Annotated in this window: 50 protein-coding genes (1 of these 50 running past the window's edge); 42 read left to right on the plus strand and 8 right to left on the minus strand. The window is 60.1% G+C overall.

Translation table 11 applies throughout. The features are described from left to right. The 3 genes from ACC569_RS02070 to ACC569_RS02080 form a co-directional block, all read right to left on the minus strand. Window positions 1–1,174: GspE/PulE family protein (locus ACC569_RS02070; protein WP_372521834.1), on the minus strand; the 1,174-nt coding region annotated here is incomplete at its 3' end. 19 nt (window positions 1,175–1,193) lie between these two features. Next, a complete protein-coding gene (gene gspD / locus ACC569_RS02075; protein WP_372521835.1) occupies window positions 1,194–3,503 on the minus strand; it encodes a type II secretion system secretin GspD in 2,310 nt (769 codons plus the stop codon). 43 nt (window positions 3,504–3,546) lie between these two features. Beyond that, window positions 3,547–4,413, minus strand: a complete 867-nt coding sequence (locus ACC569_RS02080) for a type II secretion system protein N (protein WP_372521836.1) — start codon at window positions 4,411–4,413, stop codon at window positions 3,547–3,549. A gap of 168 nt (window positions 4,414–4,581) precedes the next feature. Between ACC569_RS02080 and dnaE the strand changes: the two genes are divergently transcribed. The 22 genes from dnaE to ACC569_RS02190 all read left to right on the plus strand — a co-directional run bounded on the left by dnaE (window position 4,582) and on the right by ACC569_RS02190 (window position 34,514). Further along, window positions 4,582–8,031 carry a DNA polymerase III subunit alpha gene (gene dnaE, locus ACC569_RS02085; protein ID WP_372521837.1) on the plus strand — a complete coding sequence of 1,150 codons (3,450 nt, stop codon included), beginning with the start codon at window positions 4,582–4,584 and terminating at the stop codon, window positions 8,029–8,031. Window positions 8,032–8,051: 20 nt separating this feature from the next. Further along, window positions 8,052–9,011 carry an acetyl-CoA carboxylase carboxyltransferase subunit alpha gene (locus ACC569_RS02090; protein WP_372521838.1) on the plus strand — a complete coding sequence of 320 codons (960 nt, stop codon included), beginning with the start codon at window positions 8,052–8,054 and terminating at the stop codon, window positions 9,009–9,011. Window positions 9,012–9,148: 137 nt separating this feature from the next. Beyond that, window positions 9,149–10,504: a tRNA lysidine(34) synthetase TilS gene (gene tilS, locus ACC569_RS02095; protein ID WP_372521839.1), complete on the plus strand. Its 1,356-nt coding sequence runs from the start codon at window positions 9,149–9,151 to the stop codon at window positions 10,502–10,504. A gap of 273 nt (window positions 10,505–10,777) precedes the next feature. After that, window positions 10,778–11,263, plus strand: a complete 486-nt coding sequence (locus ACC569_RS02100; RefSeq protein ID WP_372521840.1) for a hypothetical protein — start codon at window positions 10,778–10,780, stop codon at window positions 11,261–11,263. Between the two features lie 799 nt (window positions 11,264–12,062). Beyond that, the gene (locus tag ACC569_RS02105; protein ID WP_372521841.1) at window positions 12,063–14,738 is read left to right on the plus strand and encodes a PAS domain S-box protein; all 2,676 of its coding nucleotides are present in this window, start codon (window positions 12,063–12,065) and stop codon (window positions 14,736–14,738) included. Further along, complete coding sequence (locus ACC569_RS02110; protein ID WP_372521842.1) at window positions 14,735–15,367, plus strand: response regulator transcription factor; 633 nt, start codon at window positions 14,735–14,737, stop codon at window positions 15,365–15,367. The genes ACC569_RS02105 and ACC569_RS02110 overlap by 4 nt, the downstream gene beginning before the upstream one ends. Before the next feature lie 193 nt (window positions 15,368–15,560). Continuing rightward, window positions 15,561–15,944, plus strand: coding sequence for a response regulator transcription factor (locus ACC569_RS02115; RefSeq protein WP_372521843.1), 384 nt, complete (start codon window positions 15,561–15,563; stop codon window positions 15,942–15,944). A 328-nt stretch (window positions 15,945–16,272) separates the two neighbouring features. After that, window positions 16,273–17,073 carry a hypothetical protein gene (locus ACC569_RS02120; protein ID WP_372521844.1) on the plus strand — a complete coding sequence of 267 codons (801 nt, stop codon included), beginning with the start codon at window positions 16,273–16,275 and terminating at the stop codon, window positions 17,071–17,073. A 134-nt stretch (window positions 17,074–17,207) separates the two neighbouring features. Then, a complete protein-coding gene (locus ACC569_RS02125) occupies window positions 17,208–18,263 on the plus strand; it encodes a phospholipase A (protein WP_372521845.1) in 1,056 nt (351 codons plus the stop codon). 219 nt (window positions 18,264–18,482) lie between these two features. Then, the gene (locus ACC569_RS02130; protein ID WP_372521846.1) at window positions 18,483–18,815 is read left to right on the plus strand and encodes a hypothetical protein; all 333 of its coding nucleotides are present in this window, start codon (window positions 18,483–18,485) and stop codon (window positions 18,813–18,815) included. 157 nt (window positions 18,816–18,972) lie between these two features. Next, window positions 18,973–19,764, plus strand: a complete 792-nt coding sequence (locus tag ACC569_RS02135; protein WP_372521847.1) for a DUF2092 domain-containing protein — start codon at window positions 18,973–18,975, stop codon at window positions 19,762–19,764. Window positions 19,765–19,767: 3 nt separating this feature from the next. Next, window positions 19,768–20,298 carry a hypothetical protein gene (locus ACC569_RS02140; RefSeq protein ID WP_372521848.1) on the plus strand — a complete coding sequence of 177 codons (531 nt, stop codon included), beginning with the start codon at window positions 19,768–19,770 and terminating at the stop codon, window positions 20,296–20,298. 6 nt (window positions 20,299–20,304) lie between these two features. After that, the gene (locus ACC569_RS02145) at window positions 20,305–21,081 is read left to right on the plus strand and encodes a potassium channel family protein (protein WP_372521849.1); all 777 of its coding nucleotides are present in this window, start codon (window positions 20,305–20,307) and stop codon (window positions 21,079–21,081) included. A gap of 453 nt (window positions 21,082–21,534) precedes the next feature. Beyond that, window positions 21,535–23,919: an arylsulfatase gene (locus tag ACC569_RS02150; protein WP_372521882.1), complete on the plus strand. Its 2,385-nt coding sequence runs from the start codon at window positions 21,535–21,537 to the stop codon at window positions 23,917–23,919. A gap of 107 nt (window positions 23,920–24,026) precedes the next feature. After that, window positions 24,027–24,257 carry a hypothetical protein gene (locus ACC569_RS02155; protein WP_372521850.1) on the plus strand — a complete coding sequence of 77 codons (231 nt, stop codon included), beginning with the start codon at window positions 24,027–24,029 and terminating at the stop codon, window positions 24,255–24,257. Window positions 24,258–24,279: 22 nt separating this feature from the next. Next, window positions 24,280–25,155, plus strand: a complete 876-nt coding sequence (locus ACC569_RS02160; RefSeq protein ID WP_372521851.1) for a peptidyl-prolyl cis-trans isomerase — start codon at window positions 24,280–24,282, stop codon at window positions 25,153–25,155. A gap of 2 nt (window positions 25,156–25,157) precedes the next feature. Continuing rightward, on the plus strand, window positions 25,158–26,177 hold the full coding sequence (locus ACC569_RS02165; RefSeq protein ID WP_372521852.1) for a HupE/UreJ family protein: 1,020 nt from the start codon (window positions 25,158–25,160) through the stop codon (window positions 26,175–26,177). Between the two features lie 37 nt (window positions 26,178–26,214). Beyond that, entirely contained in the window at window positions 26,215–28,161 is a 1,947-nt protein-coding gene (locus ACC569_RS02170; protein WP_372521853.1) for a DUF3604 domain-containing protein, read from the plus strand. Window positions 28,162–28,367: 206 nt separating this feature from the next. Beyond that, window positions 28,368–30,713 (plus strand): multiheme c-type cytochrome, encoded by a 2,346-nt coding sequence (locus ACC569_RS02175; protein ID WP_372521854.1) that lies wholly within the window; start codon window positions 28,368–28,370, stop codon window positions 30,711–30,713. 324 nt (window positions 30,714–31,037) lie between these two features. Continuing rightward, window positions 31,038–32,648 carry an arylsulfatase gene (locus ACC569_RS02180; protein WP_372521855.1) on the plus strand — a complete coding sequence of 537 codons (1,611 nt, stop codon included), beginning with the start codon at window positions 31,038–31,040 and terminating at the stop codon, window positions 32,646–32,648. Window positions 32,649–32,761: 113 nt separating this feature from the next. After that, window positions 32,762–33,154: a hypothetical protein gene (locus tag ACC569_RS02185; RefSeq protein ID WP_372521856.1), complete on the plus strand. Its 393-nt coding sequence runs from the start codon at window positions 32,762–32,764 to the stop codon at window positions 33,152–33,154. Window positions 33,155–33,218: 64 nt separating this feature from the next. Next, window positions 33,219–34,514, plus strand: coding sequence for an anaerobic sulfatase maturase (locus tag ACC569_RS02190; protein ID WP_372521857.1), 1,296 nt, complete (start codon window positions 33,219–33,221; stop codon window positions 34,512–34,514). Between the two features lie 170 nt (window positions 34,515–34,684). Here the strand turns inward: ACC569_RS02190 and ACC569_RS02195 are convergent, their stop codons facing one another. Together ACC569_RS02195 and ACC569_RS02200 are read right to left on the minus strand one after the other, a co-directional pair. Next, complete coding sequence (locus ACC569_RS02195) at window positions 34,685–34,969, minus strand: HigA family addiction module antitoxin (RefSeq protein WP_372521858.1); 285 nt, start codon at window positions 34,967–34,969, stop codon at window positions 34,685–34,687. A 5-nt stretch (window positions 34,970–34,974) separates the two neighbouring features. Continuing rightward, window positions 34,975–35,166 carry a type II toxin-antitoxin system RelE/ParE family toxin gene (locus tag ACC569_RS02200; protein ID WP_372521859.1) on the minus strand — a complete coding sequence of 64 codons (192 nt, stop codon included), beginning with the start codon at window positions 35,164–35,166 and terminating at the stop codon, window positions 34,975–34,977. A gap of 335 nt (window positions 35,167–35,501) precedes the next feature. Between ACC569_RS02200 and ACC569_RS02205 the strand changes: the two genes are divergently transcribed. The 20 genes from ACC569_RS02205 to ftsB all read left to right on the plus strand — a co-directional run bounded on the left by ACC569_RS02205 (window position 35,502) and on the right by ftsB (window position 56,243). Next, window positions 35,502–35,945, plus strand: coding sequence for a glycine zipper 2TM domain-containing protein (locus ACC569_RS02205; RefSeq protein WP_372521860.1), 444 nt, complete (start codon window positions 35,502–35,504; stop codon window positions 35,943–35,945). Window positions 35,946–36,034: 89 nt separating this feature from the next. Beyond that, window positions 36,035–36,394 carry an STAS/SEC14 domain-containing protein gene (locus tag ACC569_RS02210; RefSeq protein WP_372521861.1) on the plus strand — a complete coding sequence of 120 codons (360 nt, stop codon included), beginning with the start codon at window positions 36,035–36,037 and terminating at the stop codon, window positions 36,392–36,394. A 93-nt stretch (window positions 36,395–36,487) separates the two neighbouring features. Then, complete coding sequence (locus tag ACC569_RS02215) at window positions 36,488–36,628, plus strand: hypothetical protein (protein ID WP_372521862.1); 141 nt, start codon at window positions 36,488–36,490, stop codon at window positions 36,626–36,628. A gap of 22 nt (window positions 36,629–36,650) precedes the next feature. After that, window positions 36,651–36,992 (plus strand): SHOCT domain-containing protein, encoded by a 342-nt coding sequence (locus tag ACC569_RS02220; RefSeq protein ID WP_372521863.1) that lies wholly within the window; start codon window positions 36,651–36,653, stop codon window positions 36,990–36,992. A 167-nt stretch (window positions 36,993–37,159) separates the two neighbouring features. Further along, window positions 37,160–39,712: an arylsulfatase gene (locus ACC569_RS02225; protein WP_372521864.1), complete on the plus strand. Its 2,553-nt coding sequence runs from the start codon at window positions 37,160–37,162 to the stop codon at window positions 39,710–39,712. A 61-nt stretch (window positions 39,713–39,773) separates the two neighbouring features. Then, window positions 39,774–40,121 carry a hypothetical protein gene (locus tag ACC569_RS02230; RefSeq protein ID WP_372521865.1) on the plus strand — a complete coding sequence of 116 codons (348 nt, stop codon included), beginning with the start codon at window positions 39,774–39,776 and terminating at the stop codon, window positions 40,119–40,121. Window positions 40,122–40,314: 193 nt separating this feature from the next. After that, a complete protein-coding gene (locus ACC569_RS02235) occupies window positions 40,315–40,788 on the plus strand; it encodes a hypothetical protein (protein WP_372521866.1) in 474 nt (157 codons plus the stop codon). Window positions 40,789–41,018: 230 nt separating this feature from the next. Continuing rightward, entirely contained in the window at window positions 41,019–41,726 is a 708-nt protein-coding gene (locus ACC569_RS02240; RefSeq protein WP_372521867.1) for a DUF3313 domain-containing protein, read from the plus strand. Between the two features lie 362 nt (window positions 41,727–42,088). Then, a complete protein-coding gene (locus ACC569_RS02245; RefSeq protein WP_372521868.1) occupies window positions 42,089–42,685 on the plus strand; it encodes a DUF502 domain-containing protein in 597 nt (198 codons plus the stop codon). Window positions 42,686–42,921: 236 nt separating this feature from the next. Beyond that, complete coding sequence (locus tag ACC569_RS02250; RefSeq protein WP_372521869.1) at window positions 42,922–44,583, plus strand: mechanosensitive ion channel family protein; 1,662 nt, start codon at window positions 42,922–42,924, stop codon at window positions 44,581–44,583. A 102-nt stretch (window positions 44,584–44,685) separates the two neighbouring features. Next, window positions 44,686–45,270 carry a chalcone isomerase family protein gene (locus ACC569_RS02255; protein ID WP_372521870.1) on the plus strand — a complete coding sequence of 195 codons (585 nt, stop codon included), beginning with the start codon at window positions 44,686–44,688 and terminating at the stop codon, window positions 45,268–45,270. Window positions 45,271–45,558: 288 nt separating this feature from the next. Further along, window positions 45,559–46,272 carry a DUF3313 domain-containing protein gene (locus ACC569_RS02260; RefSeq protein ID WP_372521871.1) on the plus strand — a complete coding sequence of 238 codons (714 nt, stop codon included), beginning with the start codon at window positions 45,559–45,561 and terminating at the stop codon, window positions 46,270–46,272. Window positions 46,273–46,398: 126 nt separating this feature from the next. After that, complete coding sequence (locus tag ACC569_RS02265; RefSeq protein ID WP_372521872.1) at window positions 46,399–47,448, plus strand: DUF4105 domain-containing protein; 1,050 nt, start codon at window positions 46,399–46,401, stop codon at window positions 47,446–47,448. 165 nt (window positions 47,449–47,613) lie between these two features. Further along, window positions 47,614–49,809 carry a patatin-like phospholipase family protein gene (locus ACC569_RS02270; RefSeq protein WP_372521873.1) on the plus strand — a complete coding sequence of 732 codons (2,196 nt, stop codon included), beginning with the start codon at window positions 47,614–47,616 and terminating at the stop codon, window positions 49,807–49,809. A gap of 180 nt (window positions 49,810–49,989) precedes the next feature. Further along, entirely contained in the window at window positions 49,990–50,820 is an 831-nt protein-coding gene (locus ACC569_RS02275) for a neuromedin U (RefSeq protein ID WP_372521874.1), read from the plus strand. Window positions 50,821–51,107: 287 nt separating this feature from the next. Further along, window positions 51,108–51,770, plus strand: coding sequence for an OmpA family protein (locus tag ACC569_RS02280; RefSeq protein WP_372521875.1), 663 nt, complete (start codon window positions 51,108–51,110; stop codon window positions 51,768–51,770). 237 nt (window positions 51,771–52,007) lie between these two features. Continuing rightward, the gene (locus ACC569_RS02285; protein WP_372521876.1) at window positions 52,008–53,663 is read left to right on the plus strand and encodes a CTP synthase; all 1,656 of its coding nucleotides are present in this window, start codon (window positions 52,008–52,010) and stop codon (window positions 53,661–53,663) included. Beyond that, on the plus strand, window positions 53,660–54,505 hold the full coding sequence (kdsA, locus tag ACC569_RS02290) for a 3-deoxy-8-phosphooctulonate synthase (protein WP_372521877.1): 846 nt from the start codon (window positions 53,660–53,662) through the stop codon (window positions 54,503–54,505). The genes ACC569_RS02285 and kdsA overlap by 4 nt, the downstream gene beginning before the upstream one ends. An 83-nt stretch (window positions 54,506–54,588) precedes the next feature. Further along, on the plus strand, window positions 54,589–55,884 hold the full coding sequence (gene eno, locus ACC569_RS02295; RefSeq protein ID WP_372521878.1) for a phosphopyruvate hydratase: 1,296 nt from the start codon (window positions 54,589–54,591) through the stop codon (window positions 55,882–55,884). 35 nt (window positions 55,885–55,919) lie between these two features. After that, window positions 55,920–56,243, plus strand: coding sequence for a cell division protein FtsB (gene ftsB / locus ACC569_RS02300; RefSeq protein ID WP_372521879.1), 324 nt, complete (start codon window positions 55,920–55,922; stop codon window positions 56,241–56,243). 125 nt (window positions 56,244–56,368) lie between these two features. Here the strand turns inward: ftsB and ACC569_RS02305 are convergent, their stop codons facing one another. The 3 genes in view from ACC569_RS02305 to ACC569_RS02315 are tightly spaced (at most 19 nt apart) and all read right to left on the minus strand, a layout consistent with a single transcriptional unit that may run on beyond the window. After that, window positions 56,369–56,815 (minus strand): universal stress protein, encoded by a 447-nt coding sequence (locus ACC569_RS02305; protein WP_372521880.1) that lies wholly within the window; start codon window positions 56,813–56,815, stop codon window positions 56,369–56,371. A gap of 18 nt (window positions 56,816–56,833) precedes the next feature. Next, complete coding sequence (locus ACC569_RS02310) at window positions 56,834–57,094, minus strand: hypothetical protein (RefSeq protein WP_372521881.1); 261 nt, start codon at window positions 57,092–57,094, stop codon at window positions 56,834–56,836. Between the two features lie 19 nt (window positions 57,095–57,113). Continuing rightward, window positions 57,114–57,671, minus strand: the final stretch of a protein-coding gene (locus tag ACC569_RS02315) for a YeiH family protein (RefSeq protein WP_372521883.1). The gene runs 576 nt beyond the window's last position; only the last 558 of its 1,134 coding nucleotides appear in the window; its start codon lies off the right edge, out of view; it ends in the stop codon at window positions 57,114–57,116.

Below are 57,671 nucleotides of genomic sequence, written 5' to 3' on the forward strand. Positions count from 1 at the left end.
CCAGGCGCTGGGCCAGCACCCCGAGCAGGCTGGAGGCCACCAGAAACGGCTCCACGCCCATGTCCACGAGGCGCGTCACGGCGCCGACGGCGTCATTGGTGTGCAGCGTGGCGAGCACCAGGTGCCCGGTCAGGCTGGCCTGCACGGCGATCTGTGCGGTTTCAAGATCGCGGATTTCACCGATCATGATGATGTCCGGGTCCTGGCGCAGGATGGAGCGCAAGGCGCGCGCGAAAGTAAGCTCGATTTTCGTGTTGACCTGCATCTGGCCGACTCCGTCGAGATCGTATTCGATGGGGTCCTCGACCGTCATGATGTTGTGTCGCGTGCTGTCGAGCTTTCCGAGGCCGGCGTACAGCGTCGTGGTTTTACCCGAGCCCGTCGGACCGGTGACGAGAATGATGCCATGCGGCTGGTTGATGAGGTTCACCAGGGTTTTCAGCGTGTCATCCGCCATGCCGAGACCCGTCAGATCGAGTCGCCCCGCCTGCTTGTCCAGAAGACGCAGAACCACGCGTTCGCCGTGGCCGGTGGGCACCGTGGAGACGCGCACGTCCACCGGACGTCCCGCGAGACGCAGCGTGATGCGTCCGTCCTGGGGCATGCGCTTTTCGGCGATGTCGAGGCTGGCCATGATCTTGACGCGCGAAACGATCACGCCATGCAGCGCGCGTTGCGGTTCGATGACGTCGCGCAGCACGCCGTCGATGCGGTAACGCACCACCGTGCGGGTCTCGAACGTCTCGATGTGTATATCCGATGCACCTTCACGCACCGCCTGGGTGAGCAGGGCATTGATCAACCTGACGATCGGAGCGTCGTCTTCGCTCTCCATCAAGTCCGTGGCCTGGGGCAGGTTCTGCGTCAGTTCCGCGAGGTCCAGGTCGTCACCGATGTCATCCACGATATCCATGGCCTGCGACATGCCGCGCTCGTAGGCGCGGTTGAGGGCGGAATCGAACATCACCTGGCTCAGCTCGCGCACGTGGATGGGTTGTCCGAGTGCCCGGTAAAGTTCCGCCAGGGTGGCGCTCGAGACGCCCGGCTTGGCCCAGATTTCCAGCTGTCCGTCGCGCACGCAGGCGCTGATGACGCCGTGGCGGCGCGCGAAATGATATGGCAAACGCTGGGTCCAGGCGGGGTCCAGGGTTTGAAGATCGGGCGCGTTGTCCATGGCGGCCGTGATAACCAGATTAAGGTGATGCGCCGTCGGTACCCGGCTTGGCGTCCAGCAGATTCGGCGGGCCGAATATCTTGTCCGGCGGTATTTCATCCGTGGCGGGTTTCTGTTTCTCGTCCGGCGCCGGCACCGTTGGCAGGAACCTCTCCAGAATCGGCGACTTTTCCTTCGTGACGGATTTTTCCGTGGCGCGGATATGTTCGTAACGGTTGGCGGTGAAGCCGTAGCTGTCATCGGGCGCGCGCACGATAAGCGGCCGCAAGAACACCATGAGATTGGTTTTCTTTTTATCCTGCGTTTGATATTTGAATAACCAGCCCAGCAGCGGAATTCGCCCCAGAAAGGGAACTTGCTGTGTGGTTTGCTGATTGTTGTCTTCGATCAATCCGCCGAGCACGATGGTGCTGCCGTCGTCCACGATGACCGTGGTTTCCAGCGAGCGCTTGTTGGTGATCAGGTCCTGTGTTACCAGGCTGGCCGCGTTCGCCACACTGGATGCCTCTTCATATATCTGCATCTTGATGCCGCCCCCTTCGGAGATCTGCGGTTTGATCTTCAGGGTCAGACCGACGTCCTTGCGTTCAACGGTCTGGAACGGGTTGACCGTGCCAGTCGCGGTGGTCGCCGAGGCGTAACTGCCGGTCACGAACGGCACGTTCTGGCCGACGACGATCTTGGCTTCGGCGTTGTCCAGCGTAAGCATATTGGGCATGGAAAGAACGTTGGCGATATTATTCGATTCCAGCGCGGTCGCCAGCGCGCCCAGGCTGGTCACGGTAGAACCGTCGGACAGCGTTATCTTTTTGCCGACATAAGCGATCGAGAGCCCCCCGGTGGCAGCGAGGGCCTGGGGATTGAGCGCCGCGGTGACGATTCCCGGGTTGGCGGCGGGAAAGTTGATTAGGGCGCCGGCCGTGCCGCTGCCGACCTGCTTGCCGCCGGCCCACTGGAAGCCAAATTGCGAGGCCTTGTCGGTGGTGATTTCCACAATCAACGCTTCGACGTAAACCTGTGCCCGGCGTATATCGAGTTTTTCGATGACAGCGCGCAGATTGTTGAATACGGCATCGGAGGCGCTGATGACGAGCGAATTTGTCGCCTCGTCCGCCTGGATTTGGGATGCCTCCGCCGCCTTGCTGGCGCCTACCGGCGGCCGGCCGGGTGTCGCCGCGGCTGAGGCGGTCAGGGCACGCGCCTCGCCCGACAACAGGCCGCGAAGAATCTCGGCCAGTTTAGTGGCTTCCGCATTACGCAGGTAAACCACGCGCGTGTTGCCGCTGACCTTGGCCGGCACGTCCAGTTTTTCAATGAGCGCGCGCAGGTCGTTGATGGTGCCCGGATTCTCGGCGCGGACCAGCAGGCTGTTGGTACGCAGGTCCGGCATGATGGTGACGCGATCGGCTTCGCCTACACCTGCCGCCACCGGTGCGACCGGTCCGGCAGATTGTGTCACGTTGGGATACAGCCGCACGATGATTTCCGCGATATCTAGGGCCGAGGCGTTTTTCAGCGGGACGATGGTGAGTTCCGAGCCGCCGCGCTGATCGAGAATTTCAACGATGTGCAGCAGGTTGCGGATGTTATCCGCGTAGTCGGTGATGATCAGTGTGTTGGCCGGTGGGTAAACGGAAAGCTGGCTGGTGGGCGCCATCAGTGGCCGCAGCAACGGCACGATTTGCGCCGCGGAACCGTGCTGTACCGTGACTACATGCGTAATGGTCTGTTCACCCGGGCGCGGTGCTACCCCCGTGGTAACCACGGCGGCCTGCTTGGCGTCCCCCAGCGGAACCAGCTTGATGAAGCCGCTCGCGCTGTCGATCGCGGTGTATCCTTGCGCCTTTAGCGAGGCGAGGAATATCTGATAGATGGCGTTTTTGGAGACGGGCTGGGTGGAGATGATTGTAAGTTTGCCTTTGACGCGCGGGTCGAGCAGAAAATTCTTTCCCGTGATCTGCGATACGGTTTTCACCACCGCCTGTATGTCCGCCTCCTGAAAGTTGAACATCATCTGGCCCGGCCTTAGCGTCGTGCCGGCCGCGGTCGCGGGGCGAGCGGGAGCAGGTGCGGCGGGAAATGAAGGCGGCACAGAAGGTATGGTCCTCGCCCCCTGGGGTGGCATGGGTGGCGATGCAACCACGCCACCGGGCGGGACAGGGGGTGTCACGGCGGCGGATTGCGGCGCGTTCGGCTCATCGTCCTCCGACGGCGCTTGCGCGACCTGAATCGGCTTCAATTCCGCCGCCTGCGCGAGCGGAAAGACAAGCAGGGCACCCACCATCAACGTGCCGAGGGTTGTCGCGATGAAATGTCGGGTATCTGTCATCCTCAATTGACCCACTTTCGCATCGTTGTGAATAGCTACCGGCTCAGTTTTGCGAAAACTGATAATAGAGTTGCTCGGATTTACCGCTACGCGTTATTTCCATTTGCACGGCGCCGATGTCAGGCATTTGTTGATAGAGGCGTATTGCATCTTCCGCCGAGTTGATCGGTTGCCCGTTGACGACCTTGATGACATCGCCGGCACGCAACCCCAGTTTTTCATACAGGCTCCCCGCCTGTATCTGCTGCACCTGAAATCCGCCGCTTTTGGACGGTATCATGGTTGCCTGTCGTAGAAAGTCCGGCGTGCGCATCTGCGCCGCGAGTTGTTCGCGTTCCACCCTATAATGATTCACGCCGGTTTCCTGGACAATATTCGCCGAAACCGCAGGGGGACGGGACGCCACGGCGGGAGGAATCCATTGTTCCGTTGGCGACTTTTCTGCACCCTCCAGCATCAAACTTTCCAAGGCTCCGTTACGCTGGATCACGACCCGGTCTGGATACACGGCTTGTAATACTGCATTCCCGGTGACGGTCTGGCCGACGGCGAAGGGTTCCTGTGACTGACCATTGACGGAGATCAGCGCATAGCCACCGCTGGCCGAGGCAATCACCCCGGTCAGCACCAGGTTCAAACTGCTGATCGGTAGATTATCGAGGCGCCCGCCGGTTAATTCCTGGCTAACTTGACCGAAGAGATGGGCAGCGAGCAGAGGCTGCAGCGAAAAAGTATTCTGCTGAGGAGAGGGCGTGGGCGGCGCCAGTACCAGCGGAGGTATCGGCGGTTTAACCACCAGCCAGGTCCATTGGGCGAGACTGGCCGTCAGCAACAACAGCATTCCGCCGTTGAGAACACCCGGCAGCCATTGTCTGACACGGGGATTGGCGATGACCTCGACGATACTCATTTATTTGGTTTCAGTTGCTTGCGCCATGCTGTGTATGTTTCTAGTTAACATTATATCTTGGCAGCAGGAAAAACCTAATTAATCCGGGGTATAACAAGGTATAATGCGCGGCTCGCCGCCCAGGATATCCAGCTTCCCTGACCCATGGAATTACGGTCAAATACCGGCGTGAGCCGGCCTTTCGTCCATCTCAAAGTCCATACCGAGTTTTCCCTGGCGGACGGCATCGTCCGTGCGGATGATCTGGTCAAAACCGCCGCCCGTCTTGAGATGCCGGCCGTGGCTGTCACCGACCTCGCCAATCTCTTCGGTGCCGTCAAGTTTTATCAGGCGGCCTGCGCGGCCGGGATCAAGCCCATCATTGGGGCGGATGTTTGGCTGGAAAATCCGGCCGACCCGCACAAGCCCCATCCCCTGACACTGCTGTGCCAGAACATCGAGGGCTATCGCCGGCTCAGCCGGCTGCTCACGCGCGCCTACGTGGAAGGGCAACATTCCGGCCGGCCCTGCCTCCGCAAGTCCTGGTTCGATGCGCCGTTATCGGGCCTGATCGCGTTGTCGGGCGCGCATGAGGGCGAAATCGGCCAGGCATTGCTTTCCGGCAATCCGGCACAGGCGGACGAGCTGGCCCGCGCCTATCAGAACTGGTTCCCGGGATGTTTTTATCTCGAGCTGCAGCGTACCGGCCAGCCATTTCAGGAAGATTACAATCACGCCGCCGTGGAGCTGGCGCGCCGGATGTCGCTGCCGGTCGTGGCGACGAATCACGTGGTGTTCCTGCAGCCGACGGATTTCGACACGCACGAGGTCAGGGTATGCATCCAGGACAGCCGTGTGCTCACCGACAGCCGTCGCCCGCGCCGCTACACCACGCAACAATATTTCCGAAGCAGCCAGGAGATGGCCGAACTGTTCCAGGACATTCCCGAGGCCATCGATAACACGGTCGAAATCGCGCGCCGCTGCAACCTGCGTCTGGAATTCGGACACTATTACCTTCCCGCCTATCCCGTGCCGGAGGGCATGACCATCGATGCGCTGCTGCGCCAGGAGACGCAGCAGGGGCTGGAATCGCGTCTGAAGCTCATGCTGGAGGAGGCGCGCGAAGCCGCACGCAAGACGTACAACGTACGTCTGGAGCTGGAGCTTTCCACCATCAACAAGATGGGATTTCCCGGCTACTTCCTGATCGTGGCGGATTTCATTCAATGGGCCAAGAAAAACGGCATCCCGGTCGGGCCCGGCCGCGGCAGCGGTGCCGGTTCGCTCGTGGCCTATTGCCTCGGCATCACCGAGCTCGATCCGATCAAGTACGAGCTGCTGTTCGAGCGCTTCCTCAATCCCGAACGTGTCTCGCTGCCGGACTTCGACGTGGACTTCTGCATGGAGCGGCGCGACGAGGTGATCGAATACGTGACCCAGCGCTACGGCCAGGACCGGGTGGCGCAGATCATCACCCACGGCACCATGGCGGCCAAGGCCGTGGTACGCGACGTGGGCCGCGTCATGGATCATCCTTACGGCTACGTGGACAAGATTGCCAAGCTCATTCCGTTCGAAATCGGCATGACCCTGGAGCGCGCGCTCGAGATCGAGCCGCAACTGGCGGAACGCTACAAGAAAGAAGACGACGTGCGCGATCTGATCGACACGGCGCGCGCGCTCGAAGGGCTCGCGCGCAACGCCGGCAAGCACGCCGGCGGCGTGGTGATCGCGCCCGGGCCGCTCACCGACTTCATGCCGCTTTACTGCGAACAGGGCGGGAAGCAGACGGTGACGGGGCTCGACATGGAGGACGTCGAAAAACTCGGCCTGGTCAAATTCGATTTTCTGGGTTTGCGCACGCTCACGATCATCGACAAGGCGGTCAAGACCATCAACGGCGAACGCGAAAAGAAAGGCGAACCGGCGCTCGTCATCGAGCAACTGCCGATCGACGACCCGGCGACGTTCGCGCTGATCAAATCCGCCCGTACCACCGCCATGTTCCAGCTGGAATCGCGCGGCATGAAGGACCTCATTCAGCGTCTGCAGCCGGACAACTTCGAGGAAATCGTGGCGCTGGTGGCGCTGTTCCGGCCCGGTCCGTTGCAATCCGGCATGGTCGACGATTTCATCAACCGCAAGCACGGCCGCGCGCGCATCAAATATCCGTATCCGAGCCTCGAGCCGATTCTCAAGCCTACCTACGGCGTGATCCTGTATCAGGAACAGGTGATGCAGATCGCGCAAGTGCTGTCGGGTTACACGCTGGGCGGCGCCGACCTGTTGCGGCGCGCCATGGGCAAGAAGAAGCCGGAGGAGATGGCGCTGCAGCGCAGCGTGTTCGTCAAGGGCGCCGAGGAGCGCGGCGTGAATCCAAAATTAGCCGCCGACATTTTCGACCTGATCGAAAAATTCGCCGGCTACGGCTTCAACCGCTCGCATTCGGCCGCGTACGCGTTGATCGCCTATCAGACCGCCTGGCTCAAGGCGCATTATCCGGCGGCGTTCATGGCCGCGGTGCTGTCGTCCGACATGGACAAGACCGACAAGGTCGTGACCATGATGGCCGAATGCCGCGACATGAAACTGAACATCCTGCCGCCCGATATCAACCGCTGCGAATATCATTTCGTGCCGGTGGACGCCGCCACCATTTTCTACGGCCTTGGCGCCATCAAGGGGTTGGGCGAAGCCGCCATCGACACTATCTTGGGGGAGCGGAACCGGGGCGGGGCTTTCAAGGATCTTTTCGATTTCTGCCAGCGCATCGACCTGCGCAAGGTCAACCGGCGCGTGCTCGAGTCGCTGATTAAGGCCGGCGCGCTCGACGGGCTCGGCACGCATCGCGCGGCGCTGATGGCGTCGCTCAACAGGGCGCTCGCCGTCGCCGATCAGCAAAGCCGCAACCGGGACGCGGGTCAGGTGGATATCTTCGGCAACGCCGTCACGCCGGCGGAGACGCATGTTTACGAAATCACCGCGGAGTGGAGCGAAGAGCAGCGACTAGAAGGCGAAAAGGAAACACTCGGGCTTTATCTCACCGGCCATCCGATCGCGCGCTATGCCGAGGAACTCAAGCGCATTACCGACGCGACGATCGCCGAACTCAAACCCACGACCGACAGCACCATCGTGGTGGCCGGCCTGGTGGTCGCGAGCCGTACCATGCAGACCCGGCGCGGCGATCGCATGGCTTTCGTGACCCTCGATGACCGCACCGGCCGGCTTGAACTCGCGGTATTTTCCGACCTGTATGCGCAGAGCCGTGAACTGCTGGCCAAGGACACTCTGCTGGTGGTGGAAGGGCAGGTGAGCATGGACGAATACTCCGGCGGGTTCAAAATGTCCGCGGAGAAGCTCTATAATATGGATCAGGCTCGCGCCGCCTTCAGCCGGCGGCTGGTGATCGATGTGACGGCCGAGCAGGCGGGCAATGGTTTTGTCGATGAGCTGAAGGAAATTCTCGTCCCGGCGGCCCAAGGAAGGTGCCCGGTATACCTGCATTACCACGGCCAACAGGCGGAAGCCGAAATTGCGCTGGGCGATGAATGGAAAATCAGTCCGACCAACACGCTGCTGGAACGCCTGTCGCGCCTTGCCGGAGAATGCAATGTCCACCTTATCTATCGCTGATCGTTTTTGATGCCTGATTCATGAACCAGAATTATCTCGAGTTCGAACAATCCATCGCCGATCTGGAGGCCAAGATCGAGTCGCTGCGCTATGCCGACAAGGGCGCGGCGATCAATATCAACGACGAGATCAACAAGCTCAGCGCCAAAAGCCGCAAGCTGACCGAATCCATTTTTCATTCGCTGACGCCGTGGCAGATCTCGCAGCTCGCGCGCCATCCACTGCGTCCGTTTACGCTGGATTACATTGCGCGTGCCTTCACCGATTTCGAGGAACTGCACGGCGACCGCGCGTTCGCCGACGACCCGGCGATTGTCGGCGGCGTGGCGCGGCTGGACGGCCGGCCCGTTGTCATCATCGGGCACCAGAAGGGGCGTGACACGCGCGAGAAGGTGCGGCGTAACTTCGGCATGCCGCGCCCGGAAGGATACCGCAAGGCTTTGCGCCTGATGCATCTTGCCGAACGTTTCCGGATTCCGCTGATCACGCTGATCGACACCCCTGGCGCCTATCCGGGCGTGGGCGCGGAAGAGCGCGGCCAGAGCGAGGCCATCGCCCGCAATCTCTACGAAATGGCACGGCTCAACACGCCTATCGTCAGTGTCGTGATCGGCGAGGGCGGTTCCGGCGGGGCGCTCGCCATCGGCGTGTGCGACCGCTTGCTGATGTTGCAGTATTCCACCTATTCCGTCATTTCTCCGGAAGGCTGCGCCTCCATTCTATGGCGTTCCGCTGACAAGGCCTCGGAAGCGGCGCAGGCCATGGGCATCACCGCCGAAAGCCTGAACCGGCAGGGCCTCGTGGACGAAATCGTGCCGGAGCCCCTGGGCGGCGCGCATCGCGACATGGACGAGATCGCCAAGACTCTCAAGTCCGCGCTCATCTCCGCCCTGGACAAGGTCGGCTCCATGCCGCTCGAGCGTCTGCTCGAACAGCGCTACGACCGCCTGATGCATTACGGCGAGTTTGAAGAACATTGATACGAAGCCCTGATTAATTCCTCCGTTCGTGGTGAGCTTGTCGAACCATGAACGGAGGACACCGTAGAATCAACAAGTGACGCCTATCGCCCTTCGACAAGCTCAGGGCGAACGGAATTAATCAGAGGCTCTATAACGTGTTTTCTCCCTCGGCACTGGCGGATGTCCTGCACCGTCTCGGCCTCTCTCCGGAAACGCCGTTAAAAGTCGCCTTCAGCGGCGGTCTTGATTCCTGTGTATTGCTGCATGCCCTTTGCGCCTTGCGCAAGGAACTGCCATGGCGTCTCGGCGCCGTGCACGTGGATCATGGCCTGCAGCCGGCTTCGGCCGGATGGGCGCGGCATGCCGAAAAATTCTGCGAAAATTTGAACGTTCCGTGTGCGGTTGAGCGCATCCTTATCACGACCGCGGAAATCCGCGAGCATGGGCTGGAAGCGGCGGCGCGGCAGGCGCGCTATGCCTGCCTCGCACGCCATGTGGGCTCGAGCAAAGTCCTGCTCACGGCGCATCATGTCGACGATCAGGCCGAAACCGTGCTGCTGCAACTGCTGCGTGGCTCCGGCACCCACGGATTGGCTGCCATGCCGGAAATCGCGCCATTTTCCGCCGGCCGGCTCGCGCGCCCGCTGCTGGGTTTCACCCGGGCCCAGCTCGCGGACTATGCGGAGCGGGAAAAACTGCAATGGGTTGATGATCTCAGTAATCGTGATCCGCGGTTTTCACGCAATTATCTGCGGTATCAGGTATTCCCACTGCTGGATGCGCGCTGGCCCGGGGCCGCGCGGCAGATCGCGCGCGCCGCGGCCCTGTCAGCCGAGGCCGCCGGGCTGCTCGATGCCGTGGCGCAAGCCGATTGGCAAGTCTGTCGTGCCGAGGATCCATCGGCGTTGTCGGTGACGGCGCTGCGCCGACTTCCTCCGCCGCGTCAGCGCAACCTGGTGCGCTATTGGCTGCGCCAGCAGGGTTTTCAGGCGCCCTCGGCCATGCATCTGGATCATATTCTGGCGCAGGTAGAGCGTGAGCCACGCACGCGGCACGCCGTGGTCCGTTGGCCGGAGGCGGAGGTGCGCCGTTATCGCGATGAACTCACGGTGCTGAGGCCGTGCCGGGAAACGGATTCCGCGATGAGCTTGTCTTGGAACCTAGCCGAACCGCTGGTGATTCCCGGCGTGGGCCTGTTGCGTGCCGTTGCCACGCGCGGGGACGGTCTGTCGCAGGAACGCATCGGCCATGCGCCGCTCACAGTCGGTTGGCGTCAGGGCGGCGAAACCTGCCGGCTACCGGGACGCGCGCATCATCACAAGCTCAAGAAATTATTGCAGGAGGCCGGCGTTCCACCCTGGGTGCGCCAGCGATTGCCGCTGGTTTATGCCAACGGCGACCTGGCGGCGATCGGCGACCGCTGGGTTTGCGAGCCGTACGCCGCACGCGCCGGTGAACCGGCGTGGAAACTGCGGCTTGAATTCGTGCGGGAATTCCACGCGTCGAAATAAAACCAGGGAACCTTAAATAAGGAATCTTCCTGATTTTGGATATGTGACTAAGGTCCAATATCAGGCAACCGCGGCGTTTCAGAAAATCCCTTGCGTGAAGGACTTTGAAACAGGGCTTCCACACGAAGCCATGATTCAAGCTCGTCGCCGTGACTGGAAATGGCTGGCTCGACCCCGCACCCGCGACGACATTGTTGCGTCATGGGATGACGGTCGAGGCCAGCCCCGCCAGTTCCCGAAAACCACAACCCTCTGTCAGAAAAGGAAGACAACATGAAGATACTCAAAGTACTCATTCTACCGACCGTATGCGGGATGCTGGCCATCGCGGCACCGGTATATGCCGCGGACACGGCCGCCACCACGAACATGCAGATTCTGTTGGACAAGGTCAAGGCCGACAAGAAACTGGTCGTGGCGGCGAACATGGATCTGAGCGACGCCGAATCCAAGGCGTTCTGGCCGATCTATGACGCCTATCAGAAGGACCTGATGAAGCTCAATGAACGGGCGGCGAAGATGATCGAGAGTTACGCCGCCGCCTACAACAGTGGCGCCATGACCGACCAGCAGGCTCAGACTCTCATCAACGAGGCGCTCGACGTCGAGGCGTCCGAAGCGGCGATGCGCAAATCGTATGCGGCAAAGCTTGGCAAAGCGCTGCCCGCAAAGAAGGTGGCGCGCTATCTGCAGATTGAAAACAAAATCCGCGCCGCCATCCGATTCAATATGGCCGACAAGATTCCGCTTGTCCCGTGACGGGAGCGGCTCACGGCGTTCAGGACCGGTGTACGCTTCTTACGATTCGTAGAACGTAAATTCGTTTTGGACGGTATCGGCTGGCGATTATAACGTTGCGACTTATACGGAAGCGGGTGTCCTCTTGGGTTTTCCCAACGACACCCGCCTCTTTATATTTGCGGCACGTGGCATGGCCGCCGCGTTTTCGTTTTGTGGGAGCGTTCCTGTTTCGGGTACGATCATCCTCAAAAAACACGACTAGCGGGCTGCCGGCTCGGTATTGCTCACAGGCATATGCGCGGGTCACGGCAAACCGGTCACGTTCCTCAGGTTCCTGTGTTATGGACTGCTGATCACGGTCATCCAGCTTGCGGTGTCGACGCTGTATGTATGGCGTTGTTTTTCCTGATACGTTGACCGGCGGACGTCATCGGCGGATTGCCGTTCCGCCGGTTCGAGGCATGCGAATCCTGGCATTTCAATCCCATGCCGGCCGGATAAAGACCCCCACTATTATGAGTATTGTCCGGGATACCCGGTGAGCCTGCTTATCGATCGCTTGGATGGGCGTAACAGCCGATATCATGCAGTTACCCCCCCACATTACCCTGATTTGACCTATATCAGAGACCTGCATCGGCACACAATATTAAGTATATTGGTCTTGGTCGGGGCAGCGAGATCCGGCCGTAAGAGAGAGCGCACTGGCCAAAGGTGTTAGCAGGAGAGGGCAGGGTTTTGTCTGAAACATGCGCATCCCGGCGGGGTAACTGTCGAGAAGCCGACTCTACAACCGCAGAGATAGGGAGACTTGTTTGTGGAGATCGTTGAGCGCAGGCGGTCGAACGACTCATCGCTAAAGGGCGAGGCGCGATTCCGCGCCATCTTCGCCAGAGCGAGTGTTGGCGTCGCGCTGATTGACAGGGGCGGATATGCCATCGAAGGCAATCCGGCGCTCCGGCGCATGCTCGGCTACACGTCCGATGAACTGCGCATGATGGCTTTTCACGAATTCGTGCACCCCGAGGACGTTGATCCGTGCGTCACGCTGTTTCGGGAGATGCTCGACGGAAGACGCGATCGCTACCAGATCGAAAAACGATTCCTCCGCAAGAGCGGCGAGGTCATGTGGGGCCGGCTCAGCGTGTCGCTGCTGCGCGAAAAGGAGGACGGTCCCGCTTTCGGCGTCGCCATTCTCGAGGACATCACCGAGCGCTATCTCGCCGAGCAATCGCAGCGCGAGAGCGAAGCGCGGTTCCGACTGCTGGCGGACTCGGCGCCGGTACTGATCTGGATGTCGGGCACGGACAAGCGCTGCACGTATTTCAACCTCTCCTGGCTGGAATTCACCGGGCGGACCCTGGAACAGGAGCTGGGCGACGGCTGGGCCGAGGGCGTTCATCCGGAGGACCTGCAGCGCTGCGTGGATACCTATGTCCGCGCGTTCGATGCACGCGAACCGTTCACCATGGAGTACCGGTTGCGCCGTCATGACGGCGAGTATCGCTGGATTATGGATAGTGGCGCCCCCCTGTTTGAAAACGACCATCATTTTTCCGGCTACATCGGTTCCTGCATTGATATCACGGAGCGCAAACGCGCGGAGGAGGAGCATCTTCTCCTCGCGGCGGTCGTCGATTCATCCAACGATGCCATCTTCAGCCTGATGGTTGATCGAACGATACGAACCTGGAACCCCGCGGCGGAGAAGTTGTTCGGTTATTCGGCCGCGGAGATCGTGGGGCGGGATATTTCGATTCTCGCCCCGCCGGATCGCCGGGATAAGGCATTGGCCGTTTTCGAGAAAGTACGCGAGGGACTGTCTGTCAATCAGCTCGAAACGATATGTCGGCACAAAGACGGCACGTTGATCGAGGCCTCGCTCAATGTCGCCCCGATCCGAAACGAGCAGGGTCAAGTCACCGGCGCTTCGGCCGCGGTACGCGATATCACCGGACGCAAACGGGCGGAAGAGGCCCTCCAGCAAAGCGAATTCAAATTCCGGGCGCTGTTTGAATCGAACGTCGTACCTTTGGCGTTCTGGCGCGCGGACGGCTGTATCCTCGATGCCAATGACGCCTATCTGCGGCTCACCGGTTTCAGTCGCGCGGAACTCGAGGCGGGTCAAGTTCGCTGGGCCGAGCTGACCGCGCCCGAGCATTCCCATCTCGACCGGCGCGCGATCGAGGAGTTCGCGACGGGAAAACAAACCGTCGCTCTCTACGAGAAAGAGTATGTACTGCGTGACGGGCGGCATATCCCCGTGATGATCTCGATCTCATTGTTGCCCGGGCACCGTGATCGAGGCGTGAGTATGTTGATCGATTTGACCGAGCAAAAGCGGTCGCAGGAGCGCCTGGAAGAGAGCAGGGCGCAGATCAAGGATGAACGGGCTTTCCTGAGGCAGGTAATCGACATCGACCCTAATTTTATCTTCGCCAAGGATCGCGAAGGCCGCTTCACCCTGGTTAACCGGGCGGTGGCGGATGCCTATGGCACGAGCGTCGAGAATCTCGTCGGCAAGACCGATGCGGATTTCAATCCCAACGTCGAAGAGGTTGAAGCCTTTCGCCGCACGGATCTCGAAGTGATGGATACGTTGCAGGAGCGCTTCATGCCGGAAGAGCATATTACCGATTCCAAGGGTAAAGTGCGCTGGCTGCAGACGGTCAAGCGGCCGATTATAGAGAAGGACGGGACGGTTAATCAGGTGCTCGGCTCGGCAACTGATATTACCGAGCGCCGTCAGGCGGAACTGGAGATGGCGCGGCAGCGGACGGAACTATCTCACATCACCCGCGTCTCCATGATGGGTGAATTGACATCATCGCTCGCGCACGAGCTCAATCAGCCGTTGACCGCGATCCTGAGTAATGTCCAGACGGTCATACGCTTGCTGGATGGCCCCGTGCCCGACATGATGGAAATACGCGAGATCCTCGGCGATATCGTGACCGACGATCAGCGGGCCGGTGAAATAATCCGGGGCCTGCGCAGCTTGCTGAAGAAGAGCGAGTTGAAATTCGAGGCGCTCGACCTTAACAGTGTCATTCTCGAAGTAATCGGGCTCATCCGCAGCGATGCGCTGATCAAGCATGTCGCGGTCGCGCTGCGGCTGACGCCCGATATACCGAATGTGCGCGGGGACCGCATTCAACTGCAGCAGCTCATGCTGAATCTCGCGATCAACGCCCTCGACGCCATGAGGGATATTCCCGCAAGCGAACGGCGATTGGATATTGCCACCACGCAAATAGATGCGCGCGCGGTGCAGATCGCGGTGCAGGATTCGGGCGTGGGCATTCCTCCTGACCGGCTCGAAAAGGTGTTTGATCCGTTCTTTACAGACAAACCCCAGGGCATGGGTATGGGGCTTGCCATCTGCCGTTCCATCGCGCGTATGCACGATGGGCGCATCTGGGCCGCGAATAACACTGGCCGTGGAGCGACGTTTCGGTTTATTTTTCCCATCGATGGGGATTCGATCTCATGACGGAAGTTGCGCCGATGGTATTTGTCGTGGACGACGACCCCTCCGTGCGCAAGAGCGTGGGCCGTCTGCTTAAATCCGCCGGTTACCAGGCGGAGACGTTTGCCTCCGCCCGGGAATTCCTGCGGCGCGATGAGTACCCGGGGCCGGGTTGCCTGGTTTTGGACGTGCAGTTACCCGAGTTAAGCGGCCTGGACCTGCAGCAGACACTGGCAGGGACCGCCCATTCGCTTCCTATTATTTTCATCAGCGGCCATGGCGACATTCCCATGAGTGTCCGTGCGATGAAGAACGGCGCCGTGGATTTTCTTCCCAAGCCATTCGTGGCGCAGGATCTTTTGCGCGTAATAGGGGAGGCGCTCCAACGCAGCCGCCGGGAACAGAATGATCGGCTTGAGACCGCCACCATTCGAAAACGGCTTGCCCGGCTGACTCCGCGGGAATACGAAGTGCTATGCAGTGTCGTTGCCGGCAAGCTGAACAAGCAAATCGCGGTGGAACTGGGGGTGGGAGAAAAAACCGTCAAAGTCCATCGTGGACGCGTGATGGAAAAGATGGATGCCGATTCTGTCGCCGAACTGGTGCGGCTGTCCGAGAGGGGCGGTGTGATACCCACCCCGATCCGCGTTTGATCCGATCTTCTTTTCCTGCCAATTATTCCGCAAGTGGCTGCTTTGACTTGATTTAAGGCTGATCGATATTTAATGCAGATCGACGGCCACCGTCGCCGCGTATTTTTACCACTGGGTCGTTCGCATTGGACGAAGGTCCCATATTCTTTTAGTGGGACAGCGGTACGCTTCGGGTTCCGGTCCGAGGTCCCTGATGGCCAGATCCCGTTTGCTCGTGGCGGTAATAGACGATGATGCGTCCGTACGCAAGGCGCTGGCGCGTCTGCTGCGTGCCAGCGGTCATGAGGTAGAAGCGTTCGCCTCCGGCGGCGAGTTCCTCGAATCCTCGAAAACGGGGGCGCCGGATTGTCTGGTGCTGGATGTGCACATGCCGTCGGTCAGCGGGCTGGACGTGCAGGCGGCGCTCCTGGCCCGTGGTATACACGTGCCGATTATTTTCATCACCGCCTACGATGACAACGCCCTGCGCGACCGCGCACTGGAACAGGGTGCCGTGGCCTACCTGCGCAAACCGCTGACGGAGCAGATGCTGCTCGCTGCCATCGCGAAGGCGGTCGGTCCCGGGCGCCAGCCATGACAGGACGCCGGAACAACCGCCCGCGCCGGCTAATGGGACCTTGGTCCAATGGCGGCTCGCCATGACGATGGTGTATAAAATCATCTTTCGTCTCCCTCCTCCTGGATCTCCTAATCTTCTGTGAGACGAAAGTTTGCCCTCCGGTCTCCCGGAGGGTTTCTTTTTTCAGTACACGTCATGGCTTGGACTCATGCTAGCCGACAGCGGAACGCCACAGGCCGCTTTTTCTCCGCCGCCGGCGGATACCGCGGTTGTTGGACCAAGGTCCAATGGCCGGTGATCGCCACATTTCAGACAATATTATTTTGAGATTGAAGAGGGGCAGGCAATGCGCAAAATGATTGTGGTTGGTTATTGGTTCGGGGCGGTCGCCTGTTGTGCGGCCTTCGGTCTTTTGGCGTCACCGGCCGTCCGGGCAGAGGACGGCGCGGCATCGGCCGATAAGTGGCAGTTCGAAATTACACCCTATCTCTTCGCCTCGGGTCTCAGCGGCACCGCGGGAGTGCGCGGCGTCGAAGGGAATGTCGATATGGGTTTCAACGACATCTGGAATCACCTGGATAAAGCCTTCATGGGAGTATTCGAGGTACGCAAAGGGCCGTGGGCATTCATACTCGACGGTCTGTACGTTAAGCTCGAGGACGAACAGACCAAGTCCGTGACTGGACCGGCCGGTTTCGTTACCGCCAACGCCGATTTCAATGCGACGGTGATCGAGACGATATACCAGCCGACGCTCGGATACCGCCTGGTCGACGAACGCACGAAGTGGGACGTGCTCCTCGGGGCACGCTATACCCAGATCGATGCCGACCTCAATGCTGGCATCTCGATACCGAGCCGACCTTTCAACGGTGGGCGCTCTATAAGCGGCAGCGTAAACTGGTGGGACACGGTAATCGGCGCACGGGTCATTGCCCCGATTGCGGATCGCTGGTCCTTCGTCGGCTATGTCGATGTCGGCACGAACTCGACGTATCAGGCTCTCGCCGGCGTGAACTGGCAGTTTGCGAAGCAGTTCTCCGGAAAGTTCGGTTATCGCTTCCTCCATCAGGACTACGAGTCCGGCGGTACCAAGTGGGATATGGATATGCAAGGTGTTTACCTGGGGCTTGGTATTCGCTTCTAGCGCAACGAATTATTTTCGCAGACACTGAAAACTTATACTGAAAGTTCTGGCCTGCAAGAGAGGCGATGCGTGCGATAGGCGTTTCCCGAGCAGGACCATTGTTTCTTTTTGAGAAGTTATGGACACATCTATTTATGAAGATTACTCGAAACTCCACCTGGCTATTGTTCGCACAATTCGTGCTCGCCACTTGTCTGTTCGCGATCGGCCGCGCCGGTCTTGCCGCCGAGCCCGCGGAGGCCGCCAAGTGCGCGGCAATCCCGGGCGATCGCGAGCGGCTCGAATGCTATGACGCACTCGCGAAGCGAGGTAAAGCCAAGCCCGCCGACGAGCCGTTTCAACAACTCGGCGTGGTCGCTCCGCCCAAGCCGGCGCCGGGCGCCGCTCCACCGACGGCGCTCTCCGTGCGCTGGGAACTCGACCCCGAAACCAAGCAGGGGTCGTGGTTGATACGCCCGCATCAGCCAGTGTTTATCCTGCCGGTAGTCCGCACGGACCATAGTAACGACTCGCCCCAGACGCCCACGCACCCGCTACCCTTTGATGCGCCGCTCCAGGATAACGAGGCGGAGTTTCAATTGAGCCTCAAGGTCAAGGCCGCCGAGAACCTCTTTAGCCTTTTTGGAAGCCGAGCGGATCTGTGGTTTGCCTACACCCAACAGAGCCAATGGCAGGTCTACAACCACCAGCATTCCGCGCCGTTTCGTGAAACTAACTACATGCCGGAGATGTTCCTGTTGTTCCCCACGCGCTACGACCTGCTCGGTCTCACCGGCCGTTTCGTCAGCTTAGGTATGGTGCACCAGTCCAACGGCCGCGCCAATCCGCTGTCGCGCAGCTGGAATCGCGTATACACCCAGTTAGGTTTCGAGCGCGGAAACTTCGCCCTGCTGGTTCGTCCTTGGGCTCGGATACAGGACAGCGCCGACAAGGACGACAACCCCGACATCATGCGCTACGAGGGCTATGGCGATGTCACGGCAATCTACCAGTGGGGCAAGCAGGAGTTCTCCGTGACCGCGCGTGACAACGGCGGCAATGCTTCGTCCACCGACACCTGGAGCTTTCCGATCCAGGGACGCCTCAGGGGTTACGTCAAGATAACCACCGGTTACGGTGAAACCTTGATCGATTACAACTGGAGGCAAAACACCATCGGCGCCGGCATCCTGCTGGCGGACTGGCTGTAGCGAGGCGGCGGCAGAGAGCGGTATCGTATCCATCGGCTCGACCAATATGCTCTCGTAGACATATGTTGGGAGTGGTGTCCGGTTGAATATGACTGTTGCTGAACTGTTGCGCATACGCTGATCCCGGTGCCTGGCCTTCTCCGAGGCAGGTTCAGATCTCCCGATGTTTATCGTCAGACGATCTGAACGCGGTATTCATGGCGTGAAGGGAGGTCGGTTATGTCAAAGTCATACATACTGTTAGTGTTCATTACCGCATTGGCGGCGACCGGCTGCCAGAGCCCGGCCCAGATACTCAGCCAGGAACAGGGCAAGGCGGTGGACACCGCCGTGCAACGCGGGCGATTCGAGATGGCCTGTCCCCGGGCAACCGGCACCGTACTCTCCAGCAACATGCTCCAACCCGCCGTGTGGGGCGGGCTCGAACGGGCTGAATATACGGTTGGCTTGGAGGGCTGCGGCAAGCGTGCTGTTTATATAGTCGTTTGTCAGGTCGGTTCGGTGAGTTGTTTCGCGGTTTCGGGCTCTCGAAACGCACCCATCGAAAGGTAGGCGTTATTTTCCGCAGAGCCTGTGCCGGGTGTGTTGCTCCATGGCCGAAGCAGGACGCCCGGGGGTTAACGATTACCGCCAACGGTGAAGCGGGTAGCGCTGCGTCGGAACAACATCGTGTCGGCTCCGCCTCTGGATATCGAGAAGGAGGGAAATGATGAAAGCATCCAGATTTTTGTGCGTTATATCGGCCCTGCTGGTATCGATGGCGATGGTTTCGGTCGCGCCAGCGCAGCAGACGGCGTCGATGCAACCGGCGAAGATCGTCCGGCAGATGTGCGATTACCTCAAGTCGCTTCAGCAGTTCTCTTATCGCGCGGAGGTTACTTACGATGCGGTCGATGCCGGGGGACAAAAGGTTCAGCACACCTTTGACATGGAAACCTCGGTGCGGCGGCCGGACCGGCTTCGGGTTAATGCCGCCGGCGACGTGATCAACAAACAGTTCTTCTTTGATGGCAAGTCCATTACGTTGTACGACAAGATTTCCAAGGTGTATGCCACCCTGGATGTTCCCCCGAACATTGAAGCTGCGCTGGATAAGGCGCAAAAAGATTTTAATCTTAGGGTGGCCCTGACCGACCTGGCCAGCCCGAAGCTCTACGATTATTTGTCCAAGAATTTTCCCAACTCCCGTGACCTGGGAATAGACAAGGTACGGGGAGTCTCTTGCCATCACCTCGTCTTTGACCGCAAGGATGTGCAGGTGCAGCTGTGGATCGACGCTGGTGGTAAACCGCTGCCGCAGAAGGTTGTTATCACTGAAAAAAATTCGCCGGAGTCTCCGCAATGGACGGCGTTGCTTAACGATTGGAACGTATCATCAAAATTCGATGACAGCCTGTTCGCTTTCGTTGTTCCGACGGGCGTTCAAAAGATCAATTTTCTTCCGGCGCAAAAGGCCGCTGCTTCCGGGCAGGGAACAGAGTCCGCGAAGACAAGGAGATGAGTTATGAAAAAATCATTGATGGCCAGGTTCCTGGCGGTGAACCTCATGTTAGCGATGGTCGTTGGTATCCTGCTTCCCGTACAGAAGGCGGAAGCCAGGGACGGCGGGTTCGGCGGAGGCAATTTTCGTGGGGGCGGAAGTTATGAAGGTGCCAGAGGGGGCCAGGTCGCCCAGGGTCCCCGCGGAGGCGCCGCGGCCACCGGTCCCGAAGGAGCTTCGGCGGTAAGAAGCCCTTATGGTGGTGCTGCGGCAAGAGGCCCGGAGGGCGCCGCGGCGGTAAGAAGCCCCTACGGAGGTGGTGCGGCTGTAGGTCCCGGCGGAGCCGCGGCGGTAACAGGTCCTTATGGAGCCGCGGCGGTAAGAGGCCCCCAGGGCAATGTCGCGGCGGGTTATCGAGTTAGCGCCATACCTGCCACCGCCACGCCCGTCATAGTCGCCGGCCAGACTTATTATGTCGATAGCGGTGTCTACTACCAGCAGGTTTTCGATGGTTCCGAGGTGGTTTATATCGTGGTTCCTGTTCCCCAGGAGTAGGTGGACATGGTCGCCCGCGGCAAAGCAGAGGTTCCGGCTGTGGCCCCCGCCTCGGCAGGACAGGCCGTGAGCACCAAATCGATGTCGGAGCGTTACGCAGAGTTACGCAGCCGGCGTGTCTCGATGATCGATCTGCTCGTTACGCTCGTGCTGCTGATGGTCGCCGCGCCGTTTGTCCATCAGGTTCAGTATGGCCAGCTCATCGAGGCCGTGTTGCTAACGCTGGTGCTGCTGTCAGCGGTGGCGGTTGTCGGGGCCAGTCGCAGAATGTTGCTGCTGGCCACCGTTTTGGCTGCCCCCGCGGTCGTCGGAAGCTGGATCAACCATGTCCGGCCGGACTGGCTGCCGCCGGAAATCTACCTGACGAGCAGCTTGCTGTTCGTGGCCTTTGTCGTGGTGAACCTTCTGCGCTTCACGCTCCGCGCACCGCGCGTCAATGTCGAAGTGCTCTGTGCCGCTATTTCGAATTACCTGATGATCGGGCTGCTTTGGATGTTTGCCTACCTGTTGGCGGCCCGGTTGGTGCCGGATGCCTTCAGCTTCACCGTCGGGCCGGCCTCCGACCGGTTGCTGGATGGTTTCAACGCCCTTTATTTCAGTTTCGTCACTCTCAGCACCGTCGGTTATGGCGACATCGTTCCACTGTCGCGAGTGGTTCGGATGCTGTCGATTTTGGAGGCGACCACCGGCATGTTTTACGTGACGGTGCTGGTTGCGCGTCTGGTCGCTTTGTATTCGACGGAAGGATCTCAGCAAGGCGCGAGCGATACAAAAAAGCGCTGAAACGGGAAGCATTCTTAAGGAAGCCCTGAGAAAGTCCGTTCGTGTTGAGCCGGTTCCCCAGTTTCGACCCGTGCGTGCTGAGCTTGTCGAAGCACGCAGAGGCTCAGGTTGTCCTCTATTCTGCGCATGGCTGCTTATTACCCGCTGCGTTCGTATTGCCGCCGTTAGACCATGGTCCAATGGTCGGCGACCCCCCCATTTCAGATAATCCCCTGTTAATAAGCGCGGTGAACGCTACACCGACAGAGGCGCAAAAGCCTCGTCTGAAGCGTTCAAGACAAATCGAGAAGACCCATTCTGGAACTGCTCGCGGAGAGCGGAATGAAAAGGAGAAACATCGTGAACATGAACACGCCAATCCCCGGGAAGAATTGCTCCATCAGATTCGTTGCCACCGGCCTGCTGCGCCAAGTGACGATCGCCTTAACGGCAGCCGGACTGTTGACCGTGACGATGGCGCCCGTCGCCGCGCAGGGGTCCGGCCCCGCGCAGGTGGTGTTGCCGACCGATCGCACGATCTTGCCGATCCCGGAGCCGCAGTACCCGCACAGCACGGTGTTCAATGTTCGGAATGCCACGCCGCCGCCACGCTTCGAGGTCAAGGCGCCGGTCAAGGCGCCTAATGTGCTCATCGTGCTGATCGATGACATGGGCTTCGGCCAGTCGAGCGCTTTCGGCGGGCCCATCCACATGCCGACGGTGGAGCACCTGGCCAATGAAGGGCTGCGCTATAACGAGTTTCACACCACGGCGCTTTGCTCGCCCACGCGGACTGCGCTGCTCAGCGGCCGCAACCATCATATGAACAATATGGGATCGATTACGGAGACGGCCACCGCCTTCCCCGGGCAAACCGGCCAGCGCCCGAATAGCGTCGCGCCGCTCGCGGAGATGCTGCGGCTGAACGGCTACAGCACCGCCGCCTTCGGCAAGAGTCACGAGACGGCAGCATGGGAAGTCAGCCCCTCCGGCCCCACCGACCGTTGGCCGACCCGTTCGGGCTTCGACAAGTTCTACGGCTTCATCGGCGGAGAGACCAACCAGTGGGCGCCGCTGCTCTACGATGGGATGATCCAGGTCGAGCCGTCGCATGACCCGAACTACAATTTCATGACCGACATGACCGATCAGGCGATCAAGTGGGTGCAAGAGGAGAAATCGCTCACGCCGGACAAGCCGTTCTTCGTCTACTTCGCGCCCGGCGCCACGCACGCGCCGCACCACGTGCCGAAGGAGTGGATCGCCAAATACAAAGGCAAGTTCGACCAGGGCTGGGACAAGCTGCGCGAGGAGACACTCGCCCGTCAGATCAAGCTGGGTGTGGTGCCCGCGGGTACGAAGCTGGCGCCCAAGCCCGAAGCCATCAAGGACTGGGCTACGCTGAGTCCGGATGAGAAGAAGCTCTTCGCCCGACAGATGGAAGTGTTCGCCGGGTTCGGCGAGTACGCCGATGCGGAGATCGGCCGGCTGATCCAGGCCATTGAGGCGACCGGTCAACTCGACAACACTCTGGTCTTCTACATCGTCGGCGACAACGGGGCGAGCGCCGAAGGCGGCATGAACGGGCTATTCAACGAGTACACCTACTTCAACGGAGCGCATGAGACAGTCCAGGACATCCTGAAGCATTACGACGAACTCGGCGGCCCGACCACCTATCCCCACTATGCCGCTGGATGGGCGGTCGCCGGCGACACGCCCTTCGAGTGGACCAAGCAGGTGGCCTCGAGCTATGGCGGAACGCGCAACGGCATGGTTGTCCACTGGCCGAAGGGCATCGCGGCGAAGAATGAACTGCGCTCGCAGTGGCACCATGTGATTGATATTGCCCCGACTATCCTGGAGGCGGCCGGTTTGCCGGAACCAAAGAGTGTGAACGGGACGGTCCAGGAACCCATCGAAGGGGTGAGCATGGTCAACACCTTCGCGGATGGTAAGGCGCCGAGCCGACACACAACACAGTATTTCGAAATCTTCGGCAACCGGGCCATTTACAGCGACGGCTGGCTCGCCGGCACCGTCCACCGGGCGGCGTGGGAATTCAAGGTCCGGAGGCCGCTTGAAGACGACATCTGGGAACTGTATGACACTCGGTCGGACTTCAGTTTGGCGAATGACCTCGCCGCAAAAAATCCCGCGAAGCTAAAAGAGATGCAGGACCTGTTCCTGAAGGAGGCGGTCAAGTACTCCGTGCTGCCTCTCGATGACCGGCTAACGGAGCGGTTCGTCGCCGCCCTGGTCGGTAGGCCCGATCTGATGGCCGGCCGCACCTCCTTGACGGTCTACGAGGGGATGATAGGGATGTCGGAGAACGTCTTCATCAACCTGAAGAACAAGTCGCACACGATCACCGCCGAAGTGGAGATCCCGAAGAAGGGCGCCAACGGCGTCATCCTCGCCCAGGCGGGTCGTTTCGGCGGCTGGAGTCTCTATATAAAGAATGGCAAGCCGACCTACACCTACAACTGGCTGGGCCTGCAGCGCTACACGGTGGCCGCCACACAGGCGGTGCCTGCCGGAAAGGCTACCATCCGTTTCGATTTCGCGTATGACGGCGGCATGGGCAAGGGCGGCACCGGCACGCTCTTCGTCAACGGGAAGAAAGTTGCCACGGGTCGGATCGAAAAAACACAATTCGCTGTGTTCTCGGCGGATGAAGGCGCCGACGTGGGCGCGGATGAGGGCACGCCGGTCACCGAGGCTTACAAGGTGCCGTTCAAGTTCACCGGCAAGATCTACAAGGTGACGATCGAGCTGAAGGAGATGAAAGCCGCCGACAAGGGCGAGGCGGAACAATCCCACAAGGAAGCCGCCCTGAAGAAGGCGCTGTCAGATTAAGTAAATTCACTGATCCGAAGGGAATGGACACGGCGTACGTGATGCAGGCCGGCAGCGCGTTAGTGGAATCCAGCCTGACGTTGGAATCGCTGGCCTAGCTCAGCGTTGTGCATGTCCCGTCGGCGCCGGTGGACGGGAAAACGCCGGAACTGGATGTCATGGGCGAGTTGTCGCATGGTCGCCAAATGCAGTACGAAATCCGTGACGGACACTACATCGTTGAGATCGCGGGGACACCGCTCGCAATGACCGTCTACAAGATGGGCGACAAGTACGTGGCGGCGCGCGGCAATGAGTTCGGTTATGCCAACTACGAAATCGAAGTGGCGAGGGAGTAATCCCGGGGAAGATGTATAGAGCATGCGCAAGCTTCTAAAAGAACCGTTGCTGCATTTTCTCGTGCTGGGCGCGTTGCTCTTCGCCGGCTACGAGGTGATGAATCGCCGCGGCGAACCGGAGGCCGGGAGGATCGTGGTCACGCAGGGCCAGATCGACAACCTGCGGGCTTCGTTCAGCCGCGTCTGGCAGCACCCGCCCACGCCGTCTGAAATGGATGGATTGATTCAGGACTACATCCGTGAAGAAGTCCTCGCGCGCGAAGCGATGACGCTGGGCCTCGACCGTGACGACACCGTGATCCGCCGGCGCCTGCGGCAGAAGATGGAATTCATTGCCAACGATCTCTCCGCGCCGGTGGAGCCGGGCGAGACGGAACTCGAAGCCTTTCTGGCCAAGCACCTCGACCTTTTTCTCGTCGAGCCGCGGTTCACCTTCCGGCAGGTCTATCTCAACGCCGGGCAACGGGGCGACGTGCTGCAACGGGACGCCACGCGGTTGCTGGCTGAACTGAATCAGCCGGGCGCAAAGGCCGATTACCAGACGCTGGGTGATGCCACAATGCTGAATCCCGAGCTGACGGATGTTCCGGCCGGTGAGATTACCCGCCAGTTTGGGGAGAAGTTCACGCGGCAATTGGAACAGTTGCCGACCGGCCGGTGGCACGGGCCGGTGATTTCCGGCTACGGTGCCCACCTGGTGTTGGTGGAGGATCGGACCCCGGGGAGGATGCCGAAGCTGGCGGAGGTTCGCGAACAGGTCGCCCGTGAGTGGGCTGATGCGTGCCGTCGAGAAGACAACGAGAAATTCTATCAGAAACTGCTGAAGCATTACTCCGTGACCATCGAGGGTGCGTCGTCCGGCGCGCACGCGAATATCCTGGCCGCACAAGCGAAATGAAAATGCCATACATACTCGTCGTGTTCCTGTTCGGTCTGATCGGTGTTGACATGGCGGCCGCCCATGAGGTGAGACCGGCCTATCTGGAACTTCGCGAGACGGCGCCGGAGACCTTCGATGTCCTGTGGAAAGTGCCGGCGGCCGGTGAAGACATGCGGCTGGCGCTTTACGTGCGTTTGCCCGAAGGTTGCGTGAACGTCACCGAGCCGCGTGGCACGTTCATTGGCGGCGCTCACCTGGAGCGTTGGCGAATCAAAACGAGCGAGTCCTTGCGCGGCCAGTCGCTGCGCATCGAGGGGCTTGAAGCGACCATGACCGACGCGCTCGCGCGCATCGAGTTCGCCGACGGCACGACCTGGTTGCGGCGGCTGACTCCGCAGCAGCCGTCCGCGATCATCCCCGCGCAGCAGACGGGATGGTCGGTGGCCGGTGAGTACCTGAAGATGGGTGTCGAGCACATCCTGCTCGGCATCGATCACTTGTTGTTCGTGCTGGCGCTGCTGCTCATTGTGGTCGGCTGGAAACGGCTGCTCGCCACGATTACCGCCTTCACCCTTGCCCACAGCGTCACGCTCGCGGCCGCGACGCTTGGTTTCGTGCATGTCCCGCAGGCGCCGGTCGAAGCGCTCATCGCGCTTTCCATCGTGTTCGTCGCAAGTGAGATCCCGCGAATGAAAACCCCCTCTCCACTCGCGGGAGAGGGTAGGGGAGAGGGGGCGATAACCCTTACCGCTCGCGCGCCCTGGATCATCGCCTTCACGTTCGGTCTCTTGCACGGCTTCGGCTTCGCCGGCGCCTTGAGCGAGATCGGCTTGCCGCAAGGACATATCCCGCTCGCGCTGCTGTTCTTTAATGTGGGCGTGGAACTCGGTCAGCTGCTGTTCATCGCCGCCGCGTTGAGCTTCATCGCTTTGCTACGGCGCGTCCGGTTTCGTTTTCCCCGTTGGACCACGTTTATCCCGCCCTATGCCATCGGCAGCGTGTCGATGTTCTGGGTCATCCAGCGGGTCGCTGCGTTCTGAGCACAAGTTTAAACGATTAAGTTAAGGAGACAAAAAAATGAAACCCACATCTTTCCACAGATCATGTTTCGCTGCCTTGATTGCTGCAATCTTTGCGCTGCCGGCCTTCGCCGCCGAGCAAACAGACATAGGTCAGGCCGACCAGGCTACACTCGAAAAAGTGCACCCGACAAAGCCGCTGTACTCGCCTTACGCGGGCCGTAACTTTCCCACGCGCCCTTATTTCGGCGACACTCATCTGCACACTGCATTCTCCATGGACGCAGGAGCGTTCGGCGCGCGGCTTACGCCCCGCGATGCATACCGGTTCGCACGGGGAGAGGAAATAACCTCGAATACCGGTCAGCCGGTCAAGCTGTCCCGGCCGCTTGACTTTCTCGTTGTGTCGGATCATTCCGACGGGTTTGGGTTCTTCCCGCTGCTGATGAGTGGCGATCCGACGCTCATGGCGACCGAACAGGGAAAGAGATGGCACGACGAGATCAAAGGCGGTCAGGGTGCCAAGGCCGCGATCGATATCATTATCAGCTTCGGTCAGAACAAACTGCCCAATGGATTTCCGCTTCCGGGCACGAAGGCATACCGCTCGGCCTGGGAGGAGACCATCAAGGCCGCTGAGGCATACAACGACCCGGGCAGGTTCACAGCCTTCATCGGCTACGAGTGGACCTCGAACACCGGCGGCAACAACCTGCATCGAAATATCATCTTCCGCGAGAATGGCGACAAAGCCCGCCTCGTTGAGCCTTATACAACGCTGAAACCGCTCGGCAGTGACAACCCCGAGGACCTTTGGAAGTGGATGGCGGCCACGGAAGAGAAAACCGGCAGCGAAGTGCTTGCCATTGCCCACAATGGCAATTTGAGCAACGGCCTCATGTTCCCCATGGTCGAAGCCTTCGGCAAAAAGATTGATAAAAAGTATGCAGAAACGCGCGCTAAGTGGGAGCGGCTCTACGAGACCACCCAGACCAAGGGTACCGGCGAAGCGCATCCTTTCCTTTCACCTAATGACGAGTTCGCCAACTTCGAGATCTGGGACAAGGGCAACCTTGACGGCAGCGTGGCGAAAACGAAAGACATGCTCGAATACGAGTATGCCCGCTCGGCATTCAAGAACGGGCTTTTGCTCGAAGCAAAACTGGGTGTGAACCCATACAAGTTTGGTCTCATCGGAAGCAGCGACGCGCATACCGGCCTCTCTGCCCTGGAAGAAGAGAACTTTTTCGGCAAGACAGCGCCGCAGGAGCCAAGCCCGGAACGCATGCAGAAAGTGTTCATCAAGAATCCCAAGACCGGCATAACAGTGATGGACTGGGAGGTCGCTGCTTCTGGGTATGCAGCCGTGTGGGCAGTGGAGAACACACGCGGAGCGATCTTCGACGCCATGCAGCGCCGCGAGACCTACGCCACCACCGGCCCGCGCATGACGGTGCGTTTCTTCGGCGGTTGGGAGTTCGAGCCGGCTGACGCGAACAATCGCATGCCGGCAGCCATCGGCTACGGCAAGGGCGTTCCGATGGGCGGCGATCTGAGCAATGCTCCGAAGGGCAAGTCGCCCACGTTCCTGGCCGCCGCGCTGAAGGACCCCATCGGCGCGAATCTCGATCGCATCCAGATCATCAAGGGCTGGCTCGATAAGAACGGCAAGACGCAGGAGCGCATTTACGACGTGGCCGTATCAGGCGGCCGGACTATCGGCGCTGATGGCCGCAGTAAGACGCCGGTCGGTAGCACCGTGGACGTGGAGAACGCGACGTGGACCAATACCATCGGCGCGCCGGAACTGATCGCCGTCTGGAAGGACCCTGAATTCGACCCGGCGCAGCGGGCGTTCTACTACGTGCGTGTGATCGAGATCCCCACGCCGCGCTGGACCTCCTATGACGCGAAACGCTTCGGTGTAAAGCCTCTCCCGGGCACAACGATGACGCTCCAGGAGCGAGCCTACACGTCGCCGATTTGGTACACGCCGGGAAAGTGACAGGGAAGGGATAATGTGACGATGGTAGATAAGGATAATCGCGTACGGCGGCACCTACAAGGTGCCGCCGGTCAGGAAAGTGCAGTAAAGGAGATCAGCGCGCACCGATCCACATCCTAAAAACCGAGCCATTGTGTGTAGGACGCATCCTACGAAGATCGAAACATGGTATTTTGAGAAGTCTGCAAGGCAAGAGACAAGAAAAAATGGCTCAAGGAAAATCGCCAGGCAGCGTTAGCAATTCAGCAAAGCGCCGCATGGTTGCATGGGGCGGGGTCGTGGTGGCGATGATCGCTGTCGCCGTGGCTGTCGTGTGGTTTCATGATCGTGCGAATTCGGGGGTCGAGAGTCGGCAAAAGTCCGGACCGGGGGGCACCACCGCCAAATACATCGGCAGCGATGCGTGTCTATCGTGTCACACCGTCGAGGCAACCGAGTGGCGCCAGTCGCAGCATCACGCGGCCATGGCGGAAGCCAGCGAGCAAACCGTGCTCGGCAATTTCAATGATGCCAAGTTCACCTATGCCGGCATCACCAGCAAGTTCTTCAAGCGTGACGGCAAATTCTATGCGCGCACGGATGGTCCCGACGGAAAGCTGGCGGACTATCAAATCAAGTACACATACGGTGTCTATCCGTTGCAACAGTACCTCGTCGAGTTTCCGGATGGCCGGTTGCAACCGTTGTCGATCGCGTGGGACGCGCGCGCCAGGAAGGATCGTGGACAGCGCTGGTTCCACCTTTATCCCAAGGAGCGGATTACCCACGACGACGAGCTTCACTGGACGCGCGCCGCGCAAAACTGGAACTTCACGTGCGCCGACTGCCACTCGACCGAGTTGCGGAAAAATTACGATCCGGCCGCGAATCGATTTCAGACGCACTGGTCGGAGATCAACGTGGGTTGCGAAGCTTGTCACGGCCCCGGCTCGCGCCATCTGGCATGGGCAGAGGCGAAGAAAGCAGGCAAGTCCGCGGCGGCAGACGACACCATGGGCCTGAGCGCCCGTCTCGATGAACGCCGCGACGTCACGTGGGCTTTGAACACGGCGACCGGCAACCCGGCGCGCTCGCGCCCACGCGCCGCCGAGCGCGAGATCGAGGTGTGCGCGCAATGCCATTCGCGGCGCAGCCAGATTGCCGACGGTTACGAAGCCGGCAAGCCGTTCCTCGACTACTATCGTCCGGCGCTGCTCACGAGTCCGCTCTACCATGTCGATGGCCAACAGCGCGACGAGGTTTATAATTGGGGGTCGTTTCTGCAAAGCAAAATGTTCGCGAGCGGCGTCACGTGCAGCGACTGCCACAATCCTCACAGCGGAAAATTACGCGCCGAGGGAAGCGCCATTTGCGCCAGCTGTCATCTCCCGGTTAAGTACGATACGGCACAGCACCACCACCACAAGCCGGGCAGTGCCGGCGCCGCATGCACGGCTTGCCACATGCCGACCACGACTTACATGGTTGTCGACCCGCGGCACGATCACAGCATGCGCGTGCCGCGGCTGGATCTGTCCGTCAAACTCGGCGCGCCGAACGCCTGCAATGGCTGTCACGCCAACCGCGATGCGCGCTGGGCGGCGACGCAAGTGAACACATGGTATGGACACGACCCGCAGGGCTATCAACGCTTCGCCTCGGCGTTCGCCGCCGCCAACGCTGACGCACCGGGCGCGCAGGCGCAATTGCGCGCGATCGCCGGCGATTCCACGCAGCCGCCGATTGTCCGTGCTACGGCATTCGCCGAGATAAACGCGCCAACCAGCCGTACCGCGATCGAGGCTCTCGCGCAGGGCTTGCACGATTCGAATGCCCTGGTCCGGTTGGGGGCGCTGCAGTCGCTTGCCAACGCGCCGCTGGACGCGCGCGCGTCGTTGGCCGTGCCGCTCCTCTCCGACCCGGTGAGAGCGGTGCGTATCGAAGTGGCCAGCGTCCTTGCGGCGGTACCCGCGACGCAATTGAGCGCGGACGCCCGCGCTGCTTTTGATCACGCGGCCGGCGAGTATATTGAGAGCCAGCGCTACAATGCCGACCGGGCCGAGGCGCGCGTTAACCTCGGAACTTTCTACGCCAACCGGGGCGATGCGGCGAAAGCCGAAGCGGAGATCAAGGCCGCGATCGGTCTGGAGCCGCTCTACATCCCGGCGTATGTGAATCTCGCCGATGTGTACCGCGCCAGCGGCCGCGATGCGGATGGCGAGCGCATCCTGCGCGAGGGACTGAAGGTCGCGCCCAAGAGTGCGATCCTCCATTATGCGCTCGGATTGGCATTGGTGCGGATGAAGCATACAGACGCGGCGCTCGGCGAATTCGAGCGCGCGACGATGCTTGAACCGGGCAACGCGCGATTGGCGTATATCTACGCCGTGGCGCTGCACTCAACGGGCAAACCCGACACGGCGATTGCGAAACTTGAAAAAGTGCTGGTGGCCCATCCCTACGACCGTAATATTCTCGAAGCCTTGCTGAGCTTCCACGCAGAGCGGGGCGAGCGCGCGGCGGCACAGAAATACGCCGTGCGCCTGCAGGCACTCTCGGACAGAGACAATTAACCGTAATCAGCGAATATCCAAACCCCGACAACTAATAAGGGTTTTGATTCAGCCCGTTCGTGGTTAGCATGGTTTGACTGGCTCACCACAGGTTTCAACCCGTTCGTACTGAGCTTGTCGAAGTACGTGCGGACTCAGGACAGTCCTATCGAGCCGCGACCGCCGGCCATTGGACCTTGGTCTTATGGCCGGCGACCCTCCCATTTCAGACAATCCATTTCTAATTAAGTACGGTCATCTCGGCTTCCGTCGTGGACATGAAGAAGAACTGAAAGATCGTTTTCTCGCGATGAATGAGCCACAACACAAGAGGAGAAGCACCGCATGAGACACCAAAGAAAGACAAGCCTGGGGATAGCCGCGGCGGCTATCGTGCTAGGGTTTGCCGCATTTCCGGCAGGTCTGTTTGCCGCAGCCAATAAACAACCCAACATCCTGGTGATCTGGGGCGACGACATCGGCGGTTTCAACATCAGCGCCTACAACCAGGGCATGATGGGCTACAAGACGCCGAACATCGACCGCATTGCCAAAGAAGGGGCACTGTTCACCGACTGGTACGGCCAGCAGAGCTGCACCGCCGGACGCGCGGCCTTCATCACAGGGCAGTCGCCCATCCGCACTGGGCTCACCAAGGTCGGCCTGCCGGGCGCGCCCGAGGGTCTGAAGAAGGAGGACCCGACGATCGCGGATTTGCTCAAGGCCCACGGCTATGCCACCGGCCAGTTCGGCAAGAACCATCTCGGCGACCGGAACGAAAACTTTCCAACCGTGCACGGGTTCGACGAATTCTTCGGCAACTTCTATCACTTGAACGCCGAGGAGGAGCCAGAGAACGTGGACTACCCGAAGGATCCCAAGTTCAAAGCGATGTTCGGTCCGCGCGGCGTATACCACTGCTTTGCTACTGACAAGGACGACCCCACCGTAGACCCGCGTTTCGGCAAAGTGGGCAAACAGAAGTGCGAAGACACCGGCCCGCTCAACCTCAAGCGCATGGAGACGGTTGACGAAGAGATCACCGCCGGGGCGCTCAAGTTCATGGACAAGGCGCACAAGGACGGCAAGCCGTTCTTCGTCTGGTGGAACTCCACCCGCATGCACGTCTTCACGCACCTCAAGCCCGCATCGGTCGGCAAGACTGGCCTCGGCATCTATGCCGATGGCATGGTCGAGCACGACGGCATGGTCGGCCAGCTCCTCGACAAGCTCAAGGAGCTGGGCATCGAGGACAACACCATCGTGATGTACTCCACCGACAACGGCGCGGAGGTTTTCACCTGGCCTGACGGCGGCACCACCATGTTCCGCGGCGAGAAGAACACCAACTGGGAAGGCGGTTACCGCGTGCCGGCCGCGATCCGCTGGCCTGGCGTCATCAAGCCCGGCACGGTCATCAACGACATCGGCGCGCACGAAGATATGCTTCCGACGCTGCTGGCAGCGGCGGGAGACACCACCGTCAAAGAAGATCTGCTGAAGGGCCAAAAAGTCGGCGGCACGTCCTTCAAGGTCCATCTCGACGGCTACAATCTGCTGCCCGTGCTAAAGGGCGGCGGCGAATGGCCGCGCAAGGAGTTCCTGTACTGGACCGATGACGGCAGCGTCGCGGCGCTGCGCTACAACAACTGGAAGGTCACCTTCCTGAGGCAGGACGCCGATGGTATGCATGTCTGGACGCATCCCTTCGAGGAACTGCGCGCCCCCTCGCTCACCAACCTCCGCATGGACCCGTTCGAGCTGGCCGAGAGGGACATGACCATGGGCTACCAACGCTGGTGGGCCGAACGCATGTTCGTGTTCGCGCCCGCAGGGGCTTACGTCGCGCAATGGCTGCAGAGCTTCCGCGAGTTCCCGCCGCGCCAGAAGCCCGGCAGCTTCAACCTCGACAAGGTTATGGAAGCGGTGACCAAGCCACAGGGCAGCGGCAAGTAACGTCGCGCTGAATGAAAAGGTGAGTCAACATTGGGCCGCACCCGTCTCCCTGGCGGGTGTGACCCTAAGCACTCAAACACCGGAATGACACGACGATGAGAACCCTGCTCGTTGTGACCGCAGTGATTGAGGCGGCGACTGGCGCGGCATTGTCATTGTCGCCTCCGCTTCTTGCCTCGCTGCTGCTCGGCACGTCCCTCGACACGCCCGGAGGATTGGTAGTGGCTCGTATAGCCGGCGCGGCGCTGCTCGCGTTGGGAGTCGCCTGCTGGCTTGCGCGCGATGACGGACAAAGCCGTGCGGCTCACGGTGTGATCGCCGCGATGCTGCTCTACAACACCGTTACCGTCGCGGTCCTCGCTTATGCGGGCATGGGTTTGGGGCTCTCCGGCATTGGCCTCTGGCCGGCCGTTCTGCTTCACGCGGGTCTGGCGGTTTGGTGTATCGTGTGCCTTCGGACCAAGCGGGTGATCCAATCAACCACGGAAAGGAACTCAAAAAAATGATCCGCGATACACGGCAAACGTTTGTGAATAAGATCTATCGCAACGCGAGAGAAAATTTGCCGCTATGACCGACCTTGCTACACCCGGCGTGACGCTCCCTTCGTTGCCGGCCGGTTTTAAGCACCGGTTTCACGCGATGGTCAAACCGGCCGGCTCACTCTGCAACCTCGACTGCACTTACTGTTACTACCTGCACAAGCAGGGGCTGCTCCACCAGCCCCGCGCGCCGCGGATGGCCGATGAAATCCTTGAACAACACATCCGCCAATACATCGAGGCGCAGACCGGCGACGAGGTGGTGTTCAGCTGGCAGGGTGGCGAGCCGACGATACTCGGGCTGGAATTTTTCCGCAAAGTCGTTGCCCTGCAAGCCCGCTACAAGAAGCCCCAGCAGCGCATCGAGAACGATCTGCAGACCAACGGCACGCTGCTCGATGCCGAGTGGGCCGCGTTTCTCAAGCAGCACAACTTCCTCGTCGGCCTGAGCTGCGACGGCCCGAGGCGGTTGCATGACCAATACCGGGTCAGCAAGGGTGGCAAGCCGACGCATGACAAGGTCTTGGCTGCCGCGCGCCTGCTCAAGCGGTACGGCGTGCCGTTCAACGCGCTGTGCGTCGTCAATCGCGAAAACGCCAAGTACCCGCTCGACGTCTATCGGTTTCTGACCCGCGAGCTCGGCGCGTGGCGGGTGCAACTGATTCCGTGCGTCGAGCCGAAGGTCTTTTGCAACGTAGCGCCGCAACACTGGGATCACGCTCTCCTGCCGGTGGTCGGCACGCCTCAGGCCAGGCCGGGAGCGCCGGACTCGGTGGTCACCGATTGGTCGGTGGACCCGGACGACTGGGGAAAATTTCTGTGCAAGGTGTGGGATGACTGGTACGCGCGCGATTATGGCAAAGTGTACGTGGATTTATGCGAGACCGCGGTCGCGCAATCCTTGGGCATGGCAGGACAACGCTGCACGACGGCGGAGTTCTGCGGCAAAGGCATGGTGGTCGAGCACAACGGTGACGTATTCTCGTGCGACCACTACGTTTATCCCGAGTACCGGGTCGGCAACATCCGCGCGACGCATTGGGGAAACATGGCCTACTCCGAGCCGCAGAAGAAATTCGGCTTCGCCAAGCGCGACGCGCTGCCGCAGTACTGCCGGCAATGTCCGCACCTGAAACTATGCTGGGGCGAATGTCCCAAGAATCGGCTGGTGCGCACACCGGACGGCAAACCCGGGCTGAACTATCTGTGCCCGGGACTGAAAGTCTTCTACCAGCACATTCAGCGGGACATGCCGGAGATCCTGCGCCGCGTGCGGGTGGCAGAAGGACATTTTCCTAAGCGGGGGGCGGCGACGCTCCGGTAAGCGCAGCGAATACCCGCCAGCCGCGCGTGGATTCGACGAGTTCTGCTGTAATCTCCGCCACGCGCCGGTGGCGGTTACCGAGTTAGCAAGTAGGGCGCGTACCACGCGCCAAATCAGCTTTGCGAGGATGTTGCGCCGTACTAGGCGCGTGGTACGCGCCCTACATCAGATCAATCGTTCATTGCGCGCTTGACCTCGGCCGCAATTTTTGCCCCCATTTTTTTCTCCGCGATCGCCAGATCGTAGCGCGCCTGCAAATTGACCCAGAACCCTGCGCTGGTGCCGAAGAAATGCGCCAGCCGCAGCGCCGTTTCCGGGCTGATGCTGCGTTTGCCGTTGAGAATGTCGGTGATACGCCCCGACGGGACGCGCAGCGCCAGCGCGAGGCGGTTGGCAGAAAGATCGCGCGTCGTCAGTTCGCGTTTCAGGATACGGCCGGGATGGATAGGCACCATAAGCATTACCCTCTGTGATAGTCGATGATTTCTACGTCGTGGGCATCACCGTTTTTATAGCGAAAGCAGATACACCAGCGTGCATTAACGGTCATGGCCCATTGTCCCGCGCGGTCGCCCTTGAGCTTGTGCAGGCCGACGCTCTTGAGCGAGCTCAGGTCTTGCAGACTTTGCGCGGCATTGAGCGCGGCGAGCAAATCTTGGGCTCCCTCGACGCGTCACGTAGTATATCAAGCCACTATTCGTCGGCGCTGTTTATTACGGCAAGCCCAGCGGTTACCGAGTTAGACCAAAGTCCAATTCCTCAACCACTGCATCAGGAATAATCTGTCTTGGAGGACAGGATAACCTTTTTTAATGTTGCACGCTTTCCGAGGATCACGCCATGACGACAATGCCTGAGTGCAATCGTGTGAGTGTCTTCAGCGGTTCTCCCGTTGCGCGCATGAGTCGTCCGAGTACAGTGTTGTGGAAATGAGGAATATAGTAAAGGCAGTCATTCGCCTCCACCCGCAGGTTAAAGGAGTCTTTTATGAAGAAATATATTTCACTATTTTCAAGTATGCTACTGAGTTTAATGTTAACCGCCTGCGCTACACCGGCCACCCAAGTGGGCGACATGGAAATTCGTTCCGGCGTTATTCAATCAATCGTTCCCACTGAAATTCAAACCAGTCATCATCAAGGCGTTGGCGCGATTCTGGGCGCTCTGGGCGGCGCGGCTCTGGGTAGCCTGATTGGCCAGGGCACTGGCAGAGACGTGGCGATGGTTGCCGGCGCGATTGGCGGTGGTTATTTGGGAAATACCGAGCAGAAAAAGTATGATCAACCTTTAGCCGGTCAACAAATTATGGTGCGCATGAACAACGGTGTATTAGTCTCCGTGACGCAAGTGGCCAATCCAAACTTAAGGACTGGAATGAAAGTGTATATTGAAGGCACAGGTACGGATGCGCGCGTTGTGCAGCAATATTGAAAAATAAAGATGGCGCAGAGACGTTCTATATTCAGATTGCGCCCGTCGTCACGGCGCTAACACTGATCTCACAGCGCGAGGAGCTTGCCATGGCATATGAAATTGTCAGCATCGACGGTCCTGTCATACAGGTTCGTATTTCGGGAACCATGCAACTCGTCGATCAACAGGCGTTGCAGGCGGCCGCGAAGAAGCTGATCGCGCAGGGGATCAAGCCGCGTGTGCTCGTGAGCGCCGAGAACTTCCAGGGCTGGGAGAAAGGAGTTGACTGGGGCGACGTGAGCTTTCTGATGGATTTCGGCGATGGCATCGTCAAGATGGCGATTGTCGGCGACGAGAAGTGGAAAGAGCAGGTGTTCATGTTCACCGCCAAGGGCCTGCGCAAAACCGCGATCGAGTATTTTCCTCCCGCCGCGCTGGCGCAGGCGCTAGCGTGGGTGCGCGCATGAGCAGTGCCCGCAACCGCGTCGTTGGATCGGGTTCTTGAGTCCGCAGCCTGCGGCCTTGCCAGCCCCGGTGCTTGGGCAATGGCCGGGTAGGTGGTGGATAAGGTTGCCGATGTACTGGTCGTGTTCGTGATTGTCGTCGTCCTCATCGGCGCCATCTACCTGTTTTGGAAGCTGCGTGTTCTGCCCGATGCCATTGTCGAGATGCGCTATCGGGCCGGCGCACGCTGTCATTAGTCGGCCATTAGACCAAGGTCCAATGGCCAGTGACCCCCCCATCTCGGAAAATCCCCTGTTGCACGTACATGCGATGTCGGTGGCGGCCGCGTTCGGCCCGAACCCGGCAATCTTTGACAACGAAAGGTTCTCTAGTGAAGGAGGGGACATGCGTAAGACGACGTTCAACATAGTTGCGGCGGTCATAATGAGTGTGCTGGTCCTGAGTCTCGCCGGATGTGGAGGCGGCGGCGCCAAGTTACAAAGCGAAATCAACACGACGACCACAGGACAGCAACTCATGGACCTGAAGAAGGCACTTGATGCGGGCGCGATTACCCAGGACGAGTACGACAAACAGCGAAAGAAGATACTGGATAAATGAACAAGCGCTCCGTTCGAGACTATATGGACCGCGAGTCCAATGGGCCGGACCGGGACGGAAATATCCACGAATACCACGCGCGCACAAGAACTCATGGCTGCCGCGCTGGTGGTGGCGGCGAAAGGAGCGTTTGAGATTATCGGTATATGGCGATAAGAAGAAGAGTTATGAAGAGGAAAGCAGCAACCCTTCTCCGAAGGAAGGCTTTCTTGTCGAGCCTTGCTTTTGGCGCAGCGGTCATCCTCGCGGCCCCCGTCTCCACCCTGGCTCAGCAAATCACCGGCGTGCCGGGCTCGCCCAGCGCCACCACCACCCTCAGCGGCAAACAACTCCCGCCGCCCGACCCAAGGTTCGGTGGCGTGATCAAGGAGAAAGCCACGGAGTCCAAACCGTGGTGGCCGCCGCGTGTCGTTCCGCCCAAGGGCGCGCCCAACGTGTTGCTCATCATGACGGATGACCAGGGTTTCGGTGCACCAAGCACCTTCGGCGGCGTCATACCTACTCCTGCGATGGATCGCATCGCAAGGGCTGGACTGCGCTACACCAATTTCCACTCCACTGCGCTGTGCTCACCGACTCGGGCGGCACTGATCACGGGACGCAACCATCACTCGGTGGGTAACGGGGTGGTCGGCGAAATCGCGACGGGGTTCCCCGGTTATGACTCGATCATCCCGATTGATAAAGGCACCATCGGCACGACCCTTAGGGACAACGGTTACGCCACTTCGTGGTTCGGCAAGGACCACAACACGCCCTCCTATCAGTCGAGCCAGGCCGGGCCGTTCAATCAATGGCCGAACGGTATGGGCTTCGAATATTTTTACGGCTTTGTAGGAGGCGACGCCAACCAGTGGCAGCCGAACCTGTTCCGCAATACGACGGCCATCTACCCCTTCGATGGCAATCCCGGCTGGAACCTGGAGACGGCGATGGCCGACGAGGCGATCCAGTACATCAAGCAGATCAAGGAGATCGCGCCTGGCAAGCCTTGGTTCGTCTATTACGTGCCGGGCGCCACGCACGCGCCACATCATCCGACGCCTGAGTGGATCAAGAAGATCAGCGACATGCACTTGTTCGATGATGGGTGGAACAAAGTGCGCGATACCATCTTCAACAATCAGAAGCGATTGGGCATCATGCCAGCGAATGCTCAACTGACCCCTTGGCCGAAGGAACTGCCGACGTGGGATTCCCTCGGTTTGCTGGAGAAAAAACTCTTCGTCAGGCAGATGGACGTGTATGGGGCCTACCTGGCCTACGCCGACAATGAGATCGGACGAGTCATCCAGGCGGTCGAAGACCTCGGCCAACTCGACAACACCTTGATCATCTACATCGGTGGCGACAACGGCGCGAGTGCCGAAGGCATGCTCAACGGCACGCCGAATGAGTTCACCTACTTCAATGGTATTCCCGTGCCGGTCAAGGCCCAGTACCTCTGGTACCCGTTCTGGGGGTCTGACAAGACCTTCCCGCATTATGCGGCAGAATGGGCGTGGGCGATGGACACGCCGTTCAAGTGGGTGAAGCAGGTGCCGTCGCACTTCGGCGGGACGACTCAGGGCGTGGCCATGTCGTGGCCCGGCCACATCAAGGACATGGGTGGCATCCGCCGCCAGTTTAGCCATGTCATCGACATCGTACCGACCATCCTCGAAGCGACCGGCATCCCGGCGCCCGATAGGATCAACGGCATCAAGCAAAAGCCGATTGAAGGCGTGAGCATGGTGTACACGTGGGACAAGAAGAACGCCAACTCCCCGACCCGGCACAACACGCAATACTTCGAGATGCTCGGCAATCGCGCCATCTATCACGATGGGTGGATAGCAGCCACGACGCCGGCGACTCTCCCGTGGCAACCGAGCAGCGCCCCGCCTCCGGATATTATGACCGGGTACAAATGGGAACTCTATAACGTCAAGGAGGACCCCACCGAGTTCAACGACCTGGCCGCCAAGATGCCGGAGAAGGTCAAGCAGATGCAGGCCCTCTTCTATACCGAGGCGAAGAAGTACAACGTGTTGCCGCTCGACAACACGACGCTCCCGCGCTGGAATACGCCGCGCCCTAGCCTGACGGCGGGACAAACGGTGTTCACCTACTCGGGCGAACTGATCGGCACGCCGCCCAGCGCTGCGCCGGATATTCTGAACAAGTCTTACACCATCACGGCCGAGGTTACGATTCCCGAGGGTGGTGCGGAAGGCATGATCGTTACCGAGGGCGGCCGCATCGGCGGCTATGGCCTGTTCCTGAGCAAGGGTGTGGCGGGCATACGTAGCGGCAAGCCGGTGTTCCTCTACAACTTTCTTAACCTCAAACGCACGACATGGTCAGGGCCCGAGTTGGGCGCCGGCAAGCACACTATCGTGTTCAACTTCAAATCCGATGGTCCGGGCCTGGCCAAAGGCGGGACGGGCGTGCTCTACGTGGACGGCAAGGAAGTGGACAGAAACTCCATGGAACACACCATCCCGATCACATTTCCCGAGGACGAATCGTTCGACGTTGGCGATGACACGCGCACCGGCGTAGCGATGCTGCAGTTTCGCTACGATGTGCCGTTCAAGTTCACCGGCAAGATCGACAAGCTGACCTTCAAGCTCGAACCCTTCAAGCCGGTGCCTAAGGCAGCATCGGGGGCAAAGGCAGAACTGGCGCCTATGGAAGCACCGGAGCCGGATCCTATTGAAGAACCGAAGCAGCGCTAGCCGCTTCCAGCCATTGCCATTTTAGGGTCGCCAGCGCGAATGAATGAGTGATATTGGGGCAATGAAAAAGGTGTTGATTTTCGCCGCTGTCGGCGAAGCCGCTACCGGATTGGCGTTGCTGATTGTTCCGTCGCTCGTCGGGCGGTTGTTGTTGGGTGAGGAACTTACCGGCGTCGCCATACCGGTGGCGCGCGTGGCCGGCATCGCTCTGATCGCACTGGGGGTCGCTTGCTGGCCGGGCACGCCGCTGGTCGGCATGTTGACCTACAGCGCGGCCGTCACGCTGTATCTCGCCTACCTCGGCTTCGCGGGCGGCATGAACGGCATACTGTTGTGGCCGGTGGTTGTCCTGCACGGGATTCTGACGGCACTTTTGATTCGGGCATCAACAGTCTCCCGTTTGCCCTGAGCTTTTCGAAGGGTGAACGGGAATTGCCGTAAATTGGAGGCGATTCGTCCGCTCATGGTTCGACAGGCTCACCACGAGCGGACTTAACCAGAGCTTCCCTAACTGTGAAATGAGGTTTCCAGTGAAATCATGTCACTACATCGTACCGCGTCTGTTTGTCCCAATAGAGGTTGAGCGAGGCGGCTTAAGGCGCTTGATAACCCCGTTGCTGCTCGCGGCAGCCCTGACATTCGCCCCTTGGCCCGTGTTGGCGGAGGACATGCTGTTTGACCAGCTGCAGCAACTGCAGGGCAAGACCCGGGTCGACCGTAACCTGTTTGTATCGAACGTCATGCAGTTGACGGACGCGGAGGCCAAGAACTTCTGGCCGGTGTATGTGACCTATCTGGAAGGTCTCGAGCAGATCAACCGGAATTTCTCGGAGATCATCCAGAGCTACGCCTTCGCCCTGCGTTCCAACTCGTTCACCGAAGACACAGCCAAGCAGCTTACGGACAAGTTCCTCGCCGCGCAGGAAGGGGAGATCAAGCTGCGAAAATCCTACGCGGTCAATCTTGCCAAGGTAGTGCCGGGCAAGACGGTGGCGCGCGCGTTGCAACTGGAAAACAAGATCCGCGCGGTCGCCTGGTACGGCTTGGCGAGCCAGATTCCATTGGTGAAGCAGTGAACGGAACCCGCGGCGGCTCCGCGCAACCATGGACAACCAGGGCCGGAACACGCCGCGAGGCGGTTCGGGCCTCATCAACCGCTGAACCGTGGCGATAATCCGCAGTGCCGCGCCGATTTAGCCGGCAGGACTCGTATTAGACCAAGGTCCAATTCCGCACGCGTGGCGTGAGGAATAATGTTTGTCGTCAGGTCGGTACCCACAACCGTTAATCGAATGAGGACTTCACCATGATGAACTCGTATGCACGCGCCTTAACCGTTGTCGCCATCGCCATCGCCATGCCATTTGCGGCCAATGCGAGCGACACGCTGGTCAAAAAGGAAAATTACTCCGGATTTCTGAAGGACTACTCGCAGCTCAAGGAAGAGAAAGACGCCAAAGGAGACAAGGTGATGCGCTACCTTAGTCCGAAACTCACCTCCGGCCAGTATCATCAGGTGATGATTGATCAAGTCGAGTTTTATCCGGCGCCCAAAGCGGACAAGAGCGTCGACTCGGCGACCCTGTACCAGATCCGGGATTACTACGATCAAGAGTTGCGTAAGAAGGTTGGCGCGCAGGTCCCGGTCGTGACTCAGGCCGGTCCCGATGTGGTTCGTTTGCGCGTGGTAATCACCGCGGTGAAGTCCGAGACGGCAGCGCTCAAGGCCTATCAATACATTCCGTTTGCGCTGCTTGTCCAGGGCATCAAGGGGGCCGCCGGGGCGCGCGCCAAGGATGCGGAGCTATATACCGAGATGGATGTCCTCGACAGCCAATCGGGCCAGCGGATTGGCGCGGTCGTGAAGAAGGGCATCGGTACCGAGGTGAAAGAGGTGAAAAAGGGGGCCGAGAAGGGCGAGAAGATGGTGGCCCTCGATAATGTGAAGCCTATTTTGGACAATTGGGCCCAGCTCGTGGCAGATTTCGCCGGCAAGAATCTGGGCGCGCATTAACCGGGCGCGCTGTATTCGGTCCGGGTCACCGTCCGGAATTGCGGTTGCGGCGACATCTCGTGGCGGACAAGATCCAGTCCGCGCTTGCACGTACACCTGTTTCCAACAGGTGTACGCCAGAAAAATGCGCGTTACGCTTGCGTCCACAATGTCGCCCTGGGCTCGGCCGCAGATCAACAAAGTTCCCGACGTCTTCGCCGCCGCCCAGCATGCCATGCTTCCGACCGCGAGCTGCTCTACGCGATGACCGCCATGAATCGCGACACCGAAGAGAACGAACCGGCAACCGATGCAGAAACGAGAAGGCACGAGCTTGAGGCGCGACATTCAAGCATGACCGCGGAGGCCAATAGTAGGAGCGCATGAAGACTGTCATCGACTTCGTAAGAACAACCCTGACCGGGGGGCTGTTGATCATCCTCCCGGTGGTTGTGATCGTGGTTCTGATCAGGCACGGGGTGGCGGCGATACACCCGCTGCTCGAGCCGGTCATGTCGCGCCTGCCGGACGACATACCGTTTCCGCGCCTGATCGCGCTGACGCTCGAATCGCTCGTGGTGATTCTGGGCTGCTTTGCGGTCGGGCTCAGCGTCAGGACACCGATCGGCCGGCGACTTGCGCGCACCGTCGAGGCAAGTGTGTTCGAGAAGGTGCCGGGTTACGCGCTGCTGCGCAGCATCACGCGACGCGCGGCGGGCGAGGAGGAAGACATCCGCTACAAGGTAGCGCTGGTGGAAATCGAGGGCGGGCTGGCGCCGTCGTTCATCATCGAGGAGCACCCAGACGGTCGCTACACGGTATTCGTCCCCGACGTCCCCACGCCGACTTCGGGGTCCATCTACATTTTCCCGCGCGAGCTGGTGCATATCGTGGACGTCTCCTTTGGTCAGGCGATTCGCTGCATGACCAAGCTGGGCGCGGGTTCGGAAGACCTGTTGCAGGCGATGCGGCGTTCTTGACCGTCAGGTGTATGCCGACGTACCGTGCACGAAAGGCGGATTGCCTGTGGAGGGGTAGCGCACGGGCCATAGCGGCGGTGTTCGCCGCCTCGAACCTGGCGACGGGGTCGCCCGGTGCGCCGGCGCGATACGACCAAGGTCCAATTCCGGCGCGTGTACGACGGCTGTAATGTGCAGTAGCGCTTCCTGGTAACGCCGACCTCGGCGGGCTGGGATGCCGACACCAAGGAGATTGTATGGTAAGCGCGTTCGTCTCGATGGTGGTTCTGTCGCTTACGATGCTCGCCGGAGCGCCAGTGGCATTCGCAGCCGAGATCGGTGCAGCGGTCCCGACCGCCGCACCGTCCGTAGCCGGCGCGGCGACGTACGCGCGCGCGGCGGTCACGCTGGACGGTGAAGTGCTGTTCCGCGTGCGCGGTATCGAGGCCTTCCCGGCCGAGGAGCGCGCGCAGAGCGTGAGCGAACGCATCCGCGTCATCGCGGCGGATGCCTCGATCCCCGTCGAGTCGTTGCGCACCGCCGACCTCGCGGATCGGACGAATCTCCTCGCTGGCGAGCAGTTGATCATGAGCGTGCTGGACTCGGATGCCGCGCTCGAGGGCGTGCGGCGCCAGGTGCTCGCGGAGGTTCAGCATAAGCGTATCGCGCGGGCCATCGAAACTTATAGGCACGACCGCATCCCGCGCGTGCTGCTGATTGACACGGCCTATGCGCTCGGCGCGACGCTGGCGTTCGCGCTGCTGGTGTTCGGTTTCCGACGCGGGTTCCCCCGGCTCGATGCGGTCGTTGAGCGGCGCTTCCAGTCACGGATCGAAGGCTTGCAGGCCCAGTCCCACCAGATCATTTTGGCGGGACAGGTGTGGAAGTCGGTGCGCGGTCTGCTCCAGGGCCTGCACGTGCTCGCGGTGCTGGTGGCCGCCTATCTGTATGCGAACTTCGTCCTCGGACTGTATCCGTGGACCCGCCCGTTCGCAGGGTCGCTGCTGGCGATATTCATCGATCCGCTGCGCACCATGGGTACGGGGTTGCTCGGCGCCATGCCGGGTCTGGTGTTCGTGGCGATCCTGGCGATTGTGACACGCTATATCCTGAGGCTCATGCGGCTGTTCTTCACCGGCATCGAGCAGGGCACGATTGCACCCAGGAGTTTCGAGCGCGAATGGGCCATGCCAACATACAAAGTCGTGCGCCTGTTCATCATCGCGCTCGCGCTGGTGGTGGCCTATCCACATATCCCCGGGTCGAACTCGGAGGCATTCAAAGGCGTATCGATCCTGATCGGCGTGATCTTCTCGCTGGGATCGTCGTCGTTCATCGCCAACCTGATTGCGGGCTATTCCGTACTTTACCGCCGTGCGTTCAAAGTGGGCGATCGCATCCGGGTCAACGATATCACCGGCGACGTGACCGAAATCCGGCTCATGGTGACGCACCTGCGCACCATCAAGAACGAGGAGATCACTGTCCCGAATTCACTGATCGTCGGCAGTCACGTTGTCAACTACAGCAGGCTCGCGCGCTCGCACGGGCTGATCCTGCACACCACCGTCGGGATCGGCTACGAGACGCCCTGGCGCCAGGTCGAGGCGATGCTGCAGCTCGCCGCTGAGCGCACGCCCGGGCTGCTTCGAGAACCCGTGCCGTTCGTACTGCAGAAGTTGCTAGGTGACTTTGCCGTGACGTATGAGCTCAATGTCTATTGCGACGACCCGCACACCATGGCGCTGCTCTACACGGCGCTGCACCAGAACATCCTCGACGTGTTCAACGAATACGGCGTGCAGATTATGACGCCGGCTTACGAGGCGGACCCGACGCAGGCAAAGGTCGTGTCGCGTGAGCAGTGGTACGCCGCGCCGGCGCGCCCGCCCGAGCCCGGCGCCGGGACGGCTCGATAAAGTTAAGGATGGGAAGGATCCCGGGCTCCAGCTGTGGTTCGACAAGACCTGGGGGCCAAGTGAAATCGAGTTAGTGAAATGACCAACGATAAGGACGCAACGATGAAAACTACGCTTACACAAAATCTCCGCGCCGTGGCGTTGCTCGCCGCACTCGCCGCCGCGCCTGCGCACGGCAAGGAATGCAAAGGCGTCAACTTCCCAGACCAAACGCAGGCTGGAGGAACCGCGCTGGTGCTCAACGGCCTTGGTCTGCGCCAGGCGACGGCCTTCAAGGTCAACGTCTATGTCGCCGCGCTGTACGTGGCGCAGACCTCCACCGATGCGAACGCGATCCTCGCATCCAACACTCGCAAGGAGCTTATCCTTCAGTTCCTGCGCGATGTCGACGGCGCCGACTTGAGCAAGGGTTGGCAGGAGGGTTTTGACAATAACGCCAAGGCCCAATTGCCCGCGCTCAAGGAACGGATCGAGAAGCTCAAGGGTTGGATGGCGGATATGAAGACCGGACAGCGGCTGACCTTCGTTGCCAAGCCGGGCGCGGGCATCGAGGTGAATGTGAATGGAACGGTCAAAGGCACCATCGAAGGGGATGACTTCGCGAAGGCGTTCCTTTCGATCTGGCTGGGCGCCACGCCGCCGAACCCGAGCCTGAAGGCCGGACTGCTCGGTGGCGACTGCGGCTAAGCGCTGCCAATGCGGTCTTTTCGATTCGGCCGGTTGGTTATTGCGAGCCCCGACGATCCCGATCCGCCGTGCGGCGCGCGGCGCAAATATATGCGGAAAAGCTCAGATAAACCGGCAGTGCGCAATCTAGGAGAAACCGGCGGAAAATTCCATTTTGTCAGGCACTTTAGCAAGGTGGTTGCCGTGTTAGACCAAAGTCCAATTCCTGACCCACTGCAGCAGGGATAGGCTGTCGTGGAGGACAGGCTTGCTTCTTTTCATCTTGCACACTTTTACGAGGACCACACCATGATGACATCGCTCACGCGTACCCTGACGGTTTTTGCCGTCGCCATCGCCATCGCCATGCCATTTGCGGCCAATGCGAGCGACACGCTGGTCAAAAAAGAACAATACTCCGGATTCCTAAAGGACTACTCGCAGCTCAAGGAAGAGAAAGACGCGAAAGGAGACAAGGTGATGCGTTACATCAGTCCGAAACTGACCTCCGGCAAATATAGCAAGGTCATGATCGATCGCGTCGAGTTTTATCCGGCACCCCATCCGGACAAGAACGTCGACTCGGCGACCCTGGATCAGATCAGGGATTATTTCGATCAGGCGTTGCGCCAGAAGATCGGCGAGAAGACCACAGTCGTGGACCAGGCGGGTCCCGGCGTGGTGCGTATGCGTGTGGCGCTCACCGCGGTGGCGGCCGAGACGGCGGCGCTCAAGGCCTATCAATACATTCCGATTGCGCTGATTGTCCAGGGCGTCAAGGGGGCGGCCGGGGCGCGCGCCAAGAATGCGGAGCTATGCACCGAGCTCGAGGTGCTCGACAGCCAATCGGGCGAGCGGATTGGCGCGGTCGTTAAGAAGGGTACCGGTACCGAGGTGAAAAAGGTGAAAGAGGGGGAAGATAAGGGCGAGAAGATGGTGGCCCTCGATAATGTGAAGCCTATTCTAGACAATTGGGCTCAGCTCGCGGCGGATTTCGCCGGCAAGAATCTGCGTCCGCGTTAACCGGCCACTCCGTCGCCCGTCCTGTGTGAGCGGCACGTTGCATAACGGCAGTTTGATTGCCGATGGAGCGAGACAATGTCTGAGCGCAATCGTGCGAGCGTCTGAGGCGGTCCTTCCGCGGCGCGCATGAAGCCCCCGGCGACGTTCTTCAAACGTTTCGCCAGGCTCGCCGGCATTGTATTCGTGGGGCTGCTCCTGTTGGGCATAGCCGGTTGGGGGGTGCTGGCTCTCTATTACTTCGACCACGAGAGCCTTGCCCTGCGGACAGGGCTCGCCACCGCGTTTGCCCTGGCTTCCCTGATCGCGTTCGTCGGGTTCGCGCTGCCGCGGTGGCGTTGGCGCGTGCTCGCGGTTTACCTCGTGCTGTTTGCGGCGCTGCTGTCCTGGTGGAGCAGCCTCGCGCCGTCCAACGACCGCGACTGGCAGCCGGATGTCGCGATCCTGCCGTACGCCATCATCGACGGCGACCGGGTCACGGTGCACAACATCCGCAACTTCGTCTACCGGACCGAAACCGATTTCACTCCCGCGTACTACGATAAGACCTTCGACCTGCGCAAGCTCGATGGAGTGGACCTCATCGCTTCCTACTGGATGGGGCCGGCCATTGCCCATATTTTCCTGAGTTTCGACTTCCAAGGCGGGGATCATCTCGCCATCTCCATCGAGACACGCAAGGAGCGCGGTGAGGGCTATTCGACAGTGAAAGGATTTTTCAGGCAGTACGAACTCTATTATGTGGTGGCCGACGAGCGCGACGTTATCCGTTTGCGCACCAACTACCGCAAAGATCCGCCGGAGGATGTCTACGTCTATCGCGTGAACGGTTCGGCCGAGAAAGGACGCCGCGTGTTTCTCCAGTACATCGAGGAAATCAACGCACTCAAGGACCGGCCGGAATGGTACAACACGCTCACCACCAACTGCACCACCGCGATCTGGATGCATACCCGTATCAACCCGGGTCACCCGCCCCTTTCCTGGAAGGTCCTGGCGAGCGGCTACGTGCCCGAATATCTGTACGAGATCGGGAGGCTCGACAGCAGCCTGCCGTTCGCCGCGCTCCAGCGCCGCGCGCACGTCAACACACGCGCCCAGGCGGCGGACAAGGCCGCGGATTTCTCCCGGCAAATCCGCGCGGGATTGCCGGGAGCACAGTTATCTGCTTCCCCATAGACGCATCGAGGCGTCTTTGAGAAACTGCAAGAGCACGATGGAAGCACACAAGACAAAAATGAAGCCCTACTCGCTGCGCTCGTTCGTCCTGACATTAAGGAGTGTTCTCTGCCACTAACAATTGCCATCGGCGCAGGTTATAGGAATCGTTGGGCGATTGGGCTCTTGGCTCTGGCGCTGGCGGTCCTGTTCGTGTTGCCGGCACTGGCTGTCAACGCGGCGGATGAATCTACCGCCGCCCGGCGGCCGCGCATCGGTCTCGTGCTGGGCGGCGGGGGTGCACGCGGGGGCGCGCACGTGGGGGTGCTGAAGGTGCTGGAGGAGTTGCGCATTCCCGTTGATTACGTCGTCGGCACCAGCATGGGCTCCATCGTCGGCGGCCTTTATGCCTCCGGTATGAATTCGGAGGAGATAGAACGCGAAATGCGGGCGATGGACTGGAAAGACCTGTTCCAGGACGATCCCAATCGCGCGGACCGATCTTTCCGCCGCAAGAGCGACGACTACAACTACGCATTCAAGGCCATGCTGGGTTTCAACGACGGCAAGATCGATATCCCGCTCGCCTATATCCGCGGTCAGAAGTTCGACCTGGCACTCAACCGGCTCACTCTGCCCGTGGTTGAAGTGAAGGACTTCAATCGCCTGCCCATTCCCTACCGGGCCGTGGCCGCCGACATCGAGACCGGCAAACCGGTTGTGTTGGCAAAGGGCAACCTCAGCAAGTCCATCCGCGCCAGCATGGCGGTGCCGGCGGCGTTCGATCCGGTGGAGATCGATGGCCGGTTGCTGGTGGACGGCGGCATTGCCAACAACGTGCCCGTGAACGTGGCGCGCGACATGGGCGCCGAGGTTCTGATCGTGGTGGACGTGGGCAGCGGACTTTTCAGCCGCAAGGAAATCACCAGCGCGCTGAGCGTCACCGGACAGCTCGCCAACTACCTGTTCACCCTTAATTCCGAGCAGCAGCTGAAGACTCTGAGGCCGCGTGACGTCCTCATTCGCCCGTCGCTTGGAGACATCGGCGGTGGCGACTTCGAACGAGTGACTGAGACCTTCCCGATCGGCGAGCGCAGCGCGCGAGATGCGATCGACGCCTTGCGACGCTATTCCCTCAGCCCGCAGGATTATGCGCGGTTTCGCGCGCAGCACGCGCGCCCCCGGCAGGAGGCGCCGGTGATCGATTTGGTGCGCATCGACAATCACTCCCGGGTCGGTGACGCCGTCATTGCCGAGCGCATCTCGGCCAAGCCGGGTCAGCCGCTCGACATGGAACGACTGGAGCAGGACATCGGCCAGATCTACGGGCTCGAGATATTCGAGTCCGTACGCTACGACGTGGTGCGCGAGGACGGCAAGAACGTCCTGGTGATCAGCGTCACGGAGAAGCACTGGGGTCCGGGCTACCTCCAGTTCGGACTCGCCACTGCCAATAACTTTAAGGGTGAGAGTACATTCAAGGCAGGCGTCCTTTATACGCGCACCGAGATCAACGCGCTCAACGGAGAATGGCGCCTGGGTGGGCAAGTGGGCGATGAACCGGGCATTTTCACGGAGCTGTACCAGCCTCTCGATCCGCTGTCCCGCTACTTCGCAACCGGCAAGGTCGGCTACGAAAAAACGAACGAGGATGTTTTCGATAACGATGGTAACCGGCTTTCCCGCTATCTGCTGGCCAGCACCAAGTTGGAACTGGCGGCAGGCCGGGATTTCGGCACTTGGGGCGAAGGCAGGCTCGGCTACTATCGGGCAAGCGGCACGGCCGAGGTCACAGTCGGTGCGCCGGCGCCGGACATAGACGTGGACCTGGGCTATGTTTTCCTGAGGTTATCCGATGACAGGGTGGACAGCGTCAATTTTCCCCGCACGGGCCATTTCGGCAGGGCCGAGTACCGCGTCTCGCGCGATGGGTACGGTGCCAGCACGGATTACGATCAGGCTATTTTGGACTTTCTTCATGCCTTTACCTGGGGTCGTAATACCGTGGTTGGCAGGATTTCTGGCTTCAGCACGCTGGACGGCACCGCGCCCCTGGGAGCGCGGGTTCGGCTGGGCGGCTTCCTGCGTCTCTCCGGATTGCAGGAGGGCCAATTGAGTGGCCAGGACGCGGGACTGATCACACTAGCCTACTATCGTCGTATCAATGACATTCAGTTATTCAAGTCCTACCTCGGCGTAACCCTCGAGCGCGGCAACGTGTGGCAGGATTCGAAAGATGTTTCCTACAACAACGCCATCACCGCCGGCAGCGTGTTCCTGGGAGTGGATACCCCGATCGGACCCTTCTATCTCGCTTACGGTCGCGCGGACACGGGTGATCACAGCTTCTACCTCTATCTGGGACCGCGCTTCACTTTCTGAAAGCGACGAAAGTAATCTTCAGGAGGGGCATGCGACTGCCTGCCGTGGTCGCCGTCATCTGTTCGAGTCCGAATCGGTCGGTTATTCAGGCCACTTGGTTAGACCAAGGTCCAATACCTCAACCGCAGTCTGGGTGCTAACTTTTTTATTTCCGGATCAACCGGACTAGGGAATTGAGCCATGAAACCGGCAAAGTTGAGCGTGAAATTTCAATGCGGCGTCTTCGGTGTCGCGTTGGTCATCGCGGCAATCGCCGCCCAGGCCGATGAGAACGCAACCGAATTGGCGAAGAAGGCGCAGAACCCGGTGGCCGATATGATCAGCCTGCCATTTCAATACAACGCCAACTTCAATAGCGGACCGCTGAACAAGACCCAGGAAGTGCTCAACATCCAGCCGGTTTACCCCGTGCATCTCAATGCCGATTGGAACCTCATCACCCGTACGATCATTCCTATAATCTCGCAACCCGCATTCGTGCAAAACCAGGACAGCACGACCGGCTTGGGCGACATCCAGTTTTCGGCTTTTCTCTCGCCGGTCAAACCGACCGCTGGCGGCTGGATCTGGGGGGCGGGCGCGATCGCGCAGTTCGACACCGCCAACAACGATCGACTCGGACAAGGTAAAACCGGGCTCGGCCCCACGGCGGTGCTGCTGAAGATCGATGGACACTGGGTTTACGGCGGGCTCGTTAATAATATCTGGTCGGTGTCGGGTGGCTATCGTCCTGCCGTGAACCAATTCCTGCTTCAACCCTTTATCAACTACAACTATCCGCAACACCCCGGGCGTTACCTGACGTTCTCGCCGATCATCACCGCTAATTGGAAGGCCGCCGACAGCGGCAACGAATGGACCGTGCCGCTGGGGCTGGGCATCGGCCAGATCTTCAGAATCGGCAAACAGCCCGTCAATGCCCAGGTGTCAGCGTACTACAACGTCGAGCGTCCCGATAACGCGCCGAACTGGCAGTTGCGGCTGCAACTCGCGTTCCTTTTTCCGAAGTGACATGAACGCGTCGCCGCTATTTCCCATCCGTTGACGGTAACACGCGCCCACCGTAAGCGGAGTCCACGGCGCATGGATGCTTCACGTGTCGACCACGGCAGCACACCAAACATTGGACCAAGGTCCAATATCCCGGTGTTTCTGATACCGACACAATAGTGTGCACGGTTAATGTTGGATGTCGATGTCTGGTTTCGCATCCGTAGATAACACTATATATACGGATTGCAAACGGTCTGCGCAGTTGTAGACCATCATTACATACTATTTTTTAGAGGATCCGAGCCATGAACAAACACAAACAAGCCTTTTCGCCCACGCTGACGTTTTCGTCACTGCTGGTCGCCACGGTCACGGCGTTTTCCGCACAGGCGGCGATGTCGCCGGGATATAGCTACGACGCGAGCGGCAAAGTCGAGCACGACAGCGGCGGAAAATGTATTCTGACATCCGCCTGGAATAAAGATAACGCCACCAAGGAGTGTCACCCCGAGTTGTTCCCCGAGCCGAAGGTTGTCGCACCCGCGCCTGCACCCGCACCGGTGGTTGCGCCCGCACCCGAGCCTGCACCCGTAGTGGTGGCGCCGACCCCGAAAGTAATGGTGTTCGAGGCGGCGGCACTGTTTGCCGTCAACAAGTCAAATCTGACGCCTGCGGGAGAGCAGAAGATCAAGGAGTACCGCGAACAGACGCGAGCGGAGATGAGCGAAGCCAAGACGGTGAAAATTACCGGCCACACGGACAGCTCCGGCACGCCCGAATACAACCAGAAGCTGTCGGTACGGCGCGCCGAAGCGGTACGCGATTACCTGATCAGTATCGGCGCCGATGCCAGCAAGATGGAGGTGGCCGGAATGGGCGAAGACAAGCCGATTGCCGATAACAAGACAGCCAAAGGCCGCGCGCAGAATCGCCGCGTCGAGGTTGAAGTGATCGGCTATGCGAAGTAAGGGAAGCTTTTCCGCGTCGTTGCCGGCTTTGGCCTGAGCCTTCCCGTGTTCCGTGTGCGCGAGGGGACTACTCGGTCTCCCTCGCGCCTTAGGGATGCGGTGCAACTTTGTGACGCCGGGTTTCGCCCGCATCGGCCGTGGCGGTTTTTAGAATAAAATAGTTGTGAAAAACGCTGCCATCTGGTAACTTGTGTATCCGTTCTGCGGTGTTATTCAACTCCTGCTAAACGGGCCGAAATGACCAAATTTGTTTTTGTGACCGGCGGTGTGGTGTCCTCCTTGGGTAAAGGAATCGCCTCCGCCTCGCTGGGCACCATCCTTGAAGCGCGCGGCCTCAAGGTCACTCTCCTCAAGCTGGACCCCTATATTAACGTCGATCCGGGCACCATGAGCCCGTATCAGCATGGCGAAGTGTACGTCACGCAGGACGGCGCCGAGACCGATCTCGATCTCGGGCACTACGAGCGTTTCGTGCGCACCACGATGACGAAACGCAACAACTTCACCACCGGCAAAATTTACGAGAACGTCATCCGCAAGGAACGCCGCGGCGATTATCTGGGCGCGACCGTGCAGGTCATCCCGCACATCACGGACGAGATCAAACGCTGCATTCAGCAGGGCGCGAACGACGCCGACGTGGCCTTGGTCGAAATCGGCGGAACGGTGGGCGACATCGAATCGCAACCGTTTCTCGAGGCGATCCGCCAGATGGGCGTGGAGCAGGGGCCAAGCAATGTCGTGTATCTGCATCTGACGCTGGTGCCGTACATCGCGGCGGCGGGCGAACTCAAGACCAAACCCACCCAGCACTCGGTCAAGGAACTGCTGTCGCTCGGCATTCAGCCAGATATCTTGCTATGCCGCGCGGAACGCCCGTTGCCGGAGGACGATCGACGCAAGATCGCGCTGTTCACCAATGTCCCCACGCGCGCCGTCATCTCGGCCATCGACGTGGACAATATCTACAAGATTCCGCGGCTGCTGCACGAGCAGGGTCTGGACGAGATCGTGGTGGAGAAGCTGCATCTCAATGCACGCAAGGCCAATCTCGGCGAATGGGACAAGGTGGTGCACGCCATGGAACATCCGACCGATACGATCACGGTCGCCATGGTCGGCAAATACGTGCACCTCACGGAATCCTATAAGTCCCTGTCCGAGGCCCTGAAACACGCCGGCCTGCATACGCACACCTGCGTCAATATCCGATACGTGGATTCCGAACTGATCGACAGCCAGGGCACGGCCCAGCTCGAGGACGTGGACGCCATCCTCGTGCCAGGCGGTTTCGGCGAGCGCGGCATCGAAGGCAAGATCAAGGCCGCCCACTATGCGCGCACCCACGGTGTTCCTTATCTCGGCATTTGCCTCGGCATGCAGGTCGCCGTGATCGAGTATGCGCGTAACGTCGCAGGTCTCAAGGGCGCCCACAGTACCGAATTCAATCCCAAGACGCCGCATCCGGTGATCGCCATGATTACCGAATGGACCACCTCGGAAGGCGGCAAGGAAAAACGCAACGCGGGCGGCGATCTCGGCGGCACCATGCGTCTGGGCGGCCAGGAATGCAAGCTGATGCCGGGGACGCATGTGCGTGGTCTGTACGGCAAGGATTCCATCGTTGAGCGTCACCGCCACCGCTACGAATTCAACAACCAGTATCGCGACAGCCTCCCGGAGAAGGGCCTGGTGGTTGCCGGCACCTCCGTGGACGGCACGCTGGTCGAAATCATCGAACTGGCGGATCACCCCTGGTTCGTGGGCGTGCAGTTCCATCCGGAATTCACCTCCACGCCGCGTGACGGTCATCCGCTGTTCACCGGCTATGTACAGGCCGCCCGGGCGCGCCATGCCCAGACGATCACGCGCCCGCAGGCCGCCGCCACATGAAGCTTTGCGGTTTCGAGGCCGGGCTCGACCGGCCGTTTTTCCTCATTGCCGGTCCGTGCGTGATTGAATCCGAGGCCATGGCTCTGGATACCGCCGGCCAGCTCAAGGAAATCACCCGGAGTCTCGGCATCCCGTTCATCTACAAATCGTCCTATGACAAGGCCAACCGCAGCTCATCAAAGTCCTATCGCGGCCTCGGCATGGAGCAGGGCCTGGCGATACTGGCCAAGGTGCGGAAACAGATCGGCGTGCCGGTGCTGACGGACGTGCATGAGGCCGAGGACATCGACGCCGTCGCCGCGGCCGTGGACGTGTTGCAAACGCCCGCCTTCCTGTGCCGGCAGACGGATTTCATCCGCGCCGTGGTCGCGGCCGGCAAGCCGGTGAACATCAAGAAGGGCCAGTTCCTGGCGCCGCACGACATGAAGAACGTCGTGGACAAGGCGGTCGAGGCCGGTGGCAAGGATCGTATCCTGGTGTGCGAACGCGGTGTGTCTTTCGGTTACAATAACCTGGTGTCGGACATGCGCTCGCTCGCGATCATGCGCGAGACCGGATGTCCGGTGGTGTTCGATGCAACGCATTCGGTGCAGTTGCCCGGCGGGCAGGGCACGAGGAGCGGCGGTCAGCGCGAGTTTGTGCCGGTGCTGGCGCGCGCCGCGGTTGCGACTGGCGTCGCGGGCCTGTTCATGGAAACCCATCCGAACCCGGATAAGGCGCTGTCCGATGGACCGAACGCCTGGGCGCTGGGACGCATGAAAAATCTGTTGCAGACCCTCAAGGAGCTGGACAGCTGTGTAAAGAAACAAGGTTTTGCGGAGATGTCATTGCCGCCAAATTAAGACTACCTATGTGACTACTGGGTTACGCGCCAAATGCAGGCGTTAACCCACCCTACATTATCATTTAAATTTCAAGAAAAACCATGGCTGCGATTATCGATATACGTGCGCGCGAGATACTCGATTCGCGCGGGAATCCCACTGTTGAAGCGGATGTCACCCTGAAGTCCGGCGCTGTCGGTCGTGCCGCCGTGCCCTCCGGCGCCTCCACCGGCAGCCGCGAGGCCATCGAGCTGCGCGACGGCGATGCCCGGCGTTATGGCGGCAAGGGCGTCAAAAAGGCCTGTGCCAACGTCAATGGCGAAATACGCCAGGCGCTGCTCGGCAGGGAGGCGAACGATCAGGCGGCCATCGATCGTACCCTGATCGATCTCGACGGCACGGAAAACAAATCCCGTCTCGGCGCCAATGCCACGCTCGCGGTGTCGCTCGCGTGCGTGCGTGCGGCGGCGGCCGAAGCCAGTCAGCCGCTCTACCGTTACCTCAACGGTCTGGCGGGAGGCGTGCCGATGCAGTTACCGGTACCGATGATGAACGTCATCAACGGCGGTGCGCATGCCGACAACAACATCGATTTCCAGGAATTCATGATCTTGCCGGTGGGCGCCGCGACATTTGCCGAAGCGCTGCGTTGCGGCGCCGAGGTGTTTCACGCCCTGAAAAAAGTACTGCGCGGAATGAAACTCAACACCACCGTGGGCGATGAGGGCGGGTTTGCCCCGGATCTCCAATCCAACGAAGCGGCGTTACAGGTTATCCTGCAAGGCATCGAGAAGGCCGGATATAAACCGGGCGCCGATGTGTGTCTCGGCATCGACGCGGCCAGCTCCGAATTCAATAAAAACGGAAAATACGAACTTGAGTCGGAACATGCCAGCCTGACGGCCGAACAGTTAATCGACAAAATGGCCGACTGGGTCGCCCGGTATCCGATCATCACCCTCGAAGACGGTTGTGGCGAGAGTGACTGGGTTGGGTGGGAGCTGATGACGAAAAAGCTCGGCAAAAAAATTCAGATCGTGGGCGACGATATATTCGTCACGAACACGGCGATTCTCCAGGAAGGCATCAAACGGGGCGTTGCGAATTCCATTCTTATCAAGGTCAATCAGATCGGCACGCTGAGCGAGACTTTGGCGGCCATCGCCATGGCACGTCAGGCCGGTTACACGACCGTCATCTCGCACCGTTCGGGCGAGACCGAGGACACGTTTATCGCCGATCTCGCGGTAGCCACCGGCAGCGGACAGATCAAGACCGGCTCGCTGTCGCGCTCTGACCGCGTGGCCAAGTACAACCGGCTGCTGGGCATCGAGGAAGAACTGGGTTCCGCGAGCCGCTATCCCGGACGCCGCGCCTTTCCCATGCTTGCCAGGTAGCGCTGCCCCGGGTGCCATCTGCTCGGTTGGCTAGAATGAAGCTCGTGAAGATCGCCACCTATGTCCTGTTAGCGATTCTGGTGCTGCTGCAATATCCGCTGTGGTTCGGCAACGGCGGCGTATTTGCCGTGTGGCGTCTCGACCGCGAAATCGCCGCGCAGGAACAGGAAAACGCCCGGTTGAAGGATCGCAATCAGGCACTCGAGGCCGACGTGAACGACCTCAAGCAGGGGCTGGCGGCGATCGAGGAGCGCGCCCGGACGGAACTCGGGATGGTTAAGAAGGGTGAAGTTTTCTTTCAGGTGATCGAACAGCCGCGCGACAAAGTCCCGCCGGCCGACAAAAAATTCAAGCCCTGATTCAGTCCGTTCGTGGTGAGCCAGTCGAACCACGAACATATGGCGACCCTGTTAAGTGCCGTATTTGCCGTTCGTATATCGACAAGCTCAGCACGAACGGAATGACTTAATCACTGCTTTCCTAACTACGGATACAGCAGAAACGGCTTGGTCGCCTTTTTGGCCAGTCTTTCACCCAGGGTCTTGAGGCTGGGCCGTCCGCTGACTTGGAATACCCGCCGGCTCAGCACCAGCAGATCGGTGGATGGTTTATTAGCGAGCTGCAGGATTACCTCCACCGGGTCGCCTGCCTCCACCGAAAACACCGCCGCCGACATGCCATTGACGGTGGCTTCGAATTGCCGGCGCGCCGCCTCGGCCTGCTGCTCCTGTTCATCCTGGATGTAGTCGAGAAATCCCTGGCGCGCGCCCTTGGAAGACTGCCAGTCGTTGCCGATGAAGTCCGGCCACTGGCTGTCTATGACAAAAACGCCCGTCAGGTCGGCATGACTCTGACGGGCGATATTGGCAGCCTGGTTCAGGGCCTCTTGCGAGGCCGCTGAACCGTCGATGGCCACGACAATATGCGTCACCGCAAGTTGTCGGTTCGGCTATTTTGTCACGGGAGCCGTCGGCGCCGTCGGAGCGGGTGCCGGTGCGGCGGGAGCCGCCGGGGCCGTGATGGCCGGAGGGCTCGCCGGTGCTGGCGCGGGTGGGCTGGTTGTCTTGCCCATGGTTGCAAGCATGATGACGGCAATGACGAGCGTCGCTACCACGATCGCACCGATATCCTCGGCGCGGTCATCCTTGAACAGCGTCATTTTGCTCTTATCGCCGGCAGCGCCGACTGTTTCACTTCCTGCTTTAGCCATATTCGTTTCCCCTTAGGTATTAAATGGATACCAGGTAGTCTTTGATGATCAGGACCACGATGAGCGCCAGAACGTATTTGGTCACACCCACGATGAGTCCGATCTTGAGCGGCGCGCCACCGGCTTGGCTGAGTTCCCGGAAGCTGATGTAGCCGCCAAGACCCACGAGACCGAAGCCGAAGATCCACTGCATCCACATACGCAACATCTTGATGGTCGCGGAGGCCGCCGGTCCGCCTTTGAGGCCGACATCGCCGAAAGCGCCGAGGCTGGTGAGCAGCACCACGACCAGGAAGCCGATGACGAACACCGGGAACTTTTCCACTAATAGCGTCCCCAGGCTTTTGCGTGCAGTCTTGCTCTCTTGCGCTTCCTTGCCGGCCCAGTACCACACCGTTACGATAAATACGGCGAACGGGATGGAGATCACGCGCATGATGTTCCAGATCTCTCCGACAGATACCGCCGTGCCAGGCGCAATCGTGGGGTTGAACGCGAGCGCCGCCGCCAGTACCTGGCCAGAATTGAGAATGCCGGTGCCGATCCAGGCGCCGTATTGCAGGTCGGTTAGACCCAA

The organism is Sulfuricaulis sp. (assembly GCF_041499725.1).
Taxonomy (GTDB): domain Bacteria; phylum Pseudomonadota; class Gammaproteobacteria; order Acidiferrobacterales; family Sulfurifustaceae; genus Sulfuricaulis.

Coding starts and splice junctions, on each gene's coding strand:
- ACC569_RS02100 (WP_372521840.1), top strand. CDS start 10,778: ATGAAGATACTCAAAGTACTCATTCTACCGACCGTATGCGGGATGCTG.
- ACC569_RS02120 (WP_372521844.1), top strand. CDS start 16,273: ATGCGCAAAATGATTGTGGTTGGTTATTGGTTCGGGGCGGTCGCCTGT.
- kdsA (WP_372521877.1), top strand. CDS start 53,660: ATGAAGCTTTGCGGTTTCGAGGCCGGGCTCGACCGGCCGTTTTTCCTC.
- ACC569_RS02210 (WP_372521861.1), top strand. CDS start 36,035: ATGGCATATGAAATTGTCAGCATCGACGGTCCTGTCATACAGGTTCGT.
- ACC569_RS02170 (WP_372521853.1), top strand. CDS start 26,215: ATGAAACCCACATCTTTCCACAGATCATGTTTCGCTGCCTTGATTGCT.
- ACC569_RS02285 (WP_372521876.1), top strand. CDS start 52,008: ATGACCAAATTTGTTTTTGTGACCGGCGGTGTGGTGTCCTCCTTGGGT.
- ACC569_RS02145 (WP_372521849.1), top strand. CDS start 20,305: ATGGTCGCCCGCGGCAAAGCAGAGGTTCCGGCTGTGGCCCCCGCCTCG.
- ACC569_RS02125 (WP_372521845.1), top strand. CDS start 17,208: ATGAAGATTACTCGAAACTCCACCTGGCTATTGTTCGCACAATTCGTG.
- ACC569_RS02135 (WP_372521847.1), top strand. CDS start 18,973: ATGAAAGCATCCAGATTTTTGTGCGTTATATCGGCCCTGCTGGTATCG.
- ACC569_RS02140 (WP_372521848.1), top strand. CDS start 19,768: ATGAAAAAATCATTGATGGCCAGGTTCCTGGCGGTGAACCTCATGTTA.
- ACC569_RS02205 (WP_372521860.1), top strand. CDS start 35,502: ATGAAGAAATATATTTCACTATTTTCAAGTATGCTACTGAGTTTAATG.
- ACC569_RS02220 (WP_372521863.1), top strand. CDS start 36,651: ATGGCCAGTGACCCCCCCATCTCGGAAAATCCCCTGTTGCACGTACAT.
- ACC569_RS02260 (WP_372521871.1), top strand. CDS start 45,559: ATGATGACATCGCTCACGCGTACCCTGACGGTTTTTGCCGTCGCCATC.
- ACC569_RS02245 (WP_372521868.1), top strand. CDS start 42,089: ATGAAGACTGTCATCGACTTCGTAAGAACAACCCTGACCGGGGGGCTG.
- ACC569_RS02265 (WP_372521872.1), top strand. CDS start 46,399: ATGAAGCCCCCGGCGACGTTCTTCAAACGTTTCGCCAGGCTCGCCGGC.
- ACC569_RS02250 (WP_372521869.1), top strand. CDS start 42,922: ATGGTAAGCGCGTTCGTCTCGATGGTGGTTCTGTCGCTTACGATGCTC.
- ACC569_RS02180 (WP_372521855.1), top strand. CDS start 31,038: ATGAGACACCAAAGAAAGACAAGCCTGGGGATAGCCGCGGCGGCTATC.
- ACC569_RS02110 (WP_372521842.1), top strand. CDS start 14,735: ATGACGGAAGTTGCGCCGATGGTATTTGTCGTGGACGACGACCCCTCC.
- ACC569_RS02090 (WP_372521838.1), top strand. CDS start 8,052: ATGAACCAGAATTATCTCGAGTTCGAACAATCCATCGCCGATCTGGAG.
- ACC569_RS02165 (WP_372521852.1), top strand. CDS start 25,158: ATGCCATACATACTCGTCGTGTTCCTGTTCGGTCTGATCGGTGTTGAC.
- ACC569_RS02160 (WP_372521851.1), top strand. CDS start 24,280: ATGCGCAAGCTTCTAAAAGAACCGTTGCTGCATTTTCTCGTGCTGGGC.
- ACC569_RS02115 (WP_372521843.1), top strand. CDS start 15,561: ATGGCCAGATCCCGTTTGCTCGTGGCGGTAATAGACGATGATGCGTCC.
- ACC569_RS02240 (WP_372521867.1), top strand. CDS start 41,019: ATGATGAACTCGTATGCACGCGCCTTAACCGTTGTCGCCATCGCCATC.
- ACC569_RS02275 (WP_372521874.1), top strand. CDS start 49,990: ATGAAACCGGCAAAGTTGAGCGTGAAATTTCAATGCGGCGTCTTCGGT.
- ACC569_RS02255 (WP_372521870.1), top strand. CDS start 44,686: ATGAAAACTACGCTTACACAAAATCTCCGCGCCGTGGCGTTGCTCGCC.
- ACC569_RS02150 (WP_372521882.1), top strand. CDS start 21,535: ATGGCGCCCGTCGCCGCGCAGGGGTCCGGCCCCGCGCAGGTGGTGTTG.
- ACC569_RS02080 (WP_372521836.1), bottom strand. CDS start 4,413: ATGAGTATCGTCGAGGTCATCGCCAATCCCCGTGTCAGACAATGGCTG.
- ACC569_RS02190 (WP_372521857.1), top strand. CDS start 33,219: ATGACCGACCTTGCTACACCCGGCGTGACGCTCCCTTCGTTGCCGGCC.
- ACC569_RS02130 (WP_372521846.1), top strand. CDS start 18,483: ATGTCAAAGTCATACATACTGTTAGTGTTCATTACCGCATTGGCGGCG.
- ACC569_RS02310 (WP_372521881.1), bottom strand. CDS start 57,094: ATGGCTAAAGCAGGAAGTGAAACAGTCGGCGCTGCCGGCGATAAGAGC.
- ACC569_RS02230 (WP_372521865.1), top strand. CDS start 39,774: ATGAAAAAGGTGTTGATTTTCGCCGCTGTCGGCGAAGCCGCTACCGGA.
- ftsB (WP_372521879.1), top strand. CDS start 55,920: ATGAAGCTCGTGAAGATCGCCACCTATGTCCTGTTAGCGATTCTGGTG.
- ACC569_RS02195 (WP_372521858.1), bottom strand. CDS start 34,969: ATGGTGCCTATCCATCCCGGCCGTATCCTGAAACGCGAACTGACGACG.
- gspD (WP_372521835.1), bottom strand. CDS start 3,503: ATGACAGATACCCGACATTTCATCGCGACAACCCTCGGCACGTTGATG.
- ACC569_RS02175 (WP_372521854.1), top strand. CDS start 28,368: ATGGCTCAAGGAAAATCGCCAGGCAGCGTTAGCAATTCAGCAAAGCGC.
- ACC569_RS02225 (WP_372521864.1), top strand. CDS start 37,160: ATGAAGAGGAAAGCAGCAACCCTTCTCCGAAGGAAGGCTTTCTTGTCG.
- ACC569_RS02280 (WP_372521875.1), top strand. CDS start 51,108: ATGAACAAACACAAACAAGCCTTTTCGCCCACGCTGACGTTTTCGTCA.
- eno (WP_372521878.1), top strand. CDS start 54,589: ATGGCTGCGATTATCGATATACGTGCGCGCGAGATACTCGATTCGCGC.